This is a genomic window from Marinobacter sp. EVN1 (assembly GCF_000475375.1).
Taxonomy (GTDB): Bacteria; Pseudomonadota; Gammaproteobacteria; order Pseudomonadales; family Oleiphilaceae; genus Marinobacter; species Marinobacter nauticus.
Genome location: NZ_AXCB01000034.1, coordinates 1 through 57,671, shown reverse-complemented (window position 1 = coordinate 57,671; position 57,671 = coordinate 1). Strand labels below are relative to the sequence as shown.

Sequence of the window (57,671 nt, the reverse complement as noted above, 5' to 3'; positions counted from 1 at the left end):
AGGCAACTTGAGCCCCTGGCCGAAATCGTGGGCCAGAACCGTGCCCAGGAGGCCGTGCGCTTTGCCCTGGCCATGCCCCATGGCGGCTACAACGTCTATGCCGTGGGGCGGAATGGGCTGGGCAAGCGAACCATGATGCTGCGTTACCTTGAGCATCATGTGGACACGCTGCAGCAAAGCCATGACTGGTGTTATGTCGCCAACTTCGAGGAACCGCGTAATCCCAAGCTGTTGCAGCTGCCGGGAGGTATGGGTACCCAGTTGAAGCAGGACATGGAAAAGCTGATGACCCGGCTGGTGAAGACGATCCCCCAGACTTTCGACAGCGACAGTTTTCTGGAACGCTCGGAGCAGTTGAAGAATGATTACGGCAAGAGGCAGGAAGATGAGCTGGCCAAAGTGGCCGCCCAGGCCAAACGGAAAAAGGTAAGCCTGACGGTAACCACCCCCGGTGGCTATCGCCTGGTCGCCATGAATGGCGACGAGCCTCACACCGCGGAAAGCTTCCAGGCTCTGACCGAGGAGCAGCGGGACAAGTTTGAGGACTCGATCAACAAGCTCGAGAAGAAGCTGCGCCAGGCGTTGCGGAAGATGGCGGACTGGGAACAGGAATATGCCGACAAACAGCAGGCTCTGAACCAGGAGACCCTGGAGGGTATTTCCGGCCATCAGATTGACGAGCTGGTAGAGAAATATCGTGAACAGCCCGATGTGGTTACTTACCTGGAGGCCGTTCGCAAAGACCTGGTGGATAACCTGGATATCTTCCTGGAAGACGACGAGGAGCAGGCTGCCATTGCCTGGGCCGCACTGGACAAGAGAATGCCCCGGCGCTACCTCATCAATGTGCTGGTGCATCAGAAAACCAATGAAGTACCGGTGGTGGTGGAAGATAATCCCACCTATCACAATCTGTTCGGCTATGTGGAAAACGTGACCTACAAGGGCACGGTCTTTACCGACTTCTCTCTGATTCGGGCCGGAAGCCTGCACAGGGCCAACGGTGGCTACCTGCTGATGGACGCCATCAAGGTGCTGGAGCAGCCGTTCGTATGGGATGGTCTGAAGCGCGCATTGCGATCAAAGTCGATCCAGATCAACTCCCTGGAGCGGGAGCTGACCCTCTCCGGCACCATTTCCATCGAGCCGGAGGCGGTTCCCCTGAACGTCAAGATTGTGTTGTTCGGCGATCGGGAAACCTGGATGCTGCTGCAGGAATACGATTCCGAGTTTGCCGAGCTGTTCCGGGTAACGGCGGATTTCGAAAACGAGATGTACCGCACCGAAGAGAGCCAGTTGCTGTACGCCAAGTTCATCTCCAGCCTTGTGGTTGAGAAGAAACTGTTGCATTGCACCAACAAGGCGGTGGCTCGCATTATCGAGCATAGTGCCCGCATGGCCGACCATCAGGACAGGCTGTCGTTGCATGCTGCCGACATCGCCAACCTGTTGCGAGAGTCGGATTTCTGGGCCCGCCAGGCTGGTGCCAAGCTGATTTCCGAGGTACATGTGGAACGTGCGCTGGAGAGCGCCCGTTACCGCAGCAGTCGCATCCGAGATCAGTTCTATGATTCCATCCGGGACGGTTCCACTCTGGTGACCACCACCGGCACCTGCGTAGGTCAGGTTAACGCGCTTTCGGTATTGTCCACCGGTGGCTTCGAGTTTGGTTTGTCCAATCGCGTGACCGCAAGCTGCTACTATGGAGATGGCGGAGTTATGGACATTGAGCGCGATGTGAAGCTGGGCGGCAATATCCACTCCAAGGGCGTGATGATTCTGAGTTCCTGGCTGGCCTCTCATTTTGCCGTGAACGATCCCATGCACCTGTCTGCCAGCCTGACCTTTGAGCAAAACTATGGCGAGGTGGATGGCGACAGTGCCTCATTGGCGGAACTCTGTGCGCTGATTTCGGCCTTGTCCGGCATTCCGGTGCGGCAGGATCTGGCCATTACCGGCTCTGTTAATCAGTTTGGCGAGGTTCAGCCGATTGGTGGTGTGAACGAAAAGGTGGAAGGCTTCTATGCCACCTGTGAGCTTAAAGGTGGTCTGACCGGCAGCCAGGGTGTCATCATTCCAACCACCAATGTCCAGAACCTGATGTTGGACAGCGAAGTGGTGCAGGCGGCCCGGGCAGGGCGGTTTGCCGTGTACCCGGTTGCCCGGGTGGAAGAGGCGATTACACTGTTGCTGGGCAAGCCGGCGGGCAAAGCCGATGAGAAAGGCAGGTACCCCAAGCAGAGTGTTTTTGGCATTATTCAGCAACGGCTCGAAAAAATGCGCGAGCATGAGCGTCAGGAGCACGCCCGGGACGATCATAAAGATCCGTCCATTCACTGACCGGCACCATAATAAAACGGACAGGAGAGTACAGATCCATGACTGAGATCCAGCAAACTGTGTACGTGGTAGAGGACGATGAAGCCGTTCGTGATTCACTGGAGTTGTTGCTGAAATCCGATAGCAAGCCGGTGAAAACCTACGAAAGCGCCAATGCCTTTCTGAAGGACTATTCCGACAAGATGGCCGGCTGCATCGTGCTGGATATCCGTATGCCCGGGATGGATGGCATGGAGCTTCAGAAGAAGCTTAACGACAAGCATTCGATCCTGCCCATCATCTTTGTGACCGGCCATGGCGATGTGCCGATGGCGGTGGACGCCATGAAAGAGGGCGCCGTGGATTTCATCCAGAAGCCCTACCGTGAAGAGGCCCTGCTGGAGAAGATCGAGGCGGCCCTGGAGCAGGATCAGGAACAGCGTAAATCCCTGGACGAAAAGCAGGAAATCATCCGCCGGGTGAAGAGCCTGACGCCCCGCGAGCGGGAAATCATGGACCGCATGATTGCCGGCCAGGCCAACAAGGTCATTGCCATTGAGCTGGAAATCAGCCAGCGTACCGTGGAGATTCACCGTTCCCGCGTAATGCACAAAATGGGCACTCATTCCCTGGCCCATCTGGTACGTATGGTCCTGTCCGTAAAGGACCTTATCGACTAGGACGGCCGGCACCGTCATCATGTCCGAACGTTTTTAACCGGCCGTATTTCTATGACTGAAACTGTCAGTGAGAACTCCGAGGTGACGGTTCTGTTGGTGGACGACAACCCGCAGAACCTGAAGGTCCTCTACGAGACCCTGAAAGACAAAGGCTACCGTTTGCTGATCGCCAACGAAGGTGAGAAAGCACTGGACCTTGCCCACCGACACCACCCTGAAGTCATCCTTCTGGATATCATGATGCCGGAAATGGACGGCTATGAGGTTTGCGAGCGCCTGAAAGCCGACCCGCAAACGGCCGACTGTGCGGTGGTGTTTCTGTCGGCACTGGATGATCTGCAGGCCAAGGTAAAAGGTTTTTCTCTTGGCGGCGCGGATTACATTTCCAAGCCGTTTCAGTCCCAGGAAGTGATTGCGCGGGTGAAAACCCATGCCCAGGTGATTCGCCTTGAGCGTGAATTGCAGGCCCGGAACCGCGAGCTTCAGGGTGATCAGACCCGGATTCTCAATTCCATCAGCGAGGGCATCTACGGCCTCGACGAGAATGGCATCATTGAATTCGCCAATCCCGCTGCGGGTATGATCATGGGTTGCCCGGTTGAAGACCTGATCGGCAAGAGCTTTTTTGATCTGCATTTTTCCACCGCGTCAGATTCGGAAGACAACCTGCCGGTGATGGCTACCTGCCGGCAAGGCGTGGCCGAAAACCAGCGCGATATCCGCATGCTGCGGGCCGACGGTTCCGGTTTCCCCGCGGAATATCGCTCAACGCCAAAACTGGATGACGAAGAACTCCACGGTGCGGTGGTGGTGTTCCGGGATATCACCACCGAGCTGGAAAACGAGCAGGCACTGGAGGATGCCCGGGCCATGGTTCAGGAGCAGCGGGATCAGCTGGCCCACACCTCACGTTTGAGCACCATGGGTGAGATGGCGGCGGGATTTGCTCATGAGGTCAATCAGCCACTGACGGCAATCACCAATTACGCCCGTGTGGCCAAGCGTATGATGGGCAAGGAGCAACCGGATCTCGGTTTGCTGCAGGAAACCCTGGACAAGGTCGAGGCTCAGTCCCATCGCGCCAGCGAAATCATCCGCCGGATCCGGCGATTCATGAAAAAGCCCGCCACCGGTAAGGAAATACTCTCGGTTCCCGGTTTGCTGGAGGATACCCGCCAGTTTGCCGAAGTCGACATGCGCAACAACGAAGGTGGCATCGAGGTGCAGGTAGAGGATTCGCTGCCGGATGTGCTGGCGGACCCCATACAGGTGCAGCAGGTCGCCCTGAACCTGATACGCAATGCCCTGGAAGCCACCCGCAGTGCCGGCGCGGCAACGCCGGTTGAAGTGAGTGCCCGCCGTTGTGGCGACCACTGTGTCCGGGTCCAGGTGCGGGACCATGGCATCGGAGTCGCCGAAGAAGCCGAAGAGAAACTGTTTCATCCGTTTCATACCACCAAAGACGAGGGTATGGGTATCGGATTGGCCACCTGCCGCTCCCTGATTCAGGCTCAGGGCGGCGAAATCGGATACGAGCGACCGGAAGATGGCGGCGCTTGTTTCTGGTTCACCCTGCCTGTTTCCGGAGCAGAAGTAGAGGTCTGCGCTCCGGAGGAATAAGCGCTACAGCCAGTCGATGCGCCCGGTCAGGTGCGGGGCATCGCCTTTCGCATTCAGTAACTGGAAATCCCAGCCATCTTTTCCTGTCTGCCAGTTCAGCATCGCGTTTCCCGGCAGTAGCAGGGGTTTCTTGAACTGGCAACTGGCCCGCACCGGGCCATCCTTCCAGCCCTTCTGGTTCTCCAGCAGCGCCAGTGCCCTTGCTTTGCTCCACATGCCATGGGCAATGGCCCGTGGAAAACCGAAGGCTCTGGCGCTCAGGGCGTGCATGTGGATTGGGTTTCGATCCCCCGAGACTTTGGCGTATTGCCGGCCCAGGTTTTCCGGGGCCTTGATCGCTTCGGAGAATGGGTAGGTTTCCAGCTCCGGTTTCGGTTTGGTGCTGGTTTTACCGGGGCCGTTGGTTATCCGGAACAGGTTGGTACTGACTTCCTCCCAGATCAGGCGTCCTGAGGCTCTCGCTTCCGTAACCAGGTCAAACTCCAGGCCCCGGTCGGTGCGTTTCTGGTTATCGAGGATAACCTTGAGGTCCAGATTTTCGCCTGCGGCCAGAGGGCGATGCTGGGTGATGCTGTTTCTCAGGTGGACCAACCCCAGCAACGGCAGCGGGAATGCGGGTTCGGTGAGCAGTTTAAGGTGCAGGGGGAACGCCAGGATATGCGGCCAGGTCACTGGCACGCGGGTTGCCGGCTGAAAACTGCAGACTTTCATATAATCGCGGAGCGCGGGAGAGTCCGTTGTAACGCCCAGAAGACTGGCCTCCAGCCTCGGAATCTGCACCGCTTGGGGGTGGTTCTTTCCGGATTTCGGCAGCAGTGCCTTACCGTACAGAGGCAAGAGGGCAGGGGGCGTGTGGTGATAAACCAGTGGCGCGGACATCGTAGCGTTCTCCTTGGTCGGCCCCGGGGCCGGCATCCATGTGCATGTCTTGATGGCAATGTGATTTTATATTGGGCGTTGCCAATTTCTGGTACAACTGTGCGTATGTGGCCTGATATGCTCTAATGTACGACGAAAGTCTGGCGAACCCGGCCAGATCTGGCATTGACCTGGCGTGCTCCGGGCCCTGTCCGGCGGGTCAAAGTAGTAACCAATAAATAAAAAAGCGGGATACTATGCAGGAACTACGTGATGCAGGCGTGATGCTGCGCCTGATATACGAGGCGATGAAGCGAAGAGGTATTGATACCGACGCCATCTTCAGCCGCCTTGGCGTTAACGAGCAGTACGTATACACGGATCAGCTAAGGACTCCCCACAGCGCCCAGCTCTATTTCTGGCAGGCGGTGGAGGATGTATCCGGTGACCCCGACGTTGGTTTGCACCTTGGGCCATTGCTCCCCGCCTACAAGGGGCAGGTACTGGAATACCTGTTCCTGAGCAGTCCGACGTTCGGCGAGGGCTTGCGCCGCGCCCAGAATTATCAGCGCTTGCTCAGCGATGCCGCCAACACGGATTTTTTCGTGGCTGGCGATGAAGCCTGCATGGTTCTGGACACCGCCTCAGACGATGTTCGCCGTCTCAAGCACTTCAATGAGTGTTTTGTTCAAGGCCTGATAACCTTTTTCAAATCCATTACCGACGGCAATTTCTACCCATCCCGGATCGAGTTCGAGCATGATCGGGAGCAGGGTCAGGATCATGTTCGTGAGGTGTTGGGGTGTGAGGTGGTGTTCGGTGCGGAGGAGAACCGGCTTTATTTCCCCGCCGAATTGCTGTCCCATGCATCGCCTCATGCGGAACCCGAATTGTTGGCCCTGCATGAACGCTTCGCCAGTGAGCAGGTGGCCCGGCTCGAGAAGAAGGACATTGTTGGCCAGGTGGAGCGCATCATCGCGGAATTGCTCGATAGCGGCGAAGTCACGCTTGATGCCGTGGCTGAGCGTTTGGGGATCAAGCCCCGGACCCTGCGAACCCGGCTGACCGAAGCCGAAACCAGTTTTAATCAGGTATTGGCGGATTTCCGCTACCGTCTTGCACGGCAGCTGCTGGCCACCACCGATGAATCCATTGATGAAATTGTCTACCTGACCGGCTTTTCAGAACCCAGTACGTTTTATCGGGCGTTCAAGCGCTGGTCTGGCATGACACCGATTGAATACCGCAAGACCGCCCAGGGCAAGGATGCAATGGTTGATGCCATGTAAGTGGCGATTCAGGTAAATCTTAAAAAAGTTTGGGAAAATCGTTGACATAAACGAGGGCCTCTTTATAATGCGCCCTCGTTGTCACAGAGCAGTCGCAAGACAGCTCAGGCAGCTACGCGGAGCGGTAGTTCAGTTGGTTAGAATACCGGCCTGTCACGCCGGGGGTCGCGGGTTCGAGTCCCGTCCGCTCCGCCATTTTTATCTCCCCTGAAGTCTTCTCAGTTTTTCCTGATCCTCAGAATCTTTCGATGTTCACCCGGGCTGATGCCATACCATCGCTGGTATGCCTTGTGAAATGCCGGTGGGTTGGCAAAACCGAGCAGCCAGGCAATTTCTGCCAGCGAGCTGTCGGTTTCCTTCAAGTAATCCCAGGCCAGTTGTTGGCGGGTATTGTCCAGCAATTGCCGGAATCCACTGCCTTCTTCGGCCAGCTGTCGTTGCAGTGTCCAGGGCGTCAGGCCCATTTTTGTGGCCAGAACTTCCACAGACACCTTGCCACCCACCAGTAATGGCGCCATGTGATGGCGGGCGCGATCGGTAATTCTCCACCCTCGCTGGATTCGCTGCAGTTCCTGTTCGCACAGGCTCACCAGTTTTTCATTCATGCCTCTCTGGGCCTGTGCCGGTACCAGTTCCCAGATTGCATCCTTGATCCGGATATCGTTTGCCGGAGCCCCGAATTCCACAGGGCATCGGAACCAGCTCTCGAACAGGTCGTCCTGGCCAATGGATGGGTACTCAATCCGGACACGCTCCAGTACATCGTAGCGGCCGGTCATGTGTCGAATCAGTTGGGTCCAGGCGGCCAGCACAGAATCCACGACAAAATAGTTGTATTGGTTGTAGGGGCGAATGGAATAGAAGCTCACGGTTTTCATTGCGCGCTGAAAGCTGGGAGCCCCGCGGGAATTATGGCTGGTGAGGAGTGAATATCGCACCAGCAATTCAAGTGCCCCGGCGACTGTCCCGGCGGTTTCGGCGGCGAGCCCCGCCATGCCGGCGTCGACCGGGCGTGACAGCGCCCCCATGCGCAGCCCCAGCGCCGGATTCCCCGTGGCTTTGATAGCGGCGTGGCCCAGTCGCATGAATCTGGGGATGCTGATACGGGCATCGACGGCCGCCTGTTCCGGAGCGCTCAGATGGAACCGTGCTTTCAGCTGTTCCGCATCTCCACCTTCGGCAGCAACGGCCCGCAGTAGTACGGACACGTAGAGCAGGCTGATATCGCCCAGAGCATTCCGGGCCGGCGTTCGGGATTTGATCATGGGTCTATTATTGATGTTGTTCAAGGATAATCAAATGTTATTTTTGGATATTGTTGGCGTCGAGCATGGTCGGTAGTGTTATGTCCATAACAAATGGGCGGATGTCCCGATACCTGATCAGATGAGGAGAATTTCATGACCACTGCTTCCGGCGAGAGCAAATACCCGAATCTTCTGAAGCCTCTTGATCTGGGCTTTACCACGTTACGCAACCGTACCCTGATGGGGTCCATGCACACCGGCCTTGAGGAAGTGAAAAACGGTTTTGAGCGCCTGGCTGCTTTCTACGCTGAGCGCGCCCGTGGCGGCGTTGGTCTTATCGTGACTGGTGGTATAGGCCCGAATACGGAAGGTGCGGTATTTCAGCATGCGGCCAAGATGAATACCGAGGAAGAGTCCGACAAGCACAAGGTCATCACCAAGGCGGTTCACGACGAAGGTGGCAAGATCTGTATGCAGATTCTGCATGCTGGCCGCTACGCCTACTCTCCGGAGCTGGTGGCGCCCTCTGCTATTCAAGCGCCTATCAACCCTTTCAAACCCAGGGAGCTGGACGAAGCTGGTATCCAGAAGCAGATCGACGATTACGTGAATTGCGCCGCTCTCGCGCAGCGGGCCGGCTATGACGGCGTCGAGATCATGGGGTCTGAAGGTTACTTCATCAACCAGTTTATCGTCGCTCACACCAACCACCGCACCGACCAGTGGGGCGGCAGCTACGAGAACCGTATCCGTCTGCCGCTGGAGATTGTGCGCCGGGTGCGTGAGCGGGTGGGTGAGAACTTTATTATTGTCTACCGGTTGTCCATGCTGGACCTGATTGAAGACGGCAGCACCTGGGAAGAAGTGGTTCACCTGGCCAAGGAAATCGAGAAAGCCGGAGCCACCATTATCAACACCGGTATCGGTTGGCACGAAGCCCGTGTTCCGACCATTGCCACTTCGGTGCCCCGGGCTGCATTTACCAAAGTAACAGCGCGCCTGAAGGGCGAGGTCAGCATTCCCCTGGTGACCACCAACCGGATTAACATGCCGGATGTCGCCGAGAAAGTCCTGGCGGACGGCGATGCCGACATGGTCTCCATGGCCCGGCCGTTCCTGGCCGATGCTGAGCTGGTGCTGAAGGCGGAGCAGGATCGTGCCGACGAGATCAATACCTGCATCGGCTGTAACCAGGCTTGCCTGGACCATACCTTCAGCGGCAAGCTGACCTCCTGCCTGGTCAACCCGCGGGCCTGCCATGAAACCGAGCTGGCTTACGTTAAAACGGCGCAGCCCAAGTCCATCGCGGTAGTCGGTGCCGGCCCTGCGGGCCTGGCGTTTGCCACCGTGGCCGCGGAGCGTGGTCACAAGGTGACCCTGTTTGATGCCGGCAGCGAAGTCGGTGGCCAGTTCAACGTGGCCAAGCGTATTCCGGGCAAGGAGGAATTCTACGAAACCCTGCGTTATTTCCGGAAAATGCTCGACAAGACCGGGGTCGAGGTACGTCTGAATACCCGGGTTTCCGCCGAGGAACTCAAAGCGGGTGGTTTCGATGAAGTGGTTCTGGCTACTGGTGTGGAACCCCGTACTCCGGATATCGAGGGCATTGATCGCCCGAACGTTATCGGTTACCTCGACGCCCTGTTGGAGCGCAAGCCGGTGGGCCAGCGAGTGGCGGTGATCGGTGCCGGTGGTATCGGTTTTGATGTGTCCGAGTTTATTGTCCACAAGGGCGATTCTCCCTCGCTGAATACCGAACACTTCATGAAGGAGTGGGGCGTGGACCTGTCGGTAGAGCATCGTGGCGGTATACAGGGCGTTACAGCGGAAGTGCCGGCGCCGGCTCGCGAGGTCTATCTGCTGCAGCGTAAGGCCTCCAAAGTGGGCAAGAACCTGGGCAAGACCACGGGCTGGATTCACAGAACCTCGCTGAAGAATCGCCATGTTCAGATGGTGCCGGGGGTGACTTATCGCAAGATCGACGATGAAGGTCTGCACATCACGGTTACGCCGAAAGGCTCGGAGCAGGGTGAGGACAAGATCCTGCCGGTGGATACCATCATTGTATGTGCTGGTCAGGAGCCGCTTCGCGAGCTGCAGGCCGGTGTTGAGGCAGCGGGCATTCCGGTACACCTGATTGGTGGCGCCGATGTGGCGGCAGAGCTGGATGCCAAGCGGGCCATTAACCAGGGTAGCCGGCTCGCTGCGGAGATTTGATCACAAATCGTTGCAGTTTTTCTCTGTGCTTCGGCACTTGTCTGGCTAGACTATGTCGGAAAGTGTTTGAATTGGAACCAAAGGGCGCTGGCGAGCGTCCGGAACTGAGATTCCCGGGGCACGGAGAAGGTTGATGGTAAATGCCAGCCAGGCCGCTGAAGGTTATTCGGCGGTATTTTTTATGGACGGTAGCCAGGTTGCCCGGCAGATGAGGCTGTCGGAATTTGGCGCTTTCCTGGATGGCTATGTCGGTCTGTCAGACCTGGCCGAAACTGATGTCCGGGCGGTTCTCGTCAATCTCAGCTCCGATCTGAATGTGCGTTCTCTGGTGTTCTTCCGCATCTGGTTTGATGAGGAGGGGCGCGCAGACAGCCACTGGAATGTCCCCATTGAAGCTCTGGCAGAGCAGGGCGCCAAAGGCCCCAACATGGGGGGCGGCCCTATCAGGCTGGTGTGTCGTAGTCAGTGTCCGGATCCGGAGTTTGCCAATGAACTCTGGGACCCGGACATGACCCCCGGAAACAACCATTTTCAGGCCATTCGCAAGGCGGTTGACGCCAATACTCTCCGTTTTCAGAAGATCGAGCCCGAAGAAGAGAATATCCCGGTACTCACGGCCCCGACCCCGCAATCGAATAGTGACGATGGTAGCCGTGACCGCGCGCGTCTGGCTCAGGTCCTCCGCGAGCAACGGCTCAGAATCAAGACGCTCCAGAGCGTCCATCGGGATTCACTGGCTGACCTTCAGCGTGAGCATCGCAATGAAATGCAGGGGCTGCGCAGTGAGCTGGCGGACCTGGAGCAGCGACACGAACGCCTGAAACTGACCAACGAGCAATTGAAAAAACGCCTGTCCCAGCGCAATGAGCAATACCTGAGCATGCAGGAGAAAATGGCGGAGGGCAGTGCCGGGCAAGGCAGGGAAGATGCCAACGCCAATGCCGAGACGGTGTTGTTGCGGGAACAGTTGGAGCGCAAACAGCGGGAGCTGGAATTGCGGGACGACAAAATCGTGGCTCTGGAGCAGGAGAACCATGAACTCCGCCATCGCCAGCCTCCGGAAGATTCCCTGCTGGAGCAGCTGCGCACCCAGGCGGTATTCCTGGTGGCCTATCACCCTGGTGTCGGGCATATTACTTTGCCCTACGAAGACATCGACACTTACTTCGGAAACCCGCTGGCCTATGCCGCAGAGCGCTGTGGTATGAATGAGCCTGCCTATCGGGAATGGCTTGCCCATTACGAACACCCCGTATGCAAACATGTTGATGACGAAGGCAAAGCCTGTGGCGAGCCCATCATGCGCGTGACCCAGCCTGCCGAATTTGAGCCCGGACAGGACGACCGCTGCGACCAGCACAAGGCCTGATCGGTATCTTTTTTCAGAATCTGCCCGAGTTTCGTTAAACTGTTTCCTGTTTCATTCAGAGACCACGGGACACTTCATGGACCAGTTCAGGAATATCGGCATCGTCGGGCGCATGGGCAGCGTCAAGGTGGTGGAGTCTTTACGGCAGCTCAAGCAGTACCTTACCGCCAACAATTACCATGTGATCATCGAGGAAGACACTTCCACCATGATTCCTGGTCATGGTCTGCAGGTGGCCAGCAAGAAGCTCCTGGGTGAGATCTGTGATCTGGTGATCGTGGTCGGGGGTGATGGTAGCCTGCTGGGCGCCGCCAGGGAGTTGGCCAAGTCCAAGATTCCGATTCTTGGCGTGAACCGCGGTCGACTGGGATTTCTGACCGATATCTCGCCGTCAGATCTTGAAGAGCGCCTGGCCCGGGTTCTTGAGGGCGATTACATCGAAGAATCCCGGTTTTTGCTGGATGGTCACGTTGAGCGCAATGGCCAGCCATTGGGGTATGGCTCGGCACTCAACGATGTGGTTCTGCATCCGGGCAAATCCACGCGCATGATTGGCTTTGATCTGTTTATCGACGGTCATTTCGTCTACAGCCAGCGTTCAGATGGTTTGATTGTGGCGACGCCGACCGGCTCTACAGCCTACTCCCTGTCGGCTGGTGGCCCGATCATGCATCCGAAGCTGGATGCGGTGGTGCTGGTGCCCATGTTCCCCCACACCCTGAGCAGTCGGCCGATCGTGGTGGATGGTAAAAGCGAGATCAAACTGGTGATCGGGGAAACCAATGAGACCTATCCACAGGTCAGCTTCGATGGTCAGATGAACATTGCCTGTGCCCCGGGGGATATCATCAGAATCACCAAAAAACCATTCAAGATCCGTCTGATTCATCCCACCGATCACAATTTTTACGCGACCTGCCGGGACAAGCTGGGCTGGGCAAGCGAAATAGCAGCGAGTTGATCATGGCGGCAATCAAGACAACCGCACATCGCGGCTACGACGTTATTGGTGACATCCACGGCTGCGCCCATACCCTGGAGCGATTGCTGGAGCAGATGGGGTATCGGAAGCGGAACGGCATATACCAGCACCCCAGCCGACAGGCCATTTTTATCGGCGATATTATTGATCGTGGGCCGAGAATACGGGAAGCGTTGCATCTGGTGCGTGACATGGTGGAGCACGGCTTTGCCCGAATTGTCATGGGCAACCACGAGTACAACGCACTGGGTTACTGCACCCGGGCACGGCCAGGCAGCGGCAAGAAATTTCTGAGGGAACACAATGCCCGCCACGATCGGCTGATCAAGGAAACCCTTGAGCAGTTTGATGCGTATCCACATGAATGGAACGAGTTTCTGGAGTGGTTTTATAGCATTCCGCTGTTCATTGATGAGGATGGCTTCCGCGTGGTGCATGCCTGCTGGGATCAGACCCTGATTGATCAGTTCCGCCAGAGCCAGGGCGGCGCCTGTATCGACGAGGATTTCCTGCACGCCTCGGCGGCCATCGAATCCTTTGCCGGGCAGGTGATGGATACCCTGTTGCGCGGAACTGACCTGCGCCTGCCGGAAGGGATGTCCATTACGGGCCGGGATGGCTACGTCCGGCAGTTCTTCCGTACCAAGTTCTGGGCAGACGACCCGCAAACCTATGCAGATGTGGTGTTCCAGCCGGACCCGCTGCCGCCGGAGGTGGCCAGCAGGACTTTGCGCGAGGAGGAGCGCAAGCAGCTGATTACCTATCCACTGGACGCGCCGCCGGTGTTTGTCGGGCATTACTGGATGGAGGGTGCCCCCGCTCCGCTCAAGCACAATGTGGCGTGTATTGATTTCAGCGCCGTGAAGTATGGCAAATTGGTGGCCTATCAGTTTGATGGGGAAAAAGTGCTCTCTTCGGACAAATTTGTCTGGGTTGATGTTGACCGGCCGGAGCAGCCCGATTACCCGACCAGCGAAGATAGTGTCGCCCGCTAACACCAGAGAGGTAGTTTTGGATAGTCCGTCGTCTTCCCCGATCACTCCCGGCGGCCGCTGGCAGCCGGCGCCCCGCCATGCTCCTTTTGTCATTGGCGTCATCGTGGTTGCCGTGGTGATGGTATGGCTGACCGGCATGGGGCAGAGCAATTTTGCCGCCGCTATGATGATTGTCGACCCCCGGCCGTTCAGCTGGGATACCTTCAGCACACTGGCCGGGCGCCTGGAAGCGCTCTCTATGACCCTTTCGGGAGGCCAGGTCTGGAGGCTGCTGACGCCGGATTTCCTGCATTTCAGCTGGACCCATATCATCTTCAACTCGGTGATGCTCTGGTTTCTGGGCAGTCAGATCGAATGGATGGACGGCCGGGCACGCCTGGTAGGACTGTTTCTGGTCACCAGTCTGGCGTCCAATCTCCTACAGTATCTGGTGTCCGGCCCGCTGTTCGGCGGGCTCTCTGGGGTGGTGTACGGCATTCTCGGTTATTGCTGGTTGAGCCAGCGAAGACTGCCGCGTTTCCAATTCCCGCCGGCACTCGTGACCTTTGCGCTGATGTGGATGATCATTGGCTTTACGCCAGTGCCGGAGATGATTGGCGTGGGTCGTATGGCCAATGAGGCACACCTGGGCGGCTTTCTGGCCGGATTGGCGATGGCGGCGATCATGCCTCCTCGTCGATACCGACGCTGAAACAAAAAAAAGCCCCACCAAAAGGTGAGGCTGTTAAAAGAGCTTTTAGCTCCTGATGAGAGAGACCAAATGATACGACCGTTGTCATTTGGTGAATTAATGATAATCGTTATCATTTTTAATTGTCAAACGGTCTTGGCATTTTTTTATATGAAGAAACGTTCAGGAGGCGGGAATGACATACGAAGAACTGATTGAGCGGCTGGACCCGACGGTTTACCGCAACCTGAAACGGGCCATTGAGCTTGGCAAATGGCCAGATGGTCGCGCGCTGACCCGTGAGCAGCGCGCTATCAGCCTGGAAGCGGTGATTTATTATGAAGAGAAGCACAACGTGCCGGAAGAACAGCGAGTGGGATACCTGGACCGTGGCGAGAAAGCCGGTACCGCTTGCGATCCGTCTGTGCAGTTCCGCAAAGATCGCCAGGGCAACAACGATGTGGACCCTGATCAGTTTGTTGAGGTCAAGGTTTGAGCGAATCCATTGACGTAACCGGCCGGCTTCGTAAGATGCCGGCCGAGGCCGGCGACCCGGTGGCCTATAACCTGGCCATCGGCGACAACCGCATTACTCTGAATGACCTTATTGGTCATAAGGTCCGGCTGAATTTTGATGGCGTGATTCGCTGTATTCATTGCGATCGCACCACCAAAAAGAGTTTCAATCAGGGCTACTGCTATCCGTGTTTCCGAAAGCTGGCCGCCTGCGACAGCTGTATCATGAGCCCGGAAAAATGCCACTATCACCTGGGTACCTGCCGGGAGCCGGAGTGGGGCGAGGCCAACTGCATGGTTGAACATGTTGTGTATCTGGCCAATTCCAGCGGCTTGAAAGTGGGTATAACACGGGCCACCCAGGTACCGACCCGCTGGATTGATCAGGGGGCGGTAACGGCGATACCGATGCTGCGGGTCGCCAGCCGTTACCTGTCTGGTCTGGTGGAAGTGGCGTGCAAGAACCACGTGGCCGACCGCACCAACTGGCGAGCCATGCTAAAGGGTGATGTGCCGGGGCTGGATCTGGTGCAGGAGCGTGAGCGCCTGTTGGACTTGATCGCAGACGACCTGGCGCAATTGCGGGCGCAGCATGGTGAAGACAGCATACGAAGTGTGGACGAAGCCACACTTGGGCTGGGTTATCCGGTTCAGGTATGGCCGGCCAAGGTGAAAACCCATAATCTGGACAAAACGCCGGAAGTGGAAGGCTTGCTGGAAGGTATCAAAGGCCAGTATCTGATGCTCGACACCGGTGTAATCAATATCCGCAAGTTTACCGGCTATGAAGTCCGGTTCCGGGTTCTTGACTGAATCCGCCATGTCTTTTCTCTGGAGAGTATGAATGCGAACCAACCAGCCACAAACCATTTACCTGAGTGAATACAAGGTTCCTGCGTATCTGGTTGATCAGGTGGATCTGCGTTTCGAATTATTTGAAGACGGCGCCCGTGTGCACAGTACCCTGACTGTGCGCCGCAACCCGGACTCCGGGGAGAGCGCTGCCCCTCTGTTTCTGCACGGTGATAGTCTGCAACTGGAATCGGTTGCCCTGAATGGCTCGCCTCTACGCACCGGTGAGTTCGAAGACCGTGGCGATGCGCTGGTCGTGCCCTCGGTGCCGGAAAAATTCGAGCTGCAGGTAGTGACCTGGATCGAACCTCAGAACAACACCCGGCTGGAAGGTTTGTACAAGTCCTCCGGTATGTTCTGCACTCAGTGCGAGGCGGAAGGGTTTCGCTGCATTACCTTCTATCCGGACCGGCCGGATGTCATGGCACGCTTCCGTACCCGTATCGAGGCAGACAAAAGCGCCTATCCCGTGCTGCTTTCCAATGGTAACCCGGTGGATAACGGCGAGCTGGAAAACGGTCGCCATTTTGTCACCTGGGAAGACCCGTTCCCCAAGCCGGCTTACCTCTTTGCCCTGGTAGCCGGAGACCTGGTGGAGAAAAAAGATACCTTCACCACCTGTTCCGGCCGCAACATTGATCTGCGGATGTATGTCGAGCCCCGCAACGCGAAGAAGTGTGATTTCGCGATGGATGCCCTCAAGCGTTCCATGCGCTGGGACGAAGATGTCTACGGGCGGGAGTACGACCTGGATATCTTCATGATCGTGGCGGTGGACGACTTCAACATGGGCGCCATGGAAAACAAAGGGCTGAATATTTTCAACTCTTCCTGTGTGCTGGCCAGTCAGGAGACTGCCACGGACGCCGCCTTCCAGCGTATCGAGGCCATCGTCGCCCACGAATACTTCCATAACTGGTCCGGCAACCGGGTAACCTGCCGCGACTGGTTTCAGCTGAGCCTGAAAGAGGGTTTTACGGTGTTCCGGGATTCCCAGTTCTCTGCCGATATGGGATCGCCGACTGTGAAACGAATAGAGGATGCCACCCTGCTGCGCACAGCACAGTTTGCTGAGGATGCCGGCCCCATGGCCCACCCGGTGCGCCCGGCGTCTTACATGGAGATCTCCAACTTCTATACCCTGACCATCTACGAAAAGGGTGCCGAAGTGGTTCGGATGATCCACAACCTCCTTGGTGACGAGATGTTCCGTAAGGGCAGCGATCTGTACTTCCAGCGCCATGACGGGCAGGCGGTCACCACCGATGATTTTGTTCGCGCTATGGAAGACGCCTCCGGGCGGGACCTGGGCCAGTTCCGGCTATGGTATGAGCAAGCCGGCACGCCGGTGGTTTCGGTGTCTGATGAGTACGACGAGTCGAGCGGTATCTATCGGCTTACCGTGCGCCAGAGTATTCCTGACACGCCAGGCCAGACCGGCAAGAAGCCGCAGCATATTCCATTTGCGCTCGGCCTTCTGGGCGCCGACGGGCAGCCTCTGCCCCTGAAGCTGAGTGGTGAGAGTGGCGAAGCGCCTCTGGAGCGGGTGCTGGAGCTGAGCCAGGAGGAACACTGCTTTGAGTTTGAGGGCCTGTCGGAGCGCCCGGTACCTTCTCTGCTGAGAGATTTTTCTGCCCCCGTGCGGGTGCACTACCCCTGGACGCGGGAGCAACTACTGTTCCTGATGAGCCATGATCCGGACGGTTTTAACCGCTGGGACGCAGGTCAGCGCCTGGCCGTGGACGTTATTCAGTCTCTGGTGGGGGCTCCGGAGTCTGCCGGGGTGGAGCCGCGCCTGGAGGATGCTTATCGGTCGTTGCTGCAGGACAGCGAGCTGGATCAGGCTCTGATGGCAAAGATGCTGCAGTTGCCTTCAGAGGCCTATCTCATTGAGCTGGCGGAGCAGGCTGATGTTGCTGCCATTCACCAGGCCCGTGAAAACGTGCTTGGTTATTTGGCTGAAGGCCTGCGGGATGAACTCATGGCCTGTTATCGGGGCAACGCCGGGCAGGGCGATTACCAGCTGACGCCTGAGGCCATTGCCCGCCGCAGTCTCCGTAACACCGCGCTGGGCTGGTTGCTGCATATTGGTGATCAGGAAGCGCTGGCGCTGGCCAAAGAGCAGTTCCGGGGCGCTGATAACATGACGGATCGGCTCGGCGCACTGCGAGCGTTGGTGAATTCTGATTTCGCGGAAGATCGTACACAGGCTCTGGAAGCCTTTTACAAGCGATTCAGTGACGACCCGCAAGTGGTGGAGCTGTGGTTCTCGGTGCAGGCCTCCAGCGATCGTGCAGGTCAACTGCCGCAGATACGGCAGTTGCTCGACCACCCGGCGTTTGACTGGAAGAATCCGAACAAGGTGCGCTCTGTGGTGGGTGCCTTTGCGGCCCAGAACCTGGCGGCATTCCACAATCCTGACGGCAGCGGGTATGAATTCCTTGCCGAGCAGGTATGCCGACTGGATGACAGCAATCCTCAGATTGCGGCGCGACTGGTGGCACCGCTGACCCGTTGGCGGAAGTTCGCTCCCGGGTATAGCAAACAGATGAAATCGGCACTGGAGCGGATTCGCGATAAAGCCGAGTTGTCCCGAGACGTGTATGAAGTAGTACACAAGAGCCTGGCAGACTGACGCCGGAGCCTGGCCCCGCGACTGATGCCGTGGGGCCCTTTGTCTGGCTGTGATTGTAAAGCCGTCGTCACAGCCGGATACAAAATCGCACTTTCGGTCGATAGACAATGTTGCCGGATCGGCTAATCTGTCAGAAAGTCTGCGATTGCATCAGACGATAACAAAAAGGCCCACAGAGGCTTCCAGACGGATTTAAGGTTGCACAATGAGATACAACAAAAACGTTTTGTTTGGCGGGTTGCTGGCTCTGTCCTTTGCTGCTTCGCCACTTCAGGCGGCAGTGTCTTCATCCGAGGCAGCGCGCCTTGGCCAGGATCTCACCCCGTTCGGTTCACCCAAGGCCGGTAACGATGCCGGCACCATTCCGGCGTGGGATGGCGGCCTGACGGAGCCGCCGGCTGGCTACGAAGGCAGCGGGCAGCACCATATCAATCCATTCCCCGACGACGAAGTGCTGTTTACCATAACAGCCTCCAACATGGATCAGTACAGCGAGTATCTGACCGATGGCGTCCGGGCGATGCTGGAAACCTACCCGACCACCTTCCGCATACCCGTGTATCAGTCCCGGCGCACCCACGCGGTGCCCGAATGGGTGGCTGAAAACACCCGTAAGAACGCGGTGAATGCCGAGATTGTGGGTGAGGCAGAGGGTATTGAGGGTGCCTTTGGTGGCTATCCTTTCCCGATTCTTCACGGCAATAACGAAGAAAAGGCCTGGCAGGTAATCTGGAACCACCTGACCCGTTGGCGCGGTGTGTCTGTCACCCGGCGCTCCAGTGAGGTGGCGGTTCAGACCAACGGCGACTACAGCCTGGTGACCTCTCAGCAGGAAGCGTTCTTCAACTTCTACAACCCTGAGGGTGGTGAAGAAGATCTGGACAACGTGATCTTCTACTATCTGTCGTTCACTCAGTCGCCACCCCGTCTTGCCGGTGGCGCCATTCTGATTCACGAAACCCTGAACCAGATCATCAATCCGCGCAATGGCTGGGGCTATAACGCTGGTCAACGTCGTGTCCGCCGTGCTCCGAACCTGGGCTACGACTCACCGATTGCGGCCTCTGATAACCTGCGTACCGCTGATGACACCGATATCTTCAATGGTGCCATGGACCGCTATAACTGGGATTACGAAGGTGTTCGGGAAATCTACATTCCCTACAACAACTACCGAATCGGTGAGAAGGGAACGCCTTACTCTGAAATTCTGGGTATGTCCCACCTCAATCCTGATCTGACCCGCTGGGAGCTGCACCGCGTGCACGTGGTCGAAGCGACCCTCAAGGAAGGTGAGCGTCACATCTATGGTAAGCGTCGCTTCTATGTGGATGAAGACAGCTGGAACACCGTATTGCTCGACCAGTATGACGGTCGCGGCAATCTCTGGCGTGTGACCATGGGTATTCCCAAGAACTACTACGAGTTGCCGGGAGTTTGGACGGTGCTTGATGTGTATCACGATCTCCAGGCCCGTCGATATCACGTGTTGGGTCTGGATACCGAAGAGCCGAATACCCGTGTATTTACCAATGATGTACCAAACACACGGTACTTCTCGCCAGCTTCTTTGCGCAGGCGAAGCGTACGCTGAGGCTTCGGCGCCGGTTTGATCCGGCGCCTGAGGCCACAAGCAGGATGTCGACCGGCGGCCCAGGGGGCTGCCGGTTTGTTTGCGAAGGCTGCTGCCAGTCGTGCAGCAGGCGCATCAGGATTTAACCAACGTAAAGGCAATCTGAATGGCTAAAAGGTTCATGTGCGAGACACTGGGAACTGCCTGCCTTGGCCTCTCTATGGCACTGGCAGCTCCAGCGGCATTTGCACTCGCGGATATTATCGAGACACCGGCGAGGCCAACAGAACTGGCTCCCCAGTCACTACTGACCGACGCAACCCGCGCAGGCGATCGAATCGTGTCAGTGGGTGAGCGTGGGCACGTAATCTATTCCGACGATCAGGGGCAGTCGTGGACGCAGGCCGAGGTGCCGGTGGCGGTCACGTTGACCGCCGTTGATTTTGGCACCGAGCAGCATGGCTGGGTGGTTGGCCACAGCGGTGTTGTGCTGCATTCCAGCGATTCCGGGGAGACCTGGGAGCTGCAGCTCGATGGTATTCAGGCCGCCGAGCTGGTGATTGCCAGCAAGGAAGACCAGATTGCTGAGCTGGAAGAGCGCATTGAACAGGCTCCGGAAGAAGAGAAGGCTGACCTGGAGTGGGCGCTTGACGATCTGTTCTTCGCCCTCGAAAACACCCAGGCAGATATGGAAATCGGGCCGGTTAACCCGTTCCTTGATGTCTGGTTCGAAGACGAGAACCACGGTTTTGTGGTGGGTGCCTATGGCATGATTCTGCGAACCCAGGATGGTGGGCAGACCTGGGAAGACTGGGCGCCGAAACTCGATAACCCAACCAACTTCCACTACAACAGCATCGCCGAGGTAGCGGGTGGTGCGCTGGTGGTGGTCGGTGAAGCTGGTCAGATTCACGTTTCTGTTGACGGCGGCGAATCCTGGGAGAAGCGGGAAAGCCCATACGATGGCTCCCTGTTTGGCGTCACCGGAACCGGACGGGTGAACGAGGTGCTGGCGTTCGGCTTGCGGGGCAACACTCTGCTGTCGACCGATCTTGGCCGTAGCTGGACCATGGTGCCCAATGAGGGCGGCGCCACCCTGAATAACGCGGCGGTGGCCGAGGATGGACGCATTACCCTGGTGGGAAATGGCGGCGCAGTGCTGATGAGCACCAACAATGGTGAAAGCTTCCGCCCCTACTTCCGCAATGACCGGGAAGGTGTCATGGGTGTGGTTCCATTGCCGGGAACCAATCTATTGCTGGTCGGCGAAGGCGGTGTTGAGATTACCGACGCTCGCGGCCGGAACCTGAATTAACGCCCTGGTGTGGCATCAACGGATTAATGGATAGAGGGGTTTTTTAATGTCTGACCCGATGCATGACAGGGGTGAACATTACCTGACAACGCCCAAGGCGGAACCGTTCCTTGAGCGTTTACTTTTCAACAACCGGGCGCTGATCCTGGTCGCCTTTTTTGTGCTGACGCTGTTTCTTGGCTACAACGCCATCAAAATTCAGCCGGATGCCAGTTTTGAGCGGATGATTCCGCTGGAACATCCGTACATCGTCAATATGCTGGATCACCGGGACGACCTGGACAACCTGGGTAACTTTGTCCGGATTGCGGTTGCCGTGGAAGAAGGCGACATCTTTACTGCCGAATACATGGAAACCCTCAAGCAGATCACCGATGAGGTGTTCTATCTGAATGGGGTGGACCGTTCCGGCCTGAAAACCTTGTGGACATCGAACGTTCGCTGGGTAGAGGTTACCGAGCAGGGCTTCCAGGGCGGTACGGTTATTCCGGATGGCTACGATGGCTCCCGGGAGAGCCTGGAGCAGTTGCGCCAGAACGTATTGCGTTCGAACGAAGTGGGCCGTCTGATATCAGACAACTTCAAGTCCACGATTGTGTATGCTCCCCTGTATGAGAAAAATCCGGAAACTGGTGAGGCTCTGGATTACGCAGCATTCTCCCGTGAGCTGGAAGAGAAGATCCGGGAGAAGTACGAAGCACAGAATCCGAACGTCAATATTCACATTGTTGGTTTCGCCAAGAAAGTCGGTGACCTGATTGAAGGTATCGGCTCCATTGCCTGGTTTGCCGGCATTACCATTCTGCTGACCACGCTGCTGCTGTTCTGGTATTCCCGCTGCATCGCCGGAACCCTGGTGCCGATCTTTACCTCAATCATTGCCGTGTTCTGGCAGTTGGGGGCCCTGCGGCTGCTGGGCTATGGCCTGGATCCATACTCGGTACTGGTGCCGTTTCTGGTGTTCGCGATCGGTATCAGTCATGGGGTTCAGATCGTTAATGCCATGGCGGTTGAGTCGGCCAAGGGTTTCGATGCCGTCACCTCAGCTCGTCTGGCGTTCCGGGCTCTTTATATTCCGGGCATGCTGGCGTTGATTTCTGACGCTGTCGGCTTCCTCACGCTGGTGTTTATCGAAATCGACGTTATTCGTGATCTGGCTGTGGCGGCCGGTCTGGGTGTGGCGTTCGTCATCATTACCAACCTGGTGCTGCACGTTCTGATCATGTCTTACATCGGCATCTCCAAAGGCGGTGTTCAGCATGTTCAGAATCATGGTGAAAAGCAGGACCGCAAGTGGCGGGTCATGTCCTACTTCTCCCATCCGGGGGTTGCGCCGATTTCCCTGCTGATCGCGGTGATCGGCCTGGGGCTGGGCATGTACTACAAGCAGGACCTGAAAGTGGGTGACCTGGACCAGGGTGCGCCCGAATTGCGCCCGGATTCCCGCTATAACAAGGATAACGCCTACATCATCAACAATTATTCCACCAGTGCAGACGTGCTTGTGGTGATGGTGAAGACCCCGGAAGAACAATGTACCCAGTACAACGTACTCCGGGCCATGGACAGTCTGCAGTGGGAGCTGCAGAACACTCCGGGTGTGCAGAGCTCCGCCTCCCTGGCTGATGTCTCCAAGCTGGTTACCAAGGCTCTGAACGAGGGTAACTGGAAGTGGTACGAGATTTCCCGCAACCAGACCATCATCAATGCCTCCATTCGTGACGCGCCGGCAGGTTTGATTAATACCAACTGCAGCCTCACGCCGGTTCTGGTGTTCCTGGAAGATCACAAGGCGGAAACTCTGGAAACGGTAGTCGAGCGGGTCGAACAGTTCGCCGATGCCAACAGCAACGACGAGCATACCTTCCTGCTGGCAGCTGGTAACGCCGGTATCGAAGCGGCGACCAACGAGGTGATCTCGAACGCCAAGGACATGATGCTGCTGCTGGTGTATGGCGTAGTGAGTTTGCTCTGCTTCCTGACCTTCCGCTCCATCCGGGCTGTGGCCTGTATTGTGATTCCGCTGGGCCTGACCTCCATCCTGTGTGAGGCGATCATGGCGGTGTCCGGTATAGGCATCAAGGTGGCCACGCTGCCGGTGATTGCGTTGGGTGTGGGTATCGGTGTGGACTACGGTATCTATATCTACAGCAAACTTGAAAAGTTCCTGCTGGAGGGCAAGACGCTGCAGGAGGCGTACTATGAGACCCTGCGCTCCACCGGTAAGGCCGTTATCTTTACCGGTGTGACTCTGGGTCTTGGTGTTGTGACCTGGATATTCTCTCCGATCAAGTTCCAGGCGGACATGGGCTTCCTGCTGTTCTTCATGTTCCTGTGGAACATGGTAGGGGCAATCTGGCTGCTGCCGGCCCTGGCGAGATTCCTGCTTCGCCCGGACAAGATGCTGGCGAAAGCACGGGCTGCGAAGTCCTGAAAATCGCCCTGAACCAGCAAAAAAGCCCGCCTGTGCGGGCTTTTTTGTTGATAGGTCAGCTGGTTAGCGTGCTAATCCTTCCTTTATTTATGGCCAGAAGTGTTCTATGTTCTAGAACGAACCGGATGTTTGCCCGTATACCCGTGCGGGTGATCGACTATAACTATCAAGAAAAGGAAGAGCACACATGACACTGAAACTCAAAGCGTCCGCTTTTGCCGTTGCAGCCGCCGTGAGCCTGGGTGCCGCGTCCTCTGCGGTTTCCGCGCAGGAACAGCGCTTCGTGACCATCGGTACCGGTGGTGTTACCGGCGTTTATTATCCGGCGGGTGGCGCTATCTGTCGCCTGGTGAATATGGATCGCAAGGAGCATGGTATCCGTTGCTCGGTTGAGAGTACCGGTGGCTCCGTTTACAACCTGAACGCCATTCGCCAGGGCGAGCTGGATCTGGCTGTTGCCCAGTCCGACTGGCAATACCACGCCTACAATGGCACCAGCCAGTTTGAAGATGCGGGCAAAAACGAGAAGCTGCGTGCGGTCTTCTCTCTGCACCCTGAGCCGTTCACCGTGGTAGCCAGCAAAGGTTCCGGCATCAAGACCTTTGAAGACCTGGAAGGCAAGCGCGTGTCTGTGGGTAATCCGGGTTCTGGCCAACGCGCCACAGCAGAAGTGCTGATGGATGAAATGGGCTGGACCATGGATAAGTTCTCGCTGGCGGCTGAGATCAAGGCTGCCGAGCAGTCCCAGGCGCTGTGCGATGGCAACATTGACGCTTTCTTCTACACCGTTGGCCACCCCTCCGGTGCCATCAAGGAAGCCACCACGTCCTGTGACAGTGTAATTGTTGCCGTTGACAACAAGGCGACGGAAGCGTTGATCAAGGAAAACCCCTACTACCGTAAGGCAGTGATTCCGGGTGGTATGTACCGTGGTTCCGACGAAGATGTAACTACCTTCGGTGTGGCTGCTACGTTCGTTTCCTCAACTGACGTTCCGGAAGATGTCGTGTACGAAGTGGTCAAGGCCGTGTTCGAGAACTTCGACAGCTTCAAGCGTCTGCACCCTGCCTTCGGCAACCTGAAGAAAGAAGAAATGGTCTCTGATGCCCTGAGTGCGCCGCTGCACCCGGGCGCGGCCAAGTACTATCGCGAGGCTGGCCTGATCGACTGATCGGCCAGGAATATCAACAGAGCGGGCTGAGGCCCGCTCTGTTGATTCAGTAAGGTTATTTCCCATCACAGGAACATTCTATGGCAAAGAATGACCCCGGTACCGGGGCGGGAGTGGATGCCAGCAAGGTAGAACAGGTATTGCAGACCGAAACCGGAGGCCGGGCGCTGACCGGGCCTGCAGCGGTTATCCTGTTCATCGTTCCGGTGTGCTGGTCGTTGTTCCAGCTCTGGATTGCATCACCCCTGCCGTTCATTCTGAATTTCGGAATATTCAATTCCACCGAAGCGCGCTCAATCCATCTGGCGTTTGCGGTGTTTCTTGCATTCTCGGCATTCCCGATGATCAAGGGGGTGCATGCCAACAAGGTGCCCATATATGACTGGGTGTTGGCTTTGGCTGCTGCATTTGCGGCTTCCTATCTTTATGTTTTTTATGATGCTCTTTCGCAGAGGCCGGGGGCACCAACCACCATGGATCTCTGGGTGGCGTTGGGTGGCCTGGTATTGCTGCTGGAAGCTACCCGGAGGGCCCTTGGGCTCCCGCTGACTGTTGTTGCGGCGGTTTTTATTGCCTATTCACTGGCCGGCCCTTACATGCCGGATGTGATTTCTCATAAAGGCGTGAGCCTGAACAAGCTGGCTTCCCACCAATGGCTCGGAACCGAGGGGGTATTCGGGGTTGCTCTTGGGGTATCTACCAGCTTTGTTTTCCTGTTTGTGTTGTTCGGTGCCTTGCTTGAGCGGGCGGGAGCCGGTAACTACTTTATCAAGGTGGCTTACGCCATGCTGGGGCATATGCGCGGAGGCCCGGCCAAGGCGGCGGTGGTTTCCAGTGGTCTGAGTGGGGTGATTTCCGGCTCCTCCATCGCCAATGTGGTGACCACCGGTACCTTCACCATTCCCCTGATGAAACGGGTCGGTTTCCCGGCTACCAAAGCCGGTGCGGTTGAAGTGGCTGCGTCCACCAACGGCCAGCTTACCCCGCCAATCATGGGGGCCGCGGCCTTCCTGATGGTCGAGTACGTGGGGATTTCCTATCTCGAGGTGATCAAGCACGCCATTCTGCCGGCACTGATTTCCTATGTTGCCCTGATCTACATCGTTCATCTGGAAGCCTGCAAGCTGAAGATGGAAGGGGTAGAGCGGCTGAATCGTCCAACCCTGGCCCAGCGCATGCTGAACTGGGTGGTCATTCTGATTGGCCTGATCGTACTGACCTTCGCGGTTTATTACGGGGTTGGCTGGACCAAAGGGGTGCTGGGTGAGGCTGCGCCCTGGGTGCTCGGGCCAATTCTGGTTCTGATCTATGCGGGACTGGTTGGATACGCCACCCGATTCCCGGAGCTGGAGGAAGACGATCCCAACAAAGAGATGACCGAGTTGCCGGAGGTGGGGCCCACGGTTAAAACCGGGCTCTACTATCTGCTGCCGGTGGTGGTGCTGGTCTGGTGTCTGACAGTTGAACGCTTTTCGCCCCAGCTGTCTGCCTTCTGGGCAACCTTGTTCATGATCTTTATCGTTATTACCCAGCGGCCGCTGAAGGCATTTTTCCGCAAGCATGGCGGATTGATGTCTGAATTCACCGGCGGCATCAGTGACTTGTTCCATTCGCTGGCGACCGGCGCCAGGAACATGGTGGGTATCGGCGTTGCGACAGCGACGGCCGGCATCGTAGTTGGTACGGTGACGCTGACCGGTATCGGCCTGGTGATGACCCAATTCGTGGAATTCCTGTCTGGCGGAAATCTGCTGCTGATGCTCATCTTCACCGCTGTGATCAGTCTGATTCTGGGCATGGGGTTGCCGACAACCGCCAACTACATTGTGGTCTCCACCTTGATGGCTCCGGTTATCGTAACCCTGGGGGCCCAGAATGGCCTGATTGTTCCGCTGATTGCGGTGCACCTGTTCGTGTTCTATTTCGGGATACTGGCGGATGATACGCCGCCCGTGGGGCTGGCCGCCTACGCGGCGGCCGCAATCTCAGGAGCAGACCCGATCCGAACGGGTGTCCAGGGTTTTACCTACGATATTCGAACCGCCATTCTGCCGTTCATGTTCATCTTCAACACGCAGTTGTTGTTGATTGGTCTGACTGGCTGGTTTGATCTGCTGGTTACGGTGTTCAGCGCCGTCACGGCCATGCTGGTGTTCTCGGCGGCAACCCAGGGCTTCTGGTTCACCCGGAGCCGGAAGTGGGAAACCCTGTTGTTGTTGCTGATTACCTTCACCATGTTCCGGCCCGGTTTCTGGTGGGACATGATCTATCCGCCGAACGAAGAGCGGCCGGGGACCGCCGTTATGGAATACGTGGCGGATGTGCCTGCTGATGGTGAGGTGGTGCTGAAGGTATCAGGCATGGCGCTGGATGGCAGTGATGTCACCACCTACGTCGAGCTTGAGATCCCTGAAGGTGAAACCGCGCAGGAGCGCCTGGCGGGTGCCGGCCTGGAAGTGTCAGAGCAGGGCGGTGATCTGGTGGTGGATTTCGTCAACTTTGGTAGTGCCGCGGAAGATGCCGGTATCCAGTTTGGCTGGACCATTGATGCAGTCCAGATTGAGCTGGAGCGGCCACCGAAAGAGTTGATGTTTATCCCGGCACTGTTGCTGTTGGGCCTGGTAGCTTTCGGACAGCTCAGGCGCAAGGCACGGGAGGAGGCCCAACCCCAGCCGGCCTGATTGGCTTCGGCTCCGTAAAAACCCGGCGTTGCTGCCGGTTTTTTTTCTGTTAGACTCGCCCTCAAATCCGGCTCGCGGTTTGTGTCGCGCAGCCCGGCAACCAAGTGATCTTTGGTATAGATCACCGCTGAGAAACCACGAGGAGATCATCATGCCCGTCATTACCCTGCCAGATGGCAGTCATCGCAGTTTTGCTGAACCCGTAACCGTACACGACGTTGCCGCAGACATTGGCGCGGGCCTGGCCAAAGCGGCCCTGGCCGGAAAGGTTAACGGAAAGCTTGTGGATACCAGCCACCTGATTGAAAACGATACAGAGCTGGCGATTGTGACGGAGCGTGATGAAGACGGCGTGGATATTATTCGCCACTCCACTGCCCACCTGATGGCCATGGCGGTTCAGGAGCTGTTCCCTGGCGCCCAGGTCACCATCGGTCCGGTAATCGAGAACGGCTTCTACTACGACTTCAAATATGAGCGCCCGTTTACCAATGAAGACATGGCGCGCATTGAAAAGCGTATGGAAGAAATCGCGAAACAGGATCTGCCGGTTTCCCGCTCCATTATGTCCCGGGACGAAGCGATCAAGCTGTTTAACGAGATGGGCGAGGAGTACAAGGTTCGCATCATCGAAGACATTCCGGGAGAGGAAGACCTGTCATTCTATCGTCAGGGCGACTTCATCGATCTGTGTCGTGGTCCTCACGTGCCCAGCACCGGTAAGCTCAAGGCCTTCAAGCTGACCAAGGTGGCCGGTGCCTATTGGCGTGGCGATACCAGTAATGAGCAGCTGCAGCGTATCTACGGTACTGCCTGGGGTAACAAGAAAGACCTCAAGGCCTACCTGCACCGCCTGGAAGAAGCTGAAAAAAGGGATCATCGCAAGATTGGCAAGAAGCTGGGCCTGTTCCACATGCAGGAAGAAGCCCCGGGTATGGTGTTCTGGCATCCGGATGGCTGGTCCCTCTATCAGGAGGTGGAACAGTACATGCGTGCCCAGCAGCATAAGCATGGCTACAAGGAGATCAAGACACCTCAGGTGGTGTCGCGGACCCTGTGGGAAAAGTCCGGCCACTGGGACAAGTTCAAGGACGACATGTTTACCACTGAGTCCGAGAAGCACGATTACGCCATCAAGCCCATGAACTGTCCGTGTCACGTGCAGGTGTTTAATCAGGGCCTGAAGAGCTACAAGGATCTGCCGCTGCGCCTGGCCGAGTTTGGCTCCTGCCACCGGAATGAAGCTTCTGGCGCGTTGCATGGACTGATGCGGGTGCGTGGTTTTACCCAGGATGATGCCCATATCTTCTGTGAGGAAGATGCTATCCAGGAAGAAGTGTCTGCATTTATTGCCATGTTGCACGAGATATATGCAGACTTCGGCTTCAGTGAAATCCTTTACAAGCTGTCCACCCGCCCTGAAAAGCGGGTCGGGTCGGACGAAGTCTGGGACAAATCCGAGGCAGCGCTCGAGCAGGCGCTGAATCGTGAAGGGGTTGACTGGGAGCTGTTGCCGGGCGAAGGTGCCTTCTACGGCCCGAAGATCGAGTTTTCTCTGAAAGATTGCCTCGGTCGGGTATGGCAGTGTGGTACCATCCAGGTCGACTTCTCGATGCCGGGTCGTCTGGGGGCGCAGTATGTGGCCGACAATTCCGAGCGCAAAACGCCGGTTATGCTGCATCGGGCTGTACTGGGTTCCTTTGAGCGCTTCATCGGTATCCTGATCGAGGAGTACGAGGGTGCTTTCCCAACCTGGCTGGCACCGACACAGGTTGCTGTCCTGAATATTACCGATAAACAGCGTGATTACTGTCAGAATCTGGCCAAAAAACTGGATTCTTTAGGCTATCGGGTTAATGCTGACTTGAGAAACGAGAAGATCGGCTTTAAAATCCGCGAGCATACTCTAAATAAGGTTCCCTATCTGGTTGTTGTTGGCGATAAAGAAATCGAGAACAACGCCGTTGCCGTCCGGACACGTAAGGGCGAAGACTTGGGAACCATGTCGGTCGACGATTTTGAAAAGCTGCTTGCAGCCGACGTCGAGCGCAAAGGTAGAACCAAAACGGAGATCTGATTATTAAACAGCGAGCGAATCGGGGTGGGCGCGCACCCAAGGCGCCTATCAATGAGAACATTGACGCAACTGAAGTCCGACTGATTGATGCCGAAGGCAATCAGGTCGGGATTGTTCCGATCGAAGACGCACTGCGTATGGCGGAAGAGGCGACCCTGGATCTGGTGCAGGTTACGGATTCCGATCCGATCGTCTGTAAGATAATGGACTACGGCAAGAAGATCTTTGAAGAGAAAAAGGCCAAGGCGGCTGCCAAGAAAAAGCAGAAGCAGACGCAGGTCAAAGAGCTGAAGTTCCGACCAGGAACGGAAGAAGGGGATTATCAGGTCAAACTACGCAACCTGTTACGTTTCCTTGAGAACGGGGACCGCGGCAAGATCACAATCCGGTTCCGTGGACGTGAGATGGCACACCAGGAAATTGGTATGAAGCTCATGCAGCGGATTGAGGAAGATGTGGCAGAAATAGCCCAGGTTGAGATGCGGCCGAAAATGGAAGGCCGGCAGATGACTATGGTTATCGCACCCCGCAAGAAGAAGTGAACCTGATCCCATGACGGGTCCCCCGCATTAGCGGGGGATTTGTCGTTCAGGGGCACAATTGTTTATCCAAAATAGAATGCGGAGTTTTAAAAATGCCGAAGATGAAAACCAAGAGCGGAGCTACCAAGCGGTTCAAGAAGACCGCCACTGGCTTCAAGCACAAGCAGTCCTTCACCAGCCACATCCTGACCAAGAAGAGCCCGAAGCGTAAGCGTCAGCTGCGCGGTACCAAGCTCATCGCCAAGTCGGACGTAGCGTCTATCAAGCGCATGACCGCGTGCTGATTCAGCCGCGCGAATCATTCCTTAGAAAGTAAAGGTAGAAGGATTAAAGTATGGCTCGTGTAAAGCGTGGCGTGGTAGCACGTCGTCGTCACAAGAAGATTCTCAATCAGGCCAAAGGTTACTACGGTGCCCGTAGCCGTGTTTACCGCGTTGCCAAGCAAGCGGTTATCAAGGCTGGTCAGTATGCCTACCGTGACCGTCGCAACCGTAAGCGTGCATTCCGCGCTCTGTGGATTGCCCGTATCAACGCTGGCGCCCGTGCAAACGGTCTGTCTTACAGCCGTCTGATCGCTGGTCTGAAGAAGGCGAATGTTGAAATCGATCGTAAGGTTCTGGCCGATCTGGCCATGAACGAACAGCAGGCGTTTGCCGCTGTTGTTGAGAAGGCCAAAGCGTCCCTGTGATCGCTTAAGCTCTTTCATCGATTGCTGATCGATCCGGGCGCCCCATGTTTCATGACGGCGCCTTCTGATAGGGGAAGGGCACGCTCTTCCCCTATTTTTGTTTTAACCTACCCCATTTCTGGTTTGGAGCAGGGTCAATGGAAAACCTGGAGCAACTGGTTCAGGACGGGTTGAATGCCGTAGAAAAGGCCGACAACCTGCAGGCGCTTGATCAAATTCGTGTGGAATACCTCGGCAAAAAGGGTGTGATTACCCAGCAGGCAAAAACTCTGGGCAAGCTCTCTGCGGAGGAGCGCCCGGCGGCCGGCCAGAAGATCAATGAAGCCAAGGGGCAGGTGGAGCAAGCCATCAACGCACGGCGGGCAGACCTTGAGAAAGCGGCCATTGAAGCCAGGCTTGCGGCGGAATCCATTGACGTAACACTGCCGGGACGGGGGCAGGACCTGGGTGGTTTGCATCCGGTAACCCGCACCCTGCAGCGCATTGAGGAAATCTTTGCCCGTGCCGGTTATAGCGTAGAGCAGGGGCCTGAAATCGAAGACGATTACCACAACTTCGAAGCTCTGAATATTCCCGGGCACCACCCGGCTCGTGCCATGCACGATACTTTCTATTTCAATCCGGGTACCTTGCTCCGTACCCACACCTCACCGGTACAGGTTCGGACCATGGAGGCAGGCAAGCCACCGTTCCGCATGATCTGCCCCGGACGGGTCTATCGTTGTGATTCCGATATGACTCACACCCCTATGTTCCATCAGGTGGAAGGTCTGCTGGTGGAGAAGAATGTCAGCTTCGCGGACCTGAAAAGTACCGTGGAGGAATTTCTCAGGGTGTTCTTTGAGCGGGATCTGAAAGTTCGCTTCCGTCCCTCCTACTTCCCGTTCACCGAGCCATCGGCGGAAGTGGATATTGAATGGGGACGTGAGCCGGATGGCAGCATCAAGTGGCTGGAAGTGATGGGCTGCGGCATGGTGCATCCGAAAGTGTTCGAATATTGCGGTATTGATTCCGAGGAATATCGCGGGTTTGCTTTTGGTCTGGGTGTCGAGCGCCTGGCCATGCTTCGTTATGGAGTAAAAGACCTGCGTATGTTCTTCGAAAACGACCTGCGTTTCCTTCGTCAGTTCCGTTGATACGACACCAGGAATTGGCGTAACAGGCTCAGAATCAACCGAATCAGGACAGGACCAGGATAATGAAATTCAGTGAACAGTGGCTGCGCGAGTGGGTAAACCCGAACATTGGCTCTCAGGAGTTGATGGACCAGATCACCATGGCCGGGCTGGAAGTCGACGGCTTTGAGGCCGTGGCTGGCGAATTTTCCGGGGTGGTTGTGGGTGAGGTTATTTCCGTTGCGCCCCATCCGGATGCCGACAAGCTGCGGGTGTGTCAGGTGAGCAATGGCGAGCAGACCGTGCAGGTGGTCTGTGGTGCCCCCAATGTTCGCGACGGGCTGAAGGTGCCTTTTGCCGAGGTGGGCGCTGTACTGCCCGGCAATTTCAAGATCAAGAAAGCCAAGCTCCGGGGCCAGCCCTCCGAGGGTATGCTGTGTTCGGAATCCGAGCTGGGCTTGTCCGATAACCATGACGGCCTGATGGAGCTCCCGGAGGATGCCCCGGTTGGGCAGCCGGCGGCTGACTATCTGAAGCTCAATGACATCACCATTGATGTGGATCTGACCCCGAATCGCAGCGACTGTCTGTCCATCAAGGGCCTGGCCCGGGAAGTGGGCGTGTTGAACAGCCTGGTCACCAATGCGCCTTCCATTCCGCCTGTGGAAGCGGTGCACTCGGAAGTGCCTGATATCCGGGTGGAAGCCCCTGAGGGTTGCCCCCGTTATCTGGGGCGTGTTCTGCGCAACGTCAATCTGCAGGCAGAAACGCCGCTCTGGATGCAGGAGAAGCTGCGTCGTTCCGGTATCCGTTCCATTGATGCGGCGGTGGATGTCACCAACTACGTCATGCTGGAACTGGGCCAGCCCATGCATGCCTTTGACCGGGATGAGATCAAAGGTGGGATTGTTGTGCGTATGGCTGGCTCGGGCGAAAAACTGGTACTGCTGGACGGTCAGGAGGTCGAGCTTACTCCGGAAACGCTGGTGATTGCCGACCACGAGAAGCCAGTGGCCATTGCCGGTGTGATGGGGGGCGAGCATTCCGGGGTGAGTGAGAAAACCCGGGATCTGGTGCTTGAATCCGCCTATTTTGACCCGATCACGCTGGCCGGCAAGGCTCGTCAATATGGCTTGCATACAGATGCCTCCCACCGTTTTGAGCGGGGCGTGGATTATGAGCTGGCACGGGATGCCATGGAGCGGGCAACCGGTCTGCTGATGGCTATTGTCGGGGGTGAGCCCGGCGAAATTGTCGAGGTCGCCAGCAAGGATCACCTGCCAAAGGCGCGGGTGATTGATCTGCGTGAGCAGCGCCTGGCGGATGTGTTGGGGCTTAGAATTGACCGCACTACCGTTGAAGAGATTCTCAGCCGGCTTGGTCTGCACATCGACAAGCTGTTGAAAGACGGCTGGCGTATCAGTGTGCCCAGCTTCCGGCCGGATATTTCCATCGAAGAAGACCTGATCGAAGAGGTCGGTCGCATTTTTGGTTACAACAATCTTCCGGTCACCGAGCCAACCGGCTCGCTTGGGCTGCGGGCCCGGGAAGAAGCGGTTCGGCCGTTGTCTGTCGTGCGTAACTTTTTCGTCGCCCAGGGCTACCAGGAAGCGGTGACCTACAGCTTTGTTGATCCCAAGGTTCAACAGTTGGTGGATCCGGAACGTGAGGGGATTGCGTTGGCCAATCCCATCTCGTCGGATCTTTCGGTGATGCGCACGACGCTGTGGAGCGGCCTGCTTAAAACCGTGGGCTACAACCAGAACCGGCAGCAGCCCCGTATTCGCCTGTTTGAGACCGGTTTGCGATTCGTTCAGGATGCCGATGGCATCAGTCAGCAGCCGATGCTGGCAGGGGTGGTGGTTGGTAACCAGAATCCTGAAAACTGGGTAAACGGTCGCAGAACCACGGATTTCTTTGATGTAAAAGGGGAATTGGAAAGCCTGTTCCGACTGCTTGGCATCGAGGTTGATTTTATTGCCAGCCAGCACCCTGCGCTGCATCCGGGCCAGACGGCGGAACTGTTGAGGGATGGCGAGCATGTGGGCTGGCTGGGTGCACTGCATCCACAAGTTCAGAAAAATCTTGAACTTAATGGCACGATCCTGATGTTTGAGCTATTCTTGAATTCGATCGTTGCCGGTTATGTGCCTAATTTCAAAGATATTTCAAAATTCCCGGAAGTTCGCCGGGATTTGGCTATCATTATCGGGAGCGATGTGGCGTTCGCCCAGGTAGAACATGTGGCCCGTAAACATGCTGGCGAGCACCTCACGGCGTTGCGTGTGTTTGATGTCTATGAAGGTGAAAGCCTGGGTGAGGGTAACCGAAGCCTGGCTCTGAGCCTGTTCTGGCAGCATCCTGAACGCACGCTTAACGAGGACGAAGTGCATTCGCTCTTCAATGGGGTTATTGATGCCCTGAAAGAAGAGTTGGGGGCAACACTGAGGAGTTGACAGATGGCGGCTTTGACGAAAGCGGACATGGCAGAGCGCTTGTACGAGGAGTTGGGGCTTAACAAGCGGGAAGCCAAGGAAATGGTGGAAGCTTTCTTCGACGAAATCAGAGGCGCACTCAGCCACAACGAGCAGGTGAAGTTGTCGGGTTTCGGTAACTTCGATCTCAGGGACAAGAAGCAGCGACCGGGACGGAACCCGAAAACGGGTGAGGAAATTCCCATCAGTGCACGGCGCGTAGTTACGTTTCGACCAGGTCAGAAACTGAAGCAGAAAGTAGAAGCGTATGCTGGAACCCAGTCATAACAATGAGCTCCCGGTTATTCCGGGGAAGCGTTATTTCACCATTGGTGAAGTAGCCGAGCTATGTGCGGTCAAGGCGCATGTATTGCGCTATTGGGAGCAGGAATTCCCGCAGCTGTCGCCGGTCAAGCGCCGGGGCAATCGCCGTTACTATCAGCGCGCGGATGTGATCACCATCCGCCAGATCCGCAGCCTGCTGTACGATCAGGGCTACACCATTGGTGGTGCCAAACAGAAGCTCAGCAGCAGCGAAGTGAAGGATGATACCTCACAGTACAAGCAGTTGATCCGTCAGATGATCACCGAGCTTGAGGAAGTGCTGGATGTGCTGAACACGCCGGTGCGTTGAGACAGCAGTAAGCCTGTCTGCATTGAAGAACGACAAAAGGCCAGAGTGGCGCGAGCTGCTCTGGCCTTTGTGTTTCTGAAGCCTGCAGGCCTATTTTGTTTTGCAGGTCTTGATGCCGAGCAGGGAATAGGCAGGGCAGTTACCCACCAGTGCTGTGGCCAGCGGTACAATGCCAATCCAGCCCCAGGGTGTCTGGGGGCCAACAAAGACCAGGGCCAGCAGGACAACACCCACGATGGCACGAATAATACGATCAGCGGAACCCATGTTTACCGTCATCTTGGTCTCTCCTGTGTGATGTCGGATGATGGTTTGACTATAGGCCTGTTATTGGCCGGGTTCAGTGATAAAGTCACACAGGCAGACGACTTTCGATACAAGGCAATGCGGAATGGCCAGGCACAGTATTCTCGACACACTACACGACTCCCTGCGCAAAGATGCCCTGGAGGGTCTCCAGGCCATGCGTTTCCCTTCCGGGCAGGTGCTGTTCAGTGCCGGAGAACATTGCCGGGGGCTTCCCCTGGTGCTGGATGGCAGTATCAAGGTGCAGATGACCGGAGCATCTGGCCACAGCATCGTGCTCTACCGTATGGGCGCTGACGATATCTGCACATTGTCCATTGGCTGTCTGATGACGGGCCGTGGCTACCGGGCTGAGGCCATTGTTGAAGATGAGGCAGAAGCCGCCATTATCCCGCGCGGATTATTCGATCGGCTGATGGATCAGTCGGCAGAGTTCCGGCTGGGGATTATGGAGTCCTATGGCCGTCGTCTTGACGATCTGATGTTGTTGGTTGAAGAAGTAGCGTTTCACCGCATGGATGAGCGTCTGGAGGAGTGGCTTCAGGTCCGTGCGGCTGCTGGTCAGAGTGTACTGAATATTACCCATCAGGAGCTGGCCGTGGAGCTGGGAACGGCCAGGGAAGTGGTCAGCCGACTGCTTAAAGAGCTTGAACGCCGGGGCCAGGTTCGGTTGGCCCGCGGCCGGGTAGAACTCACCGGATTACGGAAAACCGCTTCACCGGCGTGATAAACTGTGCGTCAGGCGCGCAAGCTGCTCTGAAGACTTCTCGAGGTTAGCTTCTGCCCGGCCATAGGCTTCCGTCAGGGTGATGGGCGCGGGGGTGATCGAGAAAGCCGCTGTTAACCCAACGCTATGAAGCGGAGCCAGTTCAGCCCCTAATTTTCCACACAGGCCAATCACTGGTACACCGCAGGCCTGTGCCAGTCTGGACACGCCGGCCGGCGTTTTGCCAAAGGCGCTTTGAGCATCGATGGCACCTTCCGCGGTGATCACCAGATCCGCGTTGCGGATATGCTGCTCCAGTTTGACGGCCTCCATCACCAGCTCTATTCCTGGTTGGAGTCGGGCGCCCAGAATACCCTTGACCGTGCCACCGATACCCCCGGCCGCGCCACTGCCGGGAAAGCTGGCAATGTCCAGGCCCTGCGCCTTAACCAGACGGGAAAAATGCGCAAGATTGGCGTCCAGCTGACGAACGTCGTCTTCATTGGCGCCTTTCTGTGGCCCGAAAACCGCTGCCGCTCCCTCCGGGCCCAGCAACGGATTGGTGACATCACAGGCCACAATCAACTGGATGCCGTTGAGTCTGCGAATGGCAGGTTCAAGGTCCGCCGTGGCCAGTCGTGCCAGGCCCGCACCGCCGGGCCCGATTTCCTCGCCCTGGTTATCCAGCAGGCGCGCCCCCAGAGCCTGTAACATGCCAGCGCCGCCATCCGTTGTGGCGCTTCCTCCCAGGCCCATGATCAATGTTTTCGGCCGGTGTTTCAGGGCTGCCAGAATCAACTCTCCGGTACCACGGCTGGTTGCCCGGAGCGCATCACGGGCCCCGGCGGGTACACAATGCAAGCCACTGGCTTCAGCTACCTCGATCACGGCGGTTTCGTTGTTATTGGCCAGGCCAAAGCGGGCCTCGATATGCTCACCCAGCGGGCCCGTGACGGCCACCGTATGCAGTTGCCCGCCCAGAGCCTCTGTCAGGGCCATTGTGGTTCCTTCACCCCCATCGGCGAGGGGGATTTCTACAATCTCATCCTCCGGTGCAGCGTTGCGCCAACCACGGGCGATGGCAGAGGCAACCTGCTGCGCTGAGAGACATTCCTTGAAAGAGTCGGGGGCAACAACGATCCGCATCTTACTGTCCTCGGTCTTTAACGTTTTCCATCACGACAAAGGTGCTGGTCTGGAGTACGTGGGGCAGGCTTGAGATCTGTTCTCCCAGAACCTGGCGGTATTCAGCCATGTTGCGGGTACGTATTTTCAGAAGATAGTCGAAATTCGCCGCCATCATATGGCACTGCTCCACTGCGGAGATTTGCCGGACGGCCTCATTGAACGCCGCCAGTGCCTTGCTGCTGGTGTCATTCAGGGTGACCTGGGCGAACGCAACATGAGAGAGCCCCAGCTTGGTCTGATTCACCATGGCGCTGTAGCCGGTAATGTATCCCTGATCTTCCAGCCGTTTCATTCGTACCTGACAGGGAGTCTTTGATAAACCGACCCGGGAAGCAAGGTCTGTCACGGTAATACGGCCGTTCTTTTGCAGTTCCCGGATGATGGAAAGATCGATTCTGTCGAGATCTGCCATGACTGCTATCCTTTGAGATAGTGGATGAATTTTTTTAAAAGGCCGAAACGTCCAATATTAGCGAAAGTGCAGGCTTATAGGTAATTTTTCAGGTACCAAAAAAGGAAAATAATAATCTATTGTGATGCTGAACAGGCTAATTGCATGTACCTGCTTCGCTAAAATGCGGTCAGTATTCAAACAATCAGGAGGGTACACCATGAGTCTTCAGCAATCTGTGGCACCGGAGCTCAACGACATTCGCCAGGCGATCCGTGCAAACTACCTGGCAGATGAACATGAAGTGATTCACCGGCTGATTGCTGAGGCCCAGTTGTCGGATGAAACCCGAAAGGCTATTTCGGCCCGGGCGGCAGAGCTGGTGCGTGATGTCCGCAACAGCGCACGCCCGACCATCATGGAAAAGTTTCTCGCCGAATATGGGCTGACCACCAAAGAAGGTGTGGCTCTTATGTGCCTGGCGGAGGCTTTGCTGCGGGTACCCGACAATCTCACCATCCAGGACCTGATCGAAGACAAGATCACCTCGGGCAACTGGGGTGCTCACGTGGGCAAAGCCAAATCCGGAATGATCAACTCGGCCACCCTGGCCCTGCTGATGACCAGCAACCTGCTGAAGGATTCCGAGCGCCAGAGTGTGGGTGATACCTTGCGTAAGCTGGTAAAGCGCCTGGGCGAACCGGTTGTGCGAACCGTGGCGGGCCAGGCCATGAAGGAAATGGGGCGCCAGTTTGTACTGGGTCGTACCATTGAAGAGGCACAGGACCGCGGCAAGTCCCAGGAAGAGCGGGGCTATACCTATTCCTATGACATGCTGGGCGAAGCGGCGCGCACCGATGCCGATGCTCAGCGTTATTACCAGGCGTACTCTGATGCCATTGACAGCATCAGCAAGCGCTGCAAAGGCGATGTAAGAACGAATCCGGGTATCTCGGTGAAGCTGTCGGCGCTGCTGGCACGCTATGAGTACGGGCATAAAGAGCGGGTGATGAATGAGCTCATGCCCCGGGCACTTAAGCTCGCCAAAAAGGCGGCAGCGGCCAACATGGGCTTCAATATTGATGCCGAAGAGCAGGATCGTCTGGATCTTTCCCTGGATGTGATTGAGGCCATCCTGTCCGACCCGGAACTGAAAGACTGGCAAGGTTTTGGTGTTGTGGTCCAGGCGTTCGGCAAGCGTGCCTCGCAGACCCTGGACTGGCTCTATGCGCTTTCTGAAAAACTGGATCGCCGCATCATGGTGCGGCTGGTTAAAGGTGCTTACTGGGATGCCGAGATCAAGCGTGCCCAGGTGATGGGCCTGTCAGACTTTCCGGTCTTCACCCGCAAGGCCTGCAGCGACGTCGCTTACCTGGCCGGTGCTCGCAAGCTTCTGGGCATGACCGACCGTATCTACCCGCAGTTCGCCACCCACAACGCCCATTCGGTGTCAGCGGTGCTGGAACTGGCCAAGGATCTGAGTCGGGATAAATTCGAGTTCCAGCGCCTGCATGGTATGGGGGAATCCCTGCACGATCAGGTTCTGGAGGACAGTGGTGTGCCTTGCCGGATCTACGCGCCGGTGGGTGCTCACAAAGACCTGCTGGCTTACCTGGTTCGCCGGTTGCTGGAGAACGGTGCCAACAGTTCCTTTGTTAACCAGATTGTGGATACCAGCATCACCCCGGAAGAAATCGCCAAAGACCCTATTGATGTGGTGGTGGGCCTTGGCCATAACCTGTCCAGCAAAGCGATTGTGCATCCGTCGAAAATCTTTGGTGAGCAGCGTCGAAACTCCAAAGGATGGGATATTACGGATCCAGTGACGGTGGCTGAGATTGATGAAGGTCGTAACCGTTACAAGAGCCATCAGTGGAAAGGTGGCCCGATACTGGCCGTGGATTCTGTCAGTGACGAAGTGGTTGAGGTGCGGAATCCTGCAAACCCGGACGACCTGGTCGGTCACATCACCTATACCTCAGAGGCGGATATTTCGTCAGCTCTGGACGCCGCTCAGGAGGGCTTCAAACAGTGGTCTTCGGTACCGGCGGAAGAGCGTGCGGCCATGATTCGCAGGGTCGGCGACCTGTACGAAGAGAGCGTGCACGAGCTGTTTGCGCTAACCACCCGAGAAGCAGGCAAATCCCTGTTGGATGCCGTGGCCGAGATTCGTGAGGCCGTGGATTTTGCCATGTTCTATGCCAATGAAGGCATCCGTTACAAGAATGACGGCGAGGCCCGTGGTGTAATGTGTTGTATCTCGCCCTGGAACTTCCCGCTGGCGATCTTTACTGGCCAGATTCTGGCGAACCTGGCGGCCGGTAACGCGGTGGTGGCCAAGCCGGCAGAACAAACCTCGCTGCTGGCCTTCCGGGCCGTGGAGCTGATGCATCAGGCCGGCATACCCAGGGCTGCGATCCAGCTATTGCCTGGTACCGGCGCCACCGTGGGTTCTGGCCTGACGTCCGATGCCCGGGTGACCGGCGTGTGTTTCACGGGTTCAACCGCCACGGCGCAGCGGATCAACAAGGCCATGACCGAACACATGGAGCCGGATGCACCGCTGGTGGCAGAAACCGGTGGCCTGAACGCCATGATCGTGGATTCCACCGCGTTGCCGGAGCAGGTGGTGCGTGATGTGCTGGCATCCTCCTTCCAGAGCGCCGGTCAGCGCTGTTCTGCACTTCGCATGCTGTATGTACAGAAGGACATTGCCGATAATCTGCTGGAAATGCTCTACGGTGCGATGGAGGAACTGGGCATTGGTGATCCGTGGCAGTTGTCGACCGATGTGGGCCCGGTGATCGACGAAAATGCCCGCAAGAAGATTACCGACCATTGCCAGAAATTCGAGCAGCAGGGCAAGCTGCTCAAAAAACTGAACGTACCGGAGAAGGGCCTGTTCGTGTCGCCGGCAGTGCTTCAGGTGAGCGGAATTGAAGAGCTGAAAGAGGAAATCTTCGGCCCGGTGCTGCATGTGGCCACGTTTGAAGCCAAGGACATCGACAAGGTGATTGACGCCGTCAATGCCAAGGGATACGGCCTGACTTTCGGTATTCATAGCCGCGTTGACCGCCGGATCGAGCACATTGCCAGTCGTATCAAGGTGGGTAACACCTACGTGAACCGTAACCAGATCGGCGCCATCGTCGGTTCCCAGCCATTCGGTGGCGAGGGACTGTCGGGTACCGGGCCGAAAGCCGGTGGCCCGCAGTACGTGCGCCGCTTCCTGCGCGGTGAGGTGGTTGAAAAGCCCGCTCAGTCCAGTGACAAGGTGCTCAGTACCGACAAGGCTCAGAAGTTGATCGACAAGCTGGCCAAAGTAGCGGTACCGGAGGCGGAAGGTCGTCAGGCGTTGCTGGATCCCTTCTTCGGCAAGGTGCCGGCGCCTCTGGACGAAGGCTACGAGGAGATGCCGGGGCCGACGGGCGAGCAGAACCATCTGTCCTGCCATGGTCGCGGTCTGGTGCTGTGCCTTGGCCCAGACGCCGAATCTGCCGTTGAGCAGGCCGGCACCGCCCTGTCGCAGGGTAACAAGGTGGTGGTGATTGCACCGGGCGCCGAGAAAGCACTGGCCGATGCCATCAAGGCGGGCCTTCCGGTTGTTGCCAGCGATGGCATGCTTGATCCGGACGCTCTGAGCCATCTGACCGGCTTTGAAGCGGTGGTGAGCGTAGCCGAGAAGCCGCTGCTCAAGCAGTACCGCATGGCGCTGAGTAAGCGTGAGGGCGCGCTGCTGCCGGTGATCACCGAACACAAGCTGGATCAGCGCTACGTGATTGAGCGGCATCTGTGTATCGACACCACAGCGGCCGGCGGTAACGCCAGCCTGATTGCGTCGGCTGAATAAAGCCGGTTTAGGCCGGGGGAGCGCTTCCCCCGGCTTGTCCTTTCCTCGCGTTTCTGTTGCGAGCCATTCGCGTTACCATAGCCCGCTTTAGCTACATCATTCGAATCGGGCATCCACTTGCAAAGCAACCATTCCAGCCACCGCGACTCTTCCGGGCGAGCCTCTGAGGCCTCGCAAAATTTCTTCGCGGTCTGTCTGTCACTGACGCTGTGTTTTGTCGTCTATTCAATGCTGATTGTGGCAGTGCCTGTGTATGGACTTCAGCTTGGCGCGTCTCCGCTCGTTCTGGGTGCAGTGTTAAGCGCCCAGTATCTGCTACCGCTGGTCCTGGCCATTCCCCTGGGAGGCATCGTGAGCCGGTTTGGTGGCAGGGCCACGCTGCTGGCCGGGGCGGGCATTATGGTGGCAGGCTTGTTGTCGATGCATGCGTGGTATGGCTATGCGGGCCTCGTGACTGGTCAGTTGCTGGTGGGGCTGGCTCACCTCCAGATGGTTCTGGCCGCCCAAACCATCATTTCCAACCTGGGCACCGGGCCGAGGCTGGAGCAGTACTTTGGCTGGTATGCCACCTGGCTGTCGGGCGGGCAGGTTATCGGCCCGCTGTTGGCCGGTGTTGTGCTGAAGTCTTCTGGTACCCAGTACGTGTTCCTTGTGATGGCTCTGTTTGCGCTGGCCTCGGGCGTTGTAATACTCCGCCTGACCGGGCAGGCGAGGGAACGTATTCACGTTACCCGAAAGCAGGCGGGCTTCCGGGCGCAATGGCAGCTTGTCGGCAGTAACCGCGGGGTGCAGTTGTCGATTCTGGTCACGGTATTGGGGATGTTCGCGCTCGGGGTCTACGGCAGCTACCTGCCGGTGTATCTGGAGAGCCTGGCCATCAGCCCGTTGATTATTGGAGTTCTGGTCAGTCTTCGAGCCGGCGTTTCCATGCTGGTTCGGCCGTTTATGGCGCGCATTATTGCGCTCGCCGGGGGCCGCGTGCCGACAGTGTTGCTCTCGCTCGGTACCCTTGCCACTGGCCTGGCTTTTCTGGGGGCGTCTGAACAGTTGCTGCTGATGGCTGCCCTGGCCATGTTGGTCGGTATCGGTTCCGGCCTTACCCAGCCTTTATCCATGGTGATCCTGGCGGAATCTGTGGAACGTGAGCGGCGCGCAGGGGCATTGGGTATGCGTTTGATGGCAAACCGGGCGGTGCACTTTCTGGCGCCCCTGTTCTTTGGCCTGCTACTTGAACTGAGCGGCTTTACACTGGCTTTCGCCGCTTCAGGTATACTGATTGGCTTCGCGCTTATTATGGCGCACCGACTGTTCAGCTCCGGGAATCTGTAACCATGTCTGGCACGGCCTCCGGCACCTACGATCGACTGATCAACCCTGTACTTGTCGCAGGCTGTATTATTATTCTGGTTGGTTTTTCCGTGCGGGCCTCGTTTGGTCTGTTTCAACTGCCGATTGCCCTGGAATTTGCCTGGCCAAGGGAGTCGTTTTCTTTGGCCATCGCCATTCAGAACCTGTTCTGGGGAATCGGGCAACCCATCTTTGGTGCCTTTGCTGAACGCTACGGTGATCGCAAAGCTATCCTGGTGGGCGGTATCTGTTACGTGGTCGGGCTGGTTGCCTCGGCATTCGCCATTACCCCGGGCCAGCACCAGCTTCTGGAAATGCTGGTTGGGTTCGGGATTGCCGGAACCGGATTCGGGGTCATTCTCGCTGTCGTAGGGCGCTCTGCCCCGGAAAAGCATCGCTCCATGGCGCTGGGCATTGCAACCGCTGCCGGTTCTGCAGGGCAGATCATTGGCCCGCCCGTCGCGCAGGCGCTGCTGAGCCAGATGCCCTGGCAAAGCGTGTTCATGGTGCTGGCCGGTTTCATTACGGTGTCGATGCTTGCCCTTCTGTTTATGCGGGCACCCAAGGCGGCGCCCTCGGTATCGACCGATGAACAGATGGGGGTGGTGCTGAAGCGAGCGGTGAAAGACCCGTCGTTCCTGTTCATTTTTATTGGCTTTTTCTCTTGCGGGTATCAGTTGGCTTTCATCACCGCGCATTTTCCGGCGTTTATAACCGAAATGTGTGGGCCAATTACGCCAGACAGCCTGATCTACGTGCTGGGGGTAACGTCAGCGTCCGGGCTCGGCGCCATCTCAATTGCTCTGATCGGTCTGTTCAATATCGGTGGCACACTGATGGCCGGCTGGTTGGGTAACCGTTACTCGCGCAAGTACCTTCTGGCGACGATTTACCTGTTACGAACAATCGTCTCTGCCGCCTTTATCATGGCGCCCATTACTCCTGAAAGCGTGGTGCTCTTCTCGGTGGCAATGGGTTCGTTGTGGTTGGCGACGGTGCCGCTGACTTCCGGCCTGGTTGCGCACATATACGGCTTGAAGTACATGGGCACGCTCTATGGCCTGGTATTCTTTTCGCACCAGCTTGGCGGCTTTCTTGGTGTCTGGCTGGGTGGGGCCCTGTACGACCTCTACCACAACTACACGCTGGTGTGGTGGATTGGTGTGGGCGTTGGCGCGTTGTCGGCACTGATTCACCTGCCGATTCGGGAATACCCCTGGGAGAAGCGTGGGCAGGCGGTTGCTGCCTGATAGAACGACAAAGCCCGGACCTTTCGGCCCGGGCTTTGTGTAGGGAATTCTGGTCGGGACGGTAGGATTTGAACCTACGACCCCTTGCACCCCATGCAGGTAAAATACCCTCCAAAGCAGTCCAGTCTCATATAAGCGAATTGCCTTAGGCTATGTTTTTATTGCTTTTTTAGTTTTGAGCTTTCCAATGTAATCCTATACCATCCAGTTTAAACGATCGAGAAACGGTGACCAAACGGTGACGAGAATTCAGCTGAAACGGAATACCTGTTGATGGCTACCATCACAGACAAGCAAATGAACGCCAAGCCAGGAAAATCAGTCTGGCTGACTGAAGATGCACCGCGCGGGTGTGGACGCTTCATGGCCCGTATTTTGAAAAGTGGTGAAAAGCTATTTTACTTCAGGTACACGAGTTCGAATGGTGATCGCGTTTTTCTTCCAATCGGCAATTACGATCAGTCTGGCAAAGACGGACTGACTCTGCGGGAGGCCCGAGCCAAAGCAGGTGAATACTCCAGGCTCTATCAGGGTGGAACCAAGGATGTGAAGGAACACTTGGAAGCAGAGGAAGCAGTGCGAAAAGCAAGGCGCGAAGCGGAAATGGCAAGGTTAGCCGCAGAAAGAGAGTCAATTGAAGCCGAGAGAGCACGTCAGGCAGCGCGGAAGACCGTTGTGGAAGTATTTGAGCATTGGGCCGTCATTGATCTTAAAAACCGCAAGGATGGCGGCAGAGAGATTCGAAGGGCTTTTGAGAAAGACGTGTTACCCGCCATCGGCAGCTTGGCTGTTGCGGATGTTCGAAAATCCCATGTTATTGAGATCGTCGATAAGCAATTAGGGCGCGGTGTGACTCGGATGGCTAAACTGACTTTTAGCCTCATGCGTCAAATGTTCCGATTTGCTGTAGATCGTGACTTCATAGAAAACGACCCGACGGCAAGCATAAGGAAAACCAAGATCGGTGGTAAGGATACAGAGCGAGATCGAGTTTTATCAGACGATGAAATTAAATCATTAGTGAAACAGTTAGCGAACTCGAAGCTTTTGGTTTCAAGCCAGATAGCGATCTGGATTGCGCTGTCTACTTGCTGCCGTATTGGAGAGTTAATCAATGCAAGATGGGCACATGTAGATTTAGAGGGTGGCACCTGGGTAATACCGGAGGAGAACAGCAAAAATGGCAAATCTTTGACAGTATTTCTGTCACCCTTTGCCGTTAGGCAGTTTCGATCTCTGAAACAATTGCATTCTGAAAGTGATTGGTGCTACCCCAACAGGGCGGCAACCGGCCCGGTATGCTCAAAGACCATTACAAAACAAATTACTGACCGTCAGAAGCCCAAGGAAGGCAAGGTGTTGAAAGGAAGAAGTTCTTCGCCGCAAGCTTTATCTTTAGATGGAGGACGTTGGACACCGCATGACCTGCGAAGAACGGGTGTCACGATAATGGTACGATCTGGGGTTTTACCAGAGGTCGCTGAGCGCTGCCTAAACCATACGGAAGAGAATAGGATGCAGCGAATTTATCAACGCCATGACTATGCCCGCGAAATGAAGAGTGCTTGGGAGATACTCGGTACTCATTTGGAAGAGCTTGTTTCGTGACCTCCCACGCAGATCTCTTGCATCTTGTCACACTCGCTGAGGACATCGGTTGCAATCCGATGGAGCTCCTGGGGGAACTAATGACTGGCCCCGAGTCGATCTATGCCAGGTTCCCAAAAGGGTTAGATTTGCTCGTTATTGGCGGCAGAAAACTATCACCAAGAGGGAGCTTGTCTCAACTAAAGCAAGGAACGAAATCGGTCTCAGCGCACTTGGTTCTGAATAAGCCGGATTTTATCGAAATTGACAAAACAGAGATTGCTCAATTTGTATGGCAGAGATCCGTACAGATTGAGAGAAGCAATGCTATTTGTTATTTAAAAGCTGGAAAAAGCCTTGAACGATTAACTCCAGCTGAATATTGTCTAAAATTTACAGATGAGACAGAGTTGAAAATGGGGGTCGCCGAGGACTTTGTTATTGTAAGGATAAAAGATAGCGGGAAATCAGAAATATTCGGTTTCGAATATGATCACAGCAGCTTCAACGTACTTGTTTACGATATCTATGCTCCCGGCCTTTTAATGAACTCGATTTCCCATATTTTGAAGTGTGGAGAGCGAAGTGTAGGAAATGCTGGAATGACGCGTCCAGAATGGATGTCAGAGGTACTTTGGTTGTTGAACAGAGTTTGGTACGGCATCTTGCATCAAGAGAAAAATAGAATCACTTCCAGCCAAGTATCTTTAAAGGACAAAAGAGAGAGGGCAGAACATGCTCTTAAACTATATTTGCGCAACGAAGTTTCGGAAAATCTCATGAGCGTGATGCTCCAGGTTATTTTCAGTAAAAAAAGCACTACTGATAAGCTAACCGAAGCAGCCAAAAATTTTTCATTTGAGGTTTTTCCGAACCAACCTCAATTTTTGAAAATTATAAATGGATTGGCAGAAAGATACTCTACCAATGGCATAAAAGGAATTGCTGAGAGCCCAAATTGGGAGGCGGCTAGATTAGATGTCTCCAAAAGATACGGTCTTGGAAAACGTTTCACTGAACACTTAGACCATATTATTGTCCGGGATTAATTAAATACTAGCTATTTCTCATGTGTCTAGGTCTACCGCGCTTAGACTTTCGTTGGACTTGGCCCTTGAATAGGACCCTGCCGTACTCTGATGGAAGTTGTATTATACAGTCCGACTTCGAAAGATAAGAGCTAATAACGCCTTTTAAGGTTTTAAGTGCAGATTCATTACTGTGGTTGACCTGGCCAATTCCCAGCTCCGGATATTCGTGTTTTCTGATTTGACAGTTGTGAACTCTCCCTTGACCGAGTGTGATATTATTTGCCCAATGCTCTCCAATGATTTTTGCTAAGCTGATATCGTGACTATGACTGGATCCATCCAGGAAAATGAGGACATGAAGATGGTAGCCTTTTTTTAGCCCGAACTCTAATCTCGCGATACTGGTAATATAGTTCAATCCAAGAACTTCAGATCGGAGGTCGGTTCTCATTTTCCTCCAGTCATTCTTGATTTTTTTTAGATCAGATTCTTTGAAACCTTTTATTCCAAGGCTTGGGTTGTATGATAGATCGACTCTCAAAACTAAAGCGCGAGCGAAGTTTTCGAAAACAAGGTCAATCGTATTGTTGATACTTTTTTTTCTCTTTTTCCGAGTATTTTCAAATCGACGCATGAGTAATTTATAATTATCAGAGCTAAGTCTTTTTTTTATCCGATCGAAGCAAAGGTTCAGTACTCTAACTTTGTCAGTTGAGGGAAGGTCATTGAACGATCTGTTGCATTCTTTAATTTGATTGCTACATTCATTGACAATCTCTATTGCAGGATGGAACTTGTGTTTAGGGAATAATTGGTAAGCTTTTGGGACATCCTCAACCAATGCATGGAACAATCGAATTCCTGTAGGATTCATGTTTATCTTTTCATTGCCCTGGTTGTCGATTGATATACTGTATGGATAAATTTTTATTGAGCTAATCGTGTTAACAAGAGATAGGACTGACTTCATTTCTGTTAAGCAGCTTTCCCTATCGTCGTCTCTAATAGGATTCATCTCTTGAGCTGTATCTGTTTCTACGGTTTCCATCTCTTCATTGAGCCTTCTTCTGATATTATGCTTCACTGTTAGCTACGCTCTATTAAAATAAGATCCAAAATTATTTTGAGTGTGGTAGAAGAAATGCGCGCTTTTCCCTCGTAAAAAAAGCCATAATTTAAATTTCAGTTAGTAAAGTCAATCGTAATATCTCGGCTTAATTTCGATTTCGTTATATAGTCGTACATTGTCTTCTGGGCTCATTGGTAAGGTGTCGATTACTGTAACGGTCTTACCATTCGGTCTCTGATAAATTATTTCAGATACAATTTTATTTGCAGTTAAAATTTCAATGGCCTCTCGCAACGCATTGCGTTTTCGGAGTCCAGTGGGTCCATATTGAAGAATTCGACTTGTCCTTAAGAATCTGAATCCGAAGGCAATAATTTGATGGTGAATCCATTTATGAAGATCTGCCGCGTCTAACTGACTTTTAGGTTTGGGCACGAAATGGTTTAAGAACTGAAACGAGTGCCAAAAAACAATTTGCTTTGCTAAATTAACTGTTTGGTGGCTTATTTTTCCTTCAAAGCCCTCAAAATAGTGAATTACTGCTGCAACTCTCGCTATATTTTCAGGCAATTTTGCCGCATGGTCTTTTGCAAACTCATATAAGCCTCCCGGTAAAGAATGCTGAACCAAAGAATTTCTGGTTCCTAATATTGAAAACCTGGCTTCATCGACGAATTTAATTAAAAATCTCTCATGCTCTTTTTTCTGTAATTTAAGAATTTCAAACATTGACCCAAGTAATTCGGTCACTCTTTCATAGAATGGTTCATAGCTTGACGTATCGGGTTTTTCGCCATTAGAAAAATTTCTCATGACTTGGTCGTAATTTGCGTTTAATGCGCGGGCCTGGTAACCAGAATGACGTGCTAGCTGATGATTGCTTTCAAAATGCTTTTGGTGAACCTCGCTTTGAATTAGTATAAGGCTTGTAAGCCTAGAATCGTAAATGGTCTGGTTACCAGTTGTCGCCGTGTCACGAGATATTTGTTCGCCTCCCCAGCCTGCATTTTGAAGTGGGAAATCGCATAGAGCACCACTGCCTAGCGCATTACCACCCTCACTGCTCAGTTGGAAGACAGATAAGGGGTTGTTGTACAGTGCCTGTCTTAATCCCAGGCTGGTACTCGCTTCAATTATTATTTGCGGACGGGGTGGCGGTGTTGGCTCTTCTTTAGCTAATTCCAACATTTGCTGTTCTAATTCGGCTGTGTCTTCTCCTGCTCCGGCAAGCTTCCGAATGTTCTTTTTAAACTCCTGCTTTTTCGATTTGTGTATTTCCAGCTTGCATTTATATGCGACCTCAAGGTGCCTAAACTCGCTTTCGGCTTTCCTCTGTGCTGCTTTAATTGGTTTAGTGATTTGGTTTTCCACAGTGGTCTTACCCGACCCGGATGGGCCAATTCCATAAATTGACAGTGATAGCGGTGTTTTTGTCTCTGGAAATAGTTCAACATTTGCGTGTCCCTGAACGGATGCTGCCATGACCGCCAATGCAGTATCTGCGATTAACTCTATCTGTGCACCAGTGTTTCGCTGAACCGCATAAACAAGCTCGCTAAATTTGGGTGCATGAGATAGATTTGGGAATTGAAGATTTAAAGGCGGTATTTCCTCATAAAGAGGGTTTTGAACAGGAGCCGGGCAGTTCTGCTTGTAAGCGGAAAAAGGAGTAGGCACGGTAATTTCTCACATCCGAGACTTTTTAATTTGGCTTTTGAGCCACTCGTTAATTTCAGCTTCGATCCACGCCACTGCGCCGCCTCCCAGTTTGATTTGTTTAGGAAACTCCGGGTCGTAGTACTGAGAGGCCGGATTTAGTTTGTTGTAGATTGTGGATGATGATACGCCGAGCCGTTTTTCTAGCGATTTTAAGCGGATCATTTGTAACTCACCGTCGAGTGCTGTCATTGGATGTTTCTCCTTCGCGTTCGTTCTTTCATAACGCTATTCCAACGCGTCAGTCATTTACACCATATCTTGCTCCCATTTACTCCCACTAATATCCTGAGGTGAGGATATATTTCTGAATACGGGCTTTATCTGAACCTGCTAACACTGCTAACCGTTAGCAAAATTAGCAATGTTAGGACTTCTACTCGAAAAAAGTTTTAAACCTATATCACCCCTGTGAACCGGGGCACTGACAGTGCCTTCCCTCCCAATTCACAGAGGTAATTTCCAATGTCTGAACAATGCCCCAACTGCCTGTCCAGGCGGATTGGAAAAAGCAACTACGGCAAGAAGACGGCTGGTGTGGTCGGTGCGTCTGCGGGTACTTACGGCGGCTATGCGGCTGCCACCGCCGGTGCTCAAGCAGGCGCTGCCTTAGGAGTCGTTGCTGGTCCCGTTGGTGTGACCTTGGGTGGTATCGGCGGTGCCGTCATTGGCGCGCTGTTGGGCGGTGCAACGGGCGCTTCCGCTGGCGTAATTCTCGGCGATGTTCTGGATGAACGGGTGCTCGACAACTACCGCTGCCTCGACTGCAGCTACTCCTTCAGCGATGACCCTGGCTCCCCCGAGAGATAACTCCACGTCCCAAAGGCGCTGCCAGTCTCCCTCGGGTGAAAAGATAACTCCCACCGGAAAGACGTTAATTTTCTTAATAAATTTCACAGGAGAACAACCATGGCTCATCTCATCGAACAAATGGCCTACGTGGGCCAAACCCCATGGCATGGCCTTGGGAATGAACTAACCACAAATCAGCCTCTGGAAGTCTGGGCAAAGCAAGCCGGTCTGGACTGGCAGATCCAGGAAAGCCCCGTCCGCTATGTCACCAATTCCAGTGGCAGCCTGGGTGAAATCCTGTCCTACCCGGATTCCAAAGTGCTTTACCGCTCGGATACCAAGGCTCCGCTGTCGGTCGTCGGTAACCGCTTCAAAGTGGTCCAGCCCGAGGAAATCCTGGAGTTCTATCGGGACCTGACCGAGGTATCCGGTTTTGAGCTGGAAACTGCCGGTGTTCTAAAAGGCGGTCGCAAGATGTGGGCACTCGCCCGTACCGGTCAAACTGGCGTGCTCAAGGGCAACGACCAGACCAATGCTTACGTGCTGCTGGCCACCGCCTGTGACGGCACCATGGCAACCACCGCTCAGTTCACCAGTATCCGCGTGGTGTGCAACAACACCCTCGCGGTTGCCCTGGAAGGCTCCACCGCCAATGCCGTGAAGGTGAAGCACAATACGGCGTTCGATGCGGACCTGGTGAAGAAACAACTGGGCATATCCGTTTCGGCCTGGGATGACTTCATGTACCGCCTGAAAACCCTGAGCGAACGGAAGGTGAAAACTACCGAGGCCAGGAACTACTTTCTCAAGGTGTTCACTGACGATTCCGGTACCGGCATTGGCAAAACCAACGAGCGCTCCATGGCGAAGGCTCTGGGCCTGTATGAAGGCGAGGGCATGGGTGCCAACCTGGCATCCTCAGAAGGCACGGCCTATGGACTACTGAATGCCGTCACTGAGTTCATCGATCACGAGCTGCGCGCCAAAACCGTTGACCATCGGTTGGATTCTGCCTGGTTCGGAACCGGTGCTGCCATGAAGAACCGTGCATTAGAGCAGGCCATGTCACTTGTGGTTTGAGCCAATCCCACAAATTTCAAAACCGCCATAAAGCCCACCGGAGCCTGATGCTCTGGTGGGCTTTTTTATGTCTGGAGGAAAACATCATGGGCATGAGTGCAAACGCAAATCAGAAGCCACGAGCGGCATTGCGCCTGGTCTCTACCAAGGGCCTGAGCCGGGATGAATGGCTGAGGGTCCGCAAGCAGGGCATTGGCAGTAGCGATGCCGCTGCATCGGTCGGCATGAACCCTTACCAGTCCCAACTGGAGCTCTGGATGGTCAAGACCGGCAGAGATGCTGGCTTACCAAAACCGGATTCAGACGACCCCGCTTCACCGGTTTACTGGGGCCATATCCTGGAACCGATAGTGGCGGAGCAGTACAGCCAACAAACGGGGAGGAAGGTGCGCCGGGTGAATGCGGTATTGCAGCACCCAGATCCGGAGAAACACTGGATGTTGGCCAACCTGGATTATTCCGTGGCGGCTGATGACGATGTGCAGATCCTGGAGTGCAAAACGGCAGGGGAGTTCGGGTCGCGTCTATGGAAAGAGGGCGTGCCGGACTACATTCAGTGCCAGGTGCAGCACCAGTTGGCTGTCACAGGCAAACAGGCGGCGGACGTGTGCGTTCTTCTGTGTGGCCAAGAGTTGAAGATCTACCGCGTTGAAAGGAATGAGGAGCTCATCGAAGCGCTGTATGTGCTGGAGCGCCAGTTCTGGGATTTCGTGGAAACGGACACTCCGCCACCGGTCGATGGAACTGACTCCGCAGAACGTGCCCTCCGCCATCTGTACCCAGTAGACAGAGGCGAGATCCTGGACTTCAGCCAAAGCAAGGAGCTGACCGATGCCTTCAACGAGCTGCTGGCCATCCGCTCGGAAATGGAAAGCCTTAAATCCACTGAATCCCACCTGAAGCAGCGAATCGAGAGCCAGATGGGCGAAGCCTCAAAGGCAACCTTCCCAAGTGGCAGCGTCAGCTGGAAGAGGAGCAAGGATTCCGTTGGGCTTAACGTGAAACAGCTGTTGAAGGATCAGCCAGAACTGCTGGAGCAATACCCACTGACGAAGCCAGGAAGCCGTCGATTCCTCATCCAAGCATAAACCCCCATTGGCCACTTGGGCGTGACGAGCGCCCCGTGGCCCTTTTTATTAGGAGAACGATCATGATTAAAGGTTTAGCCATTACGCCTCCGGTTTTGGGGCGTATCAGCATCGGCAGGGTCGTTGAAAAGAACGGTATCCGGCTACCGCAGAAAGACGATCAATTCACTATCACCTCCCAGATCCAGGAAAAGGATGGCTGGGTGCTTCACCCTATGGACGAGGAACTGAGAAAGGATGCCCCAAACAGCAAATTGCGGATCATCCCAGTGCGCATGCTGTTCAACGACGCGGATCTCAATCTGCGGGCTGAGTACACCATGTTCGACCGTAAAAGCGGGCGCCCAATGTGTGTAGGTAATGGCGACACCTGTAAGCGCCTGACGCAGTCAGGAGTGCAGTCTTTGCCATGCCCTGGACCAACGTTGTGTGAGTTCGGCAAAGGAGGACTATGCAAGCCCTACGGCCGTCTGAACGTGAAGGTGGGCGACGACGATGATCTCGGCACTTTTATCTTTCGGACGACTGGCTACAACAGCATCCGGACACTTGCAGCCAGGCTGAGCTACTATCAGGCGGTCTCTGGTGGTCTATTGGCGTACATGCGATTGGAATTGAAGCTGCGAGGTAAAAGCACGACGCAGAGCCATCGGACGCCGATCTACTATGTGGATCTAGTGGTCAAAGAAGGGTTGTCACTGCAGGAGGCGGTAGTCGAGGCAAGGGAAAAGGCAAGGCAGTTAAAGGATGAAGGGGTTGACCAAGCAGCACTGGATGCGGCTGCGGCGAAGGGATTCGGCAATGCGCTATTTGAATATGATGAGGATGAGATGAGTCAGGTGGTTGAGGAGTTCTATCCTGCCCTTGCAGGCGAGGAACTAATGGACAATTCCTCAGTTGTCTCTAAGCTGAGGAAAGGCATCGACTCGACAAGGTCAGCTTCTGGCTAGATTTTGACAGGTGGCCCGAGTGGGGCCACCTGTCTTAAACCGAGGTTGTCTATTTTTTATTCAGGCAGCACCGAATCACGGTTTTCCCCAGTCTCAAGAAACCGGTACCCTACACCTGGCTCTGTCTGAATATACTTTTGTTCCGTCGGATCGTCGCCAAGCTTCTGTCTCAACCGTCCGATCAGAATGCGCAGGTAGTGGGTATCCGTTGTATGCGTCGGTCCCCAGATATCCTTGAGTAGTTGAGACTGTGTGACGATCTTTCCAGAGGCGAGCAGCAACACCTTTAACACGGCAAATTCTTTGGGGGTCAGCCTCACCGGCTCACCATTTACTGAGACTTTGCGCATCGAAAGGTCTATCTTCAGTGTGCCGTTATCGAATAAGGCAGAGGTTTCTGAGGCTCCCGATTCATTTCCTTTCTGATGGATTCGCAACTGAGTCCGAACCCGTGCGAGCAGTTCGTCCACGCCAAAAGGTTTGGTGACGTAATCGTTGGCACCCAGATCCAGCGCCTTCACTTTTTCAAGCTCCCGATCGCGAACGGAGAGAATGATCACCGGAGCCGTTGACCACTCCCGCAAACCTGCCAGCACGTCCGAGCCATCCATGTCCGGTAGCCCAAGGTCCAGGATCACCAGGTCAGGCGAGTGCCGTGCGCACAACCCCAGCCCGGCTTCGCCGTTTTCGGCTTCGAGTAGCTCGTAACCCTCGGTTTTCAGGCTGATACGCAGGAAATGCCGAATCTGGGCCTCGTCATCAATCACAAGAATGCAGGGTTTTTCCCGGTTTGGCGCTGGCGTGCTCATTCAGTGGCTTCCCGATTCGATTCTGACTCGGGGGATTCTATCAGAGGCAGGGCTATCTCGATGGTAGCGCCGTGCCCATTGGGCCCGGCCAGCGCCTGAATCCGACCACCGTGGGCCGCCACCATGCCGTGACAGATGGCCAGGCCAAGCCCACTGCCGTGCGGCCCTCGATCCCCTTCGCCGCCGGTGAAGAACATGTCGAACACCTGGTCTCGCTGCCCCTCCGGGATGCCCGGCCCTTCATCGGAAATGGCAACGATCAGTTCATCGCCCTTCCGATGAGCCTGGATGGACAGGGTGGAGTTGTCGGGGGCGAACTTGGCGGCGTTCTCGATAACATTCACCAGGGCCTGTTCAATCAGCGCCGGGTGGACAAAAAGCAGCGGCAGGTCTTCCTGCACCTCACGCTCAACCCGGACATTCGACATCAGGTTTCGGGTGCGTCTGAGCGCCGACGACAGAATGTCGGTGAAGGCAATCCAGTCCCTCTCGATCTTCAGTGTTCCGTGCCCCAGCTTGGTCATATCCAGAAGGTTGCGAATATAACGGTCGAGGCGTTCCCCTTCACCGAGCACGGAATCGATGAGGCTGGCCCGGTCCTCATCAGACAGGCGGTCAAACATCGACTTCAGAGTACTGGCGGAGCCAATCATTGAAGCCAGCGGTGTTCTCAAATCGTGGGAAATGGAGGAGAGCAGTGCAGAACGCAGGCGTTCGGTTTCCTCCGCCACTCGGGAAGCGGACAGATTCGCAGCGAGGTTCGTACGAAACCATGCCAGGCCCAATTGATGAACGTAGACGTCGATAGCAAGCCCTCGATAATACTCAGGCGCCATATCCTCAACCCGTAAACCCAGCACCCCATACACTTCGCCGTCAGCTTCTATCGGTTCAAAACGCCAGGGCAAACTATGTAACGTGTCAGAGAAAGCGCCGCTGGGCTTGGCATTGCGAATCGCCCAGTCAATGGCGGAACGTGCAGCGTCGTTCAGGGTATGAGCCGGCCCTCCCTGATTTACAACTTCAATGGCGTCGTTCTCTGGGCTGCGCTGGGCAATAATCAACGGCACTTTGAGCTGCGTGAAGAGAGTTTCCACGGCTTCTGTCTGTACAGACGAAATGTCCGGGGCAGAGGCAAGGCGACGGGTGAACTGCAAGTGTGCATCGGCAAGATCATTGGATGCCCGCAACATTTGCACCTGGTCCCGTAACCGGCCGGCAAGGTTGCCACCCGTGACGGCAATCACCAGGAAAAACACCACGGTCAACAGCTCATCGGTGTTGACCATCTGGAAGGTGAGCCGTGGCTCTGTGAAGAAAAAATTGTAGGTCAGAAAGCTCAGCATTGCGGAAAACAGGGCCGCGCGGATGCCGGTCCGGGCGGCAACCCAGAGTACCGACGTCAGGAAAATCAACGACAGGTTCCCCAGAGGAAGCACGTTCTCTAGTGCCAATGAGATAGCGGTTGCAATGCCCACACTCCCAACTGCCCAGGCATAATCACTCCAGCGAACCGGCTGGTCAGTAGCGTCAATCAAAGGCCGTCGCTGCTTGCGCGGTACCGGAATGAAGGTAACTTCAAAAGCCTCGGCCTGCTTCAAGAGCCTGCGGCTGGTGGATTTACGGAAATGCCACCAACGATTATGGGAGCGCCCGAGAATCAGTGTCGTCACGTTCTGGTCGCTGGCGAAGGCCAGGATTTCATCCGCAATGTTGTAGCCACGAAGCGTTTTGACCTCGGCGCCCAGTCGGGACGCCAGGTCGAACACTTTCTCAAGCCGTTGGCGTTCTTCGTTACCCGCCCTGCCATTATCGACGGTCACGACCGTCCAGGGAGCCTTTCGTCGTTCCGCAAGACGCCTCGCGGCCCGAACCAGTGTTTCACCCTGGCCAGAGCCGTCAACCGCGACCAGCAGTCGCGAGCGAATGTGCCAGGGGCCTGCGATGCCTCGGGATTGCATATTCTCCCGCACATCGGAATCCAGCCGTTCGGCGATGGCCTGAACGGCAAGCTCCCGCAGGGCAGACAGATTGGAGGGCGAGAAATAGCCATCCATCGCAGCGCGGGCCTGTTCCGGCACATACACCTTGCCTTGCCGAAGTCGTTCCAGCAGCTCTGAGGGAGTCAGATCCACCAGGACGATGTCGCGTGCGCGCTCCAGAATCGAATCCGGGACGGTTTCCCGCATCCGCACCCCGGTAATGCTGGCCACCACGTCTGACAGGCTCTCCAGATGCTGGATGTTGATTGCCGTCCAGACGGTGATCCCTTGATCCAGCAGTTCCTCGATATCCTGATAACGTCTAGGGTGGCGAGTACCCGGGATGTTGCGATGGGCCAGCTCGTCCACCAACAGCACATCGGGTTTTCGTTTAAGGGCGGCATCGACGTCGAATTCCCGGAACCGCTTGCCGGCGTATTCCAACTCTCTTGCAGGCAACTGCTCGAGGCCCTCGCACAGGGCCTCGGTATCAGCGCGGCCGTGGGTTTCCGCGACGCCGACGACCACATCCACGCCCTGCCGCTTCAGTTCGTGGGCGGCTTGCAGCATCTGGTAGGTCTTGCCCACACCCGGAGCGGCACCCAGAAAGATTTTGAGCCCTCCGGTGGACTCACGCTCCTGAGTTTTCAGGAGCGCGTCCGGGTTAGGGCGATTCGGGTCGCCTTGATTCACTCGTTCAACTCCTCGCCATCCAGTGCCAGGTTAATTTTCAGAACATTGACTCGCGGCTGGCCCAGAATCCCGAGGGTGGGCCCCTCGGTGTACTCGGCAATCAGTTCATTGACCCGGGCAATCGGAATATCGCGGGCCCTGGCCACACGTTCGGCCTGTATGATAGCTGATTCCGGTGAGATGTGAGGGTCTATGCCGGAACCTGAGGCCGCCAGCAAGTCCACAGGAATGGACGTTGGCGCAATCTCCTCCCGCTCTGCAATGGCCGCGGAATCCTCTGCAACCCGCGTCCGCAATTCCGGATTGCTGGCCGCGTAATTCGAGCCCGAGACGGAGAAAGGATCGTAACTGGCCGCGGAAGGCCGACCGTGGAAGTACTCGGCGGCGACGAACCGCTGCCCCACCAGTTCCGATCCGACGATCTTGTCGTCCACAAGGATCATGCTTCCCAATGCCTGATGGGGAAACATGACCTTTCCAACCGTTGTAACCAGCAGGGGATACAGCCCGCCGCACAGCAGGATCATTACAACGGCCGCGCGCACCGCAGAGAGCCAGGAAGCGGACCGGGTGACGGTCCCGGTTTTTGAGTCAGTCATCATGTCAGTCTCCTCAGATAACCACGGTGAGCATCAGATCCAGGGCCTTGATGGCCGCGAACGGCAGCAACAGGCCACCTAATCCGAAGATCAGAAGGTTGCGGCGCAACAGCTGGGTGGCGGTTGCCGGTTTGAATTGCACGCCTTTGAGGGCGAAGGGGATCAACGCCGGGATAATCAGCGCATTGAAGATGGTGGCAGCCAACACCGAGCTCATCGGGTTTTCAAGATCCAGCACGTTCAGGGCATCCAGGGCCGGCAGGCTGGTGACAAACAGCGCTGGC

The 57,671-nt window shown here is 55.7% G+C and carries 46 protein-coding genes, 1 tRNA gene and 1 pseudogene (1 of these 48 running past the window's edge); 36 read left to right on the top strand and 12 right to left on the bottom strand.

The window, feature by feature from the left end:
• The 3 genes in view from Q674_RS34205 to Q674_RS34195 are tightly spaced (at most 51 nt apart) and all read left to right on the top strand, a layout consistent with a single transcriptional unit that may run on beyond the window.
• On the top strand, positions 1-2,340 hold the 3' portion of the coding sequence (locus Q674_RS34205) for a Lon protease family protein (RefSeq protein WP_011785551.1). Its footprint begins 69 nt before the window's first position; the window shows 2,340 of its 2,409 coding nt (coding positions 70-2,409); its start codon lies off the left edge, out of view; its stop codon occupies positions 2,338-2,340.
• A 38-nt stretch (positions 2,341-2,378) separates the two neighbouring features.
• Positions 2,379-2,999 (top strand): response regulator FixJ, encoded by a 621-nt coding sequence (gene fixJ, locus Q674_RS34200; protein WP_014420970.1) that lies wholly within the window; start codon positions 2,379-2,381, stop codon positions 2,997-2,999.
• Between the two features lie 51 nt (positions 3,000-3,050).
• Positions 3,051-4,619: a response regulator gene (locus Q674_RS34195; protein ID WP_023009323.1), complete on the top strand. Its 1,569-nt coding sequence runs from the start codon at positions 3,051-3,053 to the stop codon at positions 4,617-4,619.
• 3 nt (positions 4,620-4,622) lie between these two features.
• Here Q674_RS34195 and Q674_RS34190 read toward each other — a convergent pair whose 3' ends face one another.
• Complete coding sequence (locus Q674_RS34190) at positions 4,623-5,498, bottom strand: MaoC family dehydratase (RefSeq protein ID WP_023009322.1); 876 nt, start codon at positions 5,496-5,498, stop codon at positions 4,623-4,625.
• Between the two features lie 236 nt (positions 5,499-5,734).
• Here Q674_RS34190 and Q674_RS34185 point away from each other — a divergent pair, with 236 nt between their 5' ends.
• The gene (locus tag Q674_RS34185) at positions 5,735-6,766 is read left to right on the top strand and encodes an AraC family transcriptional regulator (RefSeq protein WP_014420974.1); all 1,032 of its coding nucleotides are present in this window, start codon (positions 5,735-5,737) and stop codon (positions 6,764-6,766) included.
• 118 nt (positions 6,767-6,884) lie between these two features.
• Positions 6,885-6,961 (top strand) — tRNA-Asp (locus Q674_RS34180).
• Positions 6,962-6,984: 23 nt separating this feature from the next.
• On the opposite strand, the gene Q674_RS34175 is transcribed toward Q674_RS34180, so the two are convergent.
• Positions 6,985-8,031: an AraC family transcriptional regulator gene (locus tag Q674_RS34175; protein WP_023009320.1), complete on the bottom strand. Its 1,047-nt coding sequence runs from the start codon at positions 8,029-8,031 to the stop codon at positions 6,985-6,987.
• A 135-nt stretch (positions 8,032-8,166) separates the two neighbouring features.
• On the opposite strand from Q674_RS34175, the gene Q674_RS34170 reads away from it, so the two are divergent.
• The 21 genes from Q674_RS34170 (at position 8,167) to Q674_RS34070 (ending at position 34,953) form a co-directional block, all read left to right on the top strand.
• A complete protein-coding gene (locus Q674_RS34170) occupies positions 8,167-10,230 on the top strand; it encodes an NADPH-dependent 2,4-dienoyl-CoA reductase (RefSeq protein ID WP_023009319.1) in 2,064 nt (687 codons plus the stop codon).
• A gap of 133 nt (positions 10,231-10,363) precedes the next feature.
• Entirely contained in the window at positions 10,364-11,599 is a 1,236-nt protein-coding gene (locus Q674_RS34165; protein ID WP_023009318.1) for a DNA repair ATPase, read from the top strand.
• A 76-nt stretch (positions 11,600-11,675) separates the two neighbouring features.
• Positions 11,676-12,560 carry an NAD(+) kinase gene (locus tag Q674_RS34160; RefSeq protein WP_011785545.1) on the top strand — a complete coding sequence of 295 codons (885 nt, stop codon included), beginning with the start codon at positions 11,676-11,678 and terminating at the stop codon, positions 12,558-12,560.
• Positions 12,561-12,562: 2 nt separating this feature from the next.
• Complete coding sequence (locus tag Q674_RS34155) at positions 12,563-13,576, top strand: metallophosphoesterase (protein WP_031210249.1); 1,014 nt, start codon at positions 12,563-12,565, stop codon at positions 13,574-13,576.
• 16 nt (positions 13,577-13,592) lie between these two features.
• Entirely contained in the window at positions 13,593-14,267 is a 675-nt protein-coding gene (locus tag Q674_RS34150) for a rhomboid family intramembrane serine protease (RefSeq protein ID WP_023009316.1), read from the top strand.
• A gap of 175 nt (positions 14,268-14,442) precedes the next feature.
• Positions 14,443-14,742 (top strand): YeaC family protein, encoded by a 300-nt coding sequence (locus tag Q674_RS34145; RefSeq protein WP_011785542.1) that lies wholly within the window; start codon positions 14,443-14,445, stop codon positions 14,740-14,742.
• The gene (locus Q674_RS34140; protein ID WP_023009315.1) at positions 14,739-15,575 is read left to right on the top strand and encodes a DUF2797 domain-containing protein; all 837 of its coding nucleotides are present in this window, start codon (positions 14,739-14,741) and stop codon (positions 15,573-15,575) included. Before Q674_RS34145 ends, Q674_RS34140 begins: the two co-directional genes overlap by 4 nt.
• Before the next feature lie 31 nt (positions 15,576-15,606).
• Positions 15,607-18,249 carry an aminopeptidase N gene (gene pepN / locus Q674_RS34135; RefSeq protein ID WP_023009314.1) on the top strand — a complete coding sequence of 881 codons (2,643 nt, stop codon included), beginning with the start codon at positions 15,607-15,609 and terminating at the stop codon, positions 18,247-18,249.
• Positions 18,250-18,454: 205 nt separating this feature from the next.
• Complete coding sequence (locus Q674_RS34130) at positions 18,455-19,843, top strand: DUF1329 domain-containing protein (protein WP_011785539.1); 1,389 nt, start codon at positions 18,455-18,457, stop codon at positions 19,841-19,843.
• A 145-nt stretch (positions 19,844-19,988) separates the two neighbouring features.
• On the top strand, positions 19,989-21,137 hold the full coding sequence (locus Q674_RS34125; RefSeq protein ID WP_011785538.1) for a WD40/YVTN/BNR-like repeat-containing protein: 1,149 nt from the start codon (positions 19,989-19,991) through the stop codon (positions 21,135-21,137).
• Positions 21,138-21,183: 46 nt separating this feature from the next.
• Positions 21,184-23,571 carry an efflux RND transporter permease subunit gene (locus Q674_RS34120; RefSeq protein WP_023009313.1) on the top strand — a complete coding sequence of 796 codons (2,388 nt, stop codon included), beginning with the start codon at positions 21,184-21,186 and terminating at the stop codon, positions 23,569-23,571.
• Between the two features lie 187 nt (positions 23,572-23,758).
• Positions 23,759-24,742, top strand: a complete 984-nt coding sequence (locus Q674_RS34115; protein WP_011785536.1) for a TAXI family TRAP transporter solute-binding subunit — start codon at positions 23,759-23,761, stop codon at positions 24,740-24,742.
• 80 nt (positions 24,743-24,822) lie between these two features.
• A complete protein-coding gene (locus Q674_RS34110; RefSeq protein WP_023009312.1) occupies positions 24,823-27,423 on the top strand; it encodes a TRAP transporter permease in 2,601 nt (866 codons plus the stop codon).
• 151 nt (positions 27,424-27,574) lie between these two features.
• The gene (gene thrS, locus Q674_RS34105) at positions 27,575-29,500 is read left to right on the top strand and encodes a threonine--tRNA ligase (protein ID WP_023009311.1); all 1,926 of its coding nucleotides are present in this window, start codon (positions 27,575-27,577) and stop codon (positions 29,498-29,500) included.
• Entirely contained in the window at positions 29,497-30,042 is a 546-nt protein-coding gene (infC, locus tag Q674_RS40950) for a translation initiation factor IF-3 (RefSeq protein WP_081698830.1), read from the top strand. The genes thrS and infC overlap by 4 nt, the downstream gene beginning before the upstream one ends.
• 92 nt (positions 30,043-30,134) lie before the next feature.
• Positions 30,135-30,326, top strand: a complete 192-nt coding sequence (rpmI, locus tag Q674_RS34095) for a 50S ribosomal protein L35 (RefSeq protein WP_007151842.1) — start codon at positions 30,135-30,137, stop codon at positions 30,324-30,326.
• A 50-nt stretch (positions 30,327-30,376) separates the two neighbouring features.
• Positions 30,377-30,730: a 50S ribosomal protein L20 gene (rplT, locus tag Q674_RS34090; RefSeq protein WP_011785532.1), complete on the top strand. Its 354-nt coding sequence runs from the start codon at positions 30,377-30,379 to the stop codon at positions 30,728-30,730.
• A 137-nt stretch (positions 30,731-30,867) separates the two neighbouring features.
• Positions 30,868-31,866 carry a phenylalanine--tRNA ligase subunit alpha gene (pheS, locus tag Q674_RS34085; protein ID WP_023009309.1) on the top strand — a complete coding sequence of 333 codons (999 nt, stop codon included), beginning with the start codon at positions 30,868-30,870 and terminating at the stop codon, positions 31,864-31,866.
• Positions 31,867-31,928: 62 nt separating this feature from the next.
• The gene (pheT, locus tag Q674_RS34080) at positions 31,929-34,301 is read left to right on the top strand and encodes a phenylalanine--tRNA ligase subunit beta (RefSeq protein ID WP_023009308.1); all 2,373 of its coding nucleotides are present in this window, start codon (positions 31,929-31,931) and stop codon (positions 34,299-34,301) included.
• Positions 34,302-34,304: 3 nt separating this feature from the next.
• Positions 34,305-34,607 carry an integration host factor subunit alpha gene (ihfA, locus tag Q674_RS34075; protein ID WP_011785529.1) on the top strand — a complete coding sequence of 101 codons (303 nt, stop codon included), beginning with the start codon at positions 34,305-34,307 and terminating at the stop codon, positions 34,605-34,607.
• On the top strand, positions 34,588-34,953 hold the full coding sequence (locus Q674_RS34070; RefSeq protein WP_011785528.1) for a MerR family transcriptional regulator: 366 nt from the start codon (positions 34,588-34,590) through the stop codon (positions 34,951-34,953). Before ihfA ends, Q674_RS34070 begins: the two co-directional genes overlap by 20 nt.
• Positions 34,954-35,043: 90 nt before the next feature.
• Here Q674_RS34070 and Q674_RS34065 read toward each other — a convergent pair whose 3' ends face one another.
• Complete coding sequence (locus Q674_RS34065; protein WP_011785527.1) at positions 35,044-35,232, bottom strand: DUF2892 domain-containing protein; 189 nt, start codon at positions 35,230-35,232, stop codon at positions 35,044-35,046.
• A 112-nt stretch (positions 35,233-35,344) separates the two neighbouring features.
• Here Q674_RS34065 and Q674_RS34060 point away from each other — a divergent pair, with 112 nt between their 5' ends.
• Complete coding sequence (locus Q674_RS34060) at positions 35,345-35,986, top strand: Crp/Fnr family transcriptional regulator (protein ID WP_023009307.1); 642 nt, start codon at positions 35,345-35,347, stop codon at positions 35,984-35,986.
• Here the strand turns inward: Q674_RS34060 and Q674_RS34055 are convergent.
• Entirely contained in the window at positions 35,975-37,111 is a 1,137-nt protein-coding gene (locus Q674_RS34055; protein ID WP_023009306.1) for a glycerate kinase, read from the bottom strand. The genes Q674_RS34060 and Q674_RS34055 overlap by 12 nt on opposite strands.
• A 1-nt stretch (position 37,112) precedes the next feature.
• Entirely contained in the window at positions 37,113-37,565 is a 453-nt protein-coding gene (locus Q674_RS34050; protein ID WP_011785524.1) for a winged helix-turn-helix transcriptional regulator, read from the bottom strand.
• A gap of 199 nt (positions 37,566-37,764) precedes the next feature.
• Here Q674_RS34050 and putA point away from each other — a divergent pair, with 199 nt between their 5' ends.
• The 5 genes from putA (at position 37,765) to Q674_RS34025 (ending at position 46,627) form a co-directional block, all read left to right on the top strand.
• Positions 37,765-41,394, top strand: a complete 3,630-nt coding sequence (gene putA, locus Q674_RS34045; RefSeq protein WP_023009305.1) for a bifunctional proline dehydrogenase/L-glutamate gamma-semialdehyde dehydrogenase PutA — start codon at positions 37,765-37,767, stop codon at positions 41,392-41,394.
• A gap of 117 nt (positions 41,395-41,511) precedes the next feature.
• Entirely contained in the window at positions 41,512-42,723 is a 1,212-nt protein-coding gene (locus tag Q674_RS34040; protein WP_081698951.1) for an MFS transporter, read from the top strand.
• Between the two features lie 2 nt (positions 42,724-42,725).
• Positions 42,726-43,991 carry an MFS transporter gene (locus Q674_RS34035; protein ID WP_023009303.1) on the top strand — a complete coding sequence of 422 codons (1,266 nt, stop codon included), beginning with the start codon at positions 42,726-42,728 and terminating at the stop codon, positions 43,989-43,991.
• A gap of 273 nt (positions 43,992-44,264) precedes the next feature.
• On the top strand, positions 44,265-45,599 hold the full coding sequence (locus Q674_RS34030; protein WP_023009302.1) for a site-specific integrase: 1,335 nt from the start codon (positions 44,265-44,267) through the stop codon (positions 45,597-45,599).
• A gap of 80 nt (positions 45,600-45,679) precedes the next feature.
• A complete protein-coding gene (locus Q674_RS34025; RefSeq protein WP_152526082.1) occupies positions 45,680-46,627 on the top strand; it encodes a hypothetical protein in 948 nt (315 codons plus the stop codon).
• 7 nt (positions 46,628-46,634) lie between these two features.
• Here Q674_RS34025 and Q674_RS34020 read toward each other — a convergent pair whose 3' ends face one another.
• From Q674_RS34020 to Q674_RS34010, 3 genes are all read right to left on the bottom strand, one after another.
• Entirely contained in the window at positions 46,635-47,693 is a 1,059-nt protein-coding gene (locus Q674_RS34020) for an inovirus-type Gp2 protein (RefSeq protein ID WP_152526081.1), read from the bottom strand.
• A gap of 111 nt (positions 47,694-47,804) precedes the next feature.
• The gene (locus tag Q674_RS34015; RefSeq protein WP_152526080.1) at positions 47,805-49,355 is read right to left on the bottom strand and encodes a DUF3987 domain-containing protein; all 1,551 of its coding nucleotides are present in this window, start codon (positions 49,353-49,355) and stop codon (positions 47,805-47,807) included.
• 9 nt (positions 49,356-49,364) lie between these two features.
• On the bottom strand, positions 49,365-49,586 hold the full coding sequence (locus tag Q674_RS34010; RefSeq protein WP_023009298.1) for a helix-turn-helix transcriptional regulator: 222 nt from the start codon (positions 49,584-49,586) through the stop codon (positions 49,365-49,367).
• A 273-nt stretch (positions 49,587-49,859) separates the two neighbouring features.
• Here Q674_RS34010 and Q674_RS34005 point away from each other — a divergent pair, with 273 nt between their 5' ends.
• From Q674_RS34005 to Q674_RS33990, 4 genes are all read left to right on the top strand, one after another.
• On the top strand, positions 49,860-50,204 hold the full coding sequence (locus Q674_RS34005) for a hypothetical protein (RefSeq protein WP_023009297.1): 345 nt from the start codon (positions 49,860-49,862) through the stop codon (positions 50,202-50,204).
• Between the two features lie 99 nt (positions 50,205-50,303).
• Positions 50,304-51,266 carry a DUF932 domain-containing protein gene (locus tag Q674_RS34000; protein WP_023009296.1) on the top strand — a complete coding sequence of 321 codons (963 nt, stop codon included), beginning with the start codon at positions 50,304-50,306 and terminating at the stop codon, positions 51,264-51,266.
• Positions 51,267-51,352: 86 nt separating this feature from the next.
• A complete protein-coding gene (locus Q674_RS33995; RefSeq protein ID WP_031210246.1) occupies positions 51,353-52,354 on the top strand; it encodes a lambda-exonuclease family protein in 1,002 nt (333 codons plus the stop codon).
• 62 nt (positions 52,355-52,416) lie between these two features.
• On the top strand, positions 52,417-53,304 hold the full coding sequence (locus Q674_RS33990) for a hypothetical protein (protein WP_023009294.1): 888 nt from the start codon (positions 52,417-52,419) through the stop codon (positions 53,302-53,304).
• Between the two features lie 56 nt (positions 53,305-53,360).
• Here the strand turns inward: Q674_RS33990 and Q674_RS33985 are convergent, their stop codons facing one another.
• From Q674_RS33985 to Q674_RS41220, 4 genes and pseudogenes are all read right to left on the bottom strand, one after another.
• On the bottom strand, positions 53,361-54,113 hold the full coding sequence (locus Q674_RS33985) for a response regulator (protein ID WP_023009293.1): 753 nt from the start codon (positions 54,111-54,113) through the stop codon (positions 53,361-53,363).
• Positions 54,110-56,788, bottom strand: a complete 2,679-nt coding sequence (locus Q674_RS33980; RefSeq protein ID WP_023009292.1) for a sensor histidine kinase — start codon at positions 56,786-56,788, stop codon at positions 54,110-54,112. The genes Q674_RS33985 and Q674_RS33980 overlap by 4 nt, the downstream gene beginning before the upstream one ends.
• Entirely contained in the window at positions 56,785-57,390 is a 606-nt protein-coding gene (gene kdpC / locus Q674_RS33975) for a potassium-transporting ATPase subunit KdpC (protein WP_023009291.1), read from the bottom strand. The genes Q674_RS33980 and kdpC overlap by 4 nt, the downstream gene beginning before the upstream one ends.
• Positions 57,391-57,400: 10 nt before the next feature.
• Positions 57,401-57,671, bottom strand: a pseudogene (locus tag Q674_RS41220) (potassium-transporting ATPase subunit B); the annotation flags it as partial.

Coding starts and splice junctions, on each gene's coding strand:
- fixJ (WP_014420970.1), top strand. CDS start 2,379: ATGACTGAGATCCAGCAAACTGTGTACGTGGTAGAGGACGATGAAGCC.
- Q674_RS34195 (WP_023009323.1), top strand. CDS start 3,051: ATGACTGAAACTGTCAGTGAGAACTCCGAGGTGACGGTTCTGTTGGTG.
- Q674_RS34190 (WP_023009322.1), bottom strand. CDS start 5,498: ATGTCCGCGCCACTGGTTTATCACCACACGCCCCCTGCCCTCTTGCCT.
- Q674_RS34185 (WP_014420974.1), top strand. CDS start 5,735: ATGCAGGAACTACGTGATGCAGGCGTGATGCTGCGCCTGATATACGAG.
- Q674_RS34175 (WP_023009320.1), bottom strand. CDS start 8,031: ATGATCAAATCCCGAACGCCGGCCCGGAATGCTCTGGGCGATATCAGC.
- Q674_RS34170 (WP_023009319.1), top strand. CDS start 8,167: ATGACCACTGCTTCCGGCGAGAGCAAATACCCGAATCTTCTGAAGCCT.
- Q674_RS34165 (WP_023009318.1), top strand. CDS start 10,364: ATGGTAAATGCCAGCCAGGCCGCTGAAGGTTATTCGGCGGTATTTTTT.
- Q674_RS34160 (WP_011785545.1), top strand. CDS start 11,676: ATGGACCAGTTCAGGAATATCGGCATCGTCGGGCGCATGGGCAGCGTC.
- Q674_RS34155 (WP_031210249.1), top strand. CDS start 12,563: ATGGCGGCAATCAAGACAACCGCACATCGCGGCTACGACGTTATTGGT.
- Q674_RS34145 (WP_011785542.1), top strand. CDS start 14,443: ATGACATACGAAGAACTGATTGAGCGGCTGGACCCGACGGTTTACCGC.
- pepN (WP_023009314.1), top strand. CDS start 15,607: ATGCGAACCAACCAGCCACAAACCATTTACCTGAGTGAATACAAGGTT.
- Q674_RS34130 (WP_011785539.1), top strand. CDS start 18,455: ATGAGATACAACAAAAACGTTTTGTTTGGCGGGTTGCTGGCTCTGTCC.
- Q674_RS34125 (WP_011785538.1), top strand. CDS start 19,989: ATGGCTAAAAGGTTCATGTGCGAGACACTGGGAACTGCCTGCCTTGGC.
- Q674_RS34120 (WP_023009313.1), top strand. CDS start 21,184: ATGTCTGACCCGATGCATGACAGGGGTGAACATTACCTGACAACGCCC.
- Q674_RS34115 (WP_011785536.1), top strand. CDS start 23,759: ATGACACTGAAACTCAAAGCGTCCGCTTTTGCCGTTGCAGCCGCCGTG.
- Q674_RS34110 (WP_023009312.1), top strand. CDS start 24,823: ATGGCAAAGAATGACCCCGGTACCGGGGCGGGAGTGGATGCCAGCAAG.
- thrS (WP_023009311.1), top strand. CDS start 27,575: ATGCCCGTCATTACCCTGCCAGATGGCAGTCATCGCAGTTTTGCTGAA.
- rpmI (WP_007151842.1), top strand. CDS start 30,135: ATGCCGAAGATGAAAACCAAGAGCGGAGCTACCAAGCGGTTCAAGAAG.
- rplT (WP_011785532.1), top strand. CDS start 30,377: ATGGCTCGTGTAAAGCGTGGCGTGGTAGCACGTCGTCGTCACAAGAAG.
- pheS (WP_023009309.1), top strand. CDS start 30,868: ATGGAAAACCTGGAGCAACTGGTTCAGGACGGGTTGAATGCCGTAGAA.
- pheT (WP_023009308.1), top strand. CDS start 31,929: ATGAAATTCAGTGAACAGTGGCTGCGCGAGTGGGTAAACCCGAACATT.
- ihfA (WP_011785529.1), top strand. CDS start 34,305: ATGGCGGCTTTGACGAAAGCGGACATGGCAGAGCGCTTGTACGAGGAG.
- Q674_RS34070 (WP_011785528.1), top strand. CDS start 34,588: ATGCTGGAACCCAGTCATAACAATGAGCTCCCGGTTATTCCGGGGAAG.
- Q674_RS34065 (WP_011785527.1), bottom strand. CDS start 35,232: ATGACGGTAAACATGGGTTCCGCTGATCGTATTATTCGTGCCATCGTG.
- Q674_RS34060 (WP_023009307.1), top strand. CDS start 35,345: ATGGCCAGGCACAGTATTCTCGACACACTACACGACTCCCTGCGCAAA.
- Q674_RS34055 (WP_023009306.1), bottom strand. CDS start 37,111: ATGCGGATCGTTGTTGCCCCCGACTCTTTCAAGGAATGTCTCTCAGCG.
- Q674_RS34050 (WP_011785524.1), bottom strand. CDS start 37,565: ATGGCAGATCTCGACAGAATCGATCTTTCCATCATCCGGGAACTGCAA.
- putA (WP_023009305.1), top strand. CDS start 37,765: ATGAGTCTTCAGCAATCTGTGGCACCGGAGCTCAACGACATTCGCCAG.
- Q674_RS34035 (WP_023009303.1), top strand. CDS start 42,726: ATGTCTGGCACGGCCTCCGGCACCTACGATCGACTGATCAACCCTGTA.
- Q674_RS34030 (WP_023009302.1), top strand. CDS start 44,265: ATGGCTACCATCACAGACAAGCAAATGAACGCCAAGCCAGGAAAATCA.
- Q674_RS34025 (WP_152526082.1), top strand. CDS start 45,680: ATGACTGGCCCCGAGTCGATCTATGCCAGGTTCCCAAAAGGGTTAGAT.
- Q674_RS34010 (WP_023009298.1), bottom strand. CDS start 49,586: ATGACAGCACTCGACGGTGAGTTACAAATGATCCGCTTAAAATCGCTA.
- Q674_RS34005 (WP_023009297.1), top strand. CDS start 49,860: ATGTCTGAACAATGCCCCAACTGCCTGTCCAGGCGGATTGGAAAAAGC.
- Q674_RS34000 (WP_023009296.1), top strand. CDS start 50,304: ATGGCTCATCTCATCGAACAAATGGCCTACGTGGGCCAAACCCCATGG.
- Q674_RS33995 (WP_031210246.1), top strand. CDS start 51,353: ATGGGCATGAGTGCAAACGCAAATCAGAAGCCACGAGCGGCATTGCGC.
- Q674_RS33990 (WP_023009294.1), top strand. CDS start 52,417: ATGATTAAAGGTTTAGCCATTACGCCTCCGGTTTTGGGGCGTATCAGC.
- Q674_RS33985 (WP_023009293.1), bottom strand. CDS start 54,113: ATGAGCACGCCAGCGCCAAACCGGGAAAAACCCTGCATTCTTGTGATT.
- kdpC (WP_023009291.1), bottom strand. CDS start 57,390: ATGATGACTGACTCAAAAACCGGGACCGTCACCCGGTCCGCTTCCTGG.